This window comes from Nocardia jejuensis NBRC 103114, assembly GCF_001613145.1.
GTDB lineage: Bacteria > Actinomycetota > Actinomycetes > Mycobacteriales > Mycobacteriaceae > Nocardia > Nocardia jejuensis.
Genome location: NZ_BDBU01000008.1, coordinates 1 through 55,915, shown reverse-complemented (window position 1 = coordinate 55,915; position 55,915 = coordinate 1). Strand labels below are relative to the sequence as shown.

The window sequence follows — 55,915 nt, the reverse complement described above, 5'->3', positions numbered from 1 at the left end:
GAGGCTGGGATCGACGTCTTCCTTTCCGCCTACCGACTCCCGGCATCGACGAGCGCATGAGCATCAGGGCTCGAGCACGTAGCGACCACGCGACCAACCCTGGGCAAATCCGACCGGCCTAGACCTCCATTCTGGCCCCCCGACGGTGTGAAAGCTGACTGCCGGGGGCAGTTGAGGGAGGTTCAGGCCGGTTGCCCTCCGATCTGCGAGCACGCACATCGGCATGATGGTGCGTTCAGCCGACCAGAGTCGGCACGACGTGGCGACCCTCCGGTCGCACTGCGGTGTCTTGGTGGCCAACGATTTCCGAGAGTGCGGCGGGGGGGCTAACAAGCGCTGTTGCTGTGGCGCCTGGGGCACCACAAGGCGTCGAATAGGGTGGGCGGGGAGAGTTTTCAGGATCGCAGGGGGATGTACGTGAATCAATCGAGTCAGTGGGTGCCGCAGCAGGGCGATCTACCGGGGTCGGTCGTGTTCCCCGTCGATGTCGGCGTCACCGCTGGGCCCGATACCGCGCTGCGGTTGAGCCGGGCGTTGGCGTTGGCGCGCTGGCGGTCGCCGGCTGGGTTGGGGTTTATCGCGACGGTGCCGCTCATTCTCATGGCCCGCAATATCTGGAATCTGATCACTGGCACTGCACCATCGAACAATCCGGTTTTCGACCTGGTCAAGGTCTATGTGGGTCTCTTGGTTGTGTCTGTGGTGATCGGCCTGCTCGTCACCGGCGTGCAGTTGCTTCGACGAAATCCGTACATCACAACCTATGCCTATCCAGGCGCCCAGATGTCCGCCCGTTTGTGGCCGGACGCACTCGAGCTGTCGCTGGCGAGTGGCACGAGAAGGATTGCGTTCCACGAGATCCGCGAGGTGCGCCCGTTGGCGGGCGCGATCTTCCTGCGTAGCAACGGCGCACCCGTACTCGTGCTGCCGCACGAGCTGATTCCGCCGGCGGCACTGGAACTGATGGGTCGATCGCCGGATTCCTCGGCCGGATCGAAGAGTTCCTTCACGTTCGCGGGTCGGCCGCTGCCGCTCGCCGGTCTCGCCGTGGTGGTGTCGTTGGCTATCGTCGTCGCGCTCGCGCTGATCTTCCGACCGCACCGGTCAACCAGCCCCGCCACCACACAGGCTACGACGACCCAGGAATCGGCCGGCCGATCCACCACAGCCGCGCCTGCGGTGGCATTACCGGATCCGTGCGCACTGACCGTGGAGCAGCAACAGGGGTTCGGCTTCATCGAGGACTGGAAGAGCACGGACTGGCCGAACCACCATGCCTGCCAATGGAAAATGCAGGACGGCGGGCAGCAGCGGCCCTACACCTGGGCTCGCGTGACGGTATCGGTCAGCCCGTTTACCAAGGACGACCAGACCAAGTACGAGACGACGCCGTACGCGGTCAAGCCCGCCGGGAATATCGTTCCCGCGGAAGGATATTTTCAGCGTCCCAAGGGAAGCGGCTACGACTACATCGGTACGTGCATCATTGTCTGGCCGACGTCCTACGGAACCGCCCATCTCGTTCTCGGGATTCAGGACATCACTCGCACCGCGGATGTCGATGCACTGAAGCGAGCAACCGAACAGTTCACTGATGCCGTATTCGCGACGCTGCCACGTTGAGCGCGCGTTCGTCGTCGGCCAAGCGGGCGAACTCGGGCGGCGTGCTGGCCGGTTTCAGCGCTGAGTCCGGTGACGTAAAAGGCGCAAAGCAGTGGTGTCGCTCGATCTACCAACCGCCGGTACGCTGACAAGTCTTCGGCCGGTGATCAGCCGTATCAGGCTGACATCGCACTGAATTCGGCAGTAGCGTGCGTTCCACGGCCTCGAATCGCAACGGCCAGTTGATTTTCCGATGGCCCGCGCTGGCAGGGTTCCGTCAGCGCGGAACGCGGCATGACAGGACATCTGGTTCACGATCGTGACCGTAGGTCCAGGGGTGTTTGTTCAGTTGTACGAGTAGGCGTCTATTGGAAAGGCGTTTGTTCGCGGTGGGCGCTGCGCGTCGGGGTGGGGCGCAGCAGCGCTGCTTCGCCGTGTTGGTTGAAGTAGTAGCTGCGGGAGTTTGCGCGAGATGGATGCTGCTCGGTCGAGATCTTTTGAAGTACTGAATGATCGGTGAATGGAGTTCCAGCTAGTAGTGGCGGCCTCGCCCGACAGTCACCGATTCGCGATCGTGGTAGAGCCTGAAGCGAGACAGTACGACTTTCCCGACCGGGGCAGAGTCGTTCTGACTTTCCGCGGACCCGATGCGATGTTGGCCGAACTCTCTCACTATTACGACGCAGTGGTCATCTGGCGGCCGGCGGATACCGAGGTCTGGGCGACGACATCCGATGGACTCTGCGAATTGATCGCAGGCGCGAGCGACAATCCGGCTCCCGGCCTCGATACTGCGGGGAGGCCGCTGGATCTGCGCGCGAGGCAGGCACTCGACGTGAGTGTTTACAACCACGGCGGTCCGGCCGAGCCCTCTTCTGGGCTAGATCGATCCCACGATGGCACCGAGCGGTCCCCCTTACGCTCCCGAGACTGAAATGGGTTCGGACCGATGATCTTCCAGCGTCCCCTGAGCAGACACGTGACGCTCAGCAGGACAGACGCTGAATCACTCGGACTTGTACTGCGTTCGGCGACTGGTCCGCGTACTGCCTCATGCCACTGCGAGCCCGTCCTCCAAATAGACAGTCCTGCCTGCGATGCGTGCCCGCACCGCTGCGGCCACTCGTCGAGCCATCACATCCGGCAGCCGCTGGGCAGCCCCGGTCTCATCGCACCACGCCCAACTCCGAAGCTCTTCGGCCTGAAGGACGATCGCCGACGTCTGGACGCGATCCAGTTCACCACCGTCGAAGACCAGCATCAGGATAGAGACCCGGCGGGACCCAATCGACCACCAACAGCTGCCCGAGAGGCACGTCGAGACCCAGCTCCTCCCGGACCTCCCTGACAGCGGCGGCGCCAGGCGACTCGCCACCCTCCACGACACCACCCGGCAATTCCCAATGGTCTTTGTACGTCGGTTCGACCAGCAACACACGGCCCAGCTCGTCGACGAACAACAGCCCGGCCCCCATCCGTTAACGAGGCAGCGTGGCGACGTAGTCAGAACTCTCGGACTTCATGGGACACAACACTATCCACCTGCGCACGATTCAGCGGGCTCGTGCTGGCCGCCTCGGTCAGCACCGTATGCGACGTAGTGCGTAACCGTCGAGAAAACAAAAACATGTCACACCACGAACAGCTGTGAAGCCGATGAAAATGCCCGGGCGTGCCGCGAACTGTCGTAGGTATTCACGCTTGGCAATGACGTTCGGATCTATCGACCTCAACTCGATCTCGCGTACTCGCCGGACGAGCCAGAGGGTTTCTCACTGTTCAGTTCTCGATGGTTCGCGGTAAGTCTGGCTGTACATACAGGACCGACGATGACATGACCTACCGTGGCCCAGTGCCCGCCGCTACGAACCGCACGGCCTCAGAGCGTTCGATACAGCTCTCACCGGACTTCTACCGTCTTTGGCGCGCAATAGCTGTCAGTCAACTCGGCAGCGCTGTTGGGGCCGGGGCATTGCCGTTGATCGCGATTCTGCTCGTGCACGCCTCGGCGCTGCAGGTCACGATGATGGCAGCGATCTCGGGTGTCGTGGCCGCGGTCCTGGCGTTGCCGTTGGGGCCGTGGGTGGAGTTCCGGCGTAAACGCCCGGTCATGATCGCAGCCAATCTGGCGTCCTTCACCGCCCTTGTTTCGGTCCCGGCCGTAGCCTGGATGGGGACGTTGACCTATCCGCAGCTGTGCGTGGTGGCCACGCTGAGCGCGGTGAGCGCGATCGTATTCAACGCCGCCAACGGGGCCTATGTGAAATCCCTTGTACCCGAACCGATCCGCGTGCGCGCGAACAGCCGACTGGAAACCTTGTTTTGGACGGTGTCCACGATCGGCGCACCGTTGGGCGGTGCGCTCATCTCTCTGAGCGGTGCAACGATCACCGTGCTCATCGACGCCCTCAGCTATTTGGCTGCCGCACTAGGTCTACGGCGGATCACCACGTTCGAACCTGAACCCGAACACCATCGGCGAGAACATGAATGGATATCGGAGGTTCGCGGTGGCTGGTCCTGTCTCTTGGCTGACCGCGTACTGAGGCGGCTGTTCTGCAACGCCATGGTCTTCGGTGGCGCACTGACCGCCGCCGGGCCGCTGATGGCGCTGCTCATGCTGCGGGACCTGCAGTTCACAGCATGGCAGTATGGGCTGGCCCTGGGGCTGCCTACTCTCGGCGGACTGTTCGGCTCTGTCTGCGCGCCGCGGTTGGTGACTCACATCGGGCCTCGCGCAGTCCTGCTCGGCGCCGGCACCGCGCGCACTTTCTGGCTGGCCCTGATGCTGTTCGCGCAGCCCGGCACCGCAGGGCTGATCGTCATCGTCACCGCTGACACCGCGCTGTTGTTCTGCGCAGGAATGTTCAACCCGGTGTTCACCACCTACCGAATGAACGCCACCACCGACCGCTCCATGGCCCGTGTCGGCACAGCGTGGTCGATCAGCGCGAGAACCTTCCAACCCGCTTTCATCGCGGCCGGAGGTTTCCTGGCCGCCATGACCAGCACCCGCACCGCCATCGCCGCTGCCGCGATCATCCTGCTCGCGAGCTCACTACTGCTCCCGTGGAAGCGAATACGCACACCGCACGCGTGACAGTTGCGCGACGCGACACGTCGCCTGACCCAGACCGACACCGCCACTTGTTCTTCCGCGCCCGGCGCTGGCCGGTTCGGTCAGCGCGATCAGCGGCCGTAGCGGATGTCCATCGGACACAGAATCTCCCCAAGACCACCGCAGAGCCCCCACGATCGGTGACTACAGTCCGAGACCGTGATCAAAAAGTGGTCTGTGCCATCCGCAATGATCTATATCGTTGGCTCGATCGTGATCGGACCGGCAATCGCGGTAGGCGGATACATGATCACCCAGGCCAACGGCGACTTCTGCGACCTGGGCCCGCATGGCAGCTCTGGACAGCGTGACCGCGATTACGCTCTCGTCGAGGGCATTCAGACCGTGGGTTCGATAGTCATGCTCGCGGTCGGCTTGTTCCTGCTGATCGCCCTGTGGGCGAACTATTCGAGCACGCGCAGATCCACATTGGGGCTGACCACCATCGGAATTCTGTTCATGATGGCCGGGTATCTCCTCGTTCTCATCATAGGAACGGCGGCAGACCAAAGCTGCTGACGCCGGACACCAACGCCAAGTGGTTGACCGACAGGATCATCCGGGCTTCGCTCATCGGAATGTCAGTGCGTTGGGAAACTGCTGTCGGGCAACCGGTTTGGTCGGCCCCCAACGCGCGGGTCGCGGCATGAGCGGACATCCTCGTTCGGACCGATGATTTTCGGCCGCAGCGGTCGTCTGAACCCTCATGCAACGAACAGGGGTGGTGACCGGAATGGACCTGTACAGCGTCATGTGCGTTAGCGACCGGGACCGGGCATTGCGCTGGTATGCGACCTTCTTCGGGCGTGCTGCGGATGAAGTCATCGGCGAAGAACTTCTGTGGCAGACCGGTGAGAACGCGTGGATCGTTGTCGACGATCGCGATGTTCGGGCCGACAGGGTGGGCGGGGCGATGATCACACTGGGCATCACTGACCTCGACGTCTTCCTGGCCCGTCTTTCTGAGCACGGCATCGCTTACGGATCGGTCGAGACCTACAGCAACGGCGTGCGACACGTCGAAGTGCTCGATCCAGACGGGAACAGTCTGTCGCTCGCCCAATCACCACCCGCGCAGTAGTCGGCAGTTGCGGACATTCTGCACCGCACCAGGTTCCGGCCGCCGGTGCCTCGCGTCGGCCGGTTCGGTCAGCGCGGTATGCGGCAATGTGTGCATTCGGTGGCGGTGCCCGTTCGAATCCCGATCCGGCCTAGACCTCCATTCTGGCCACCCGACAGTGTGAAAACTGACTGCCGGGGGCAGTTGACGGAGGTTCAGGCCGGTTGCCCTCCGATCTGCGAGCACGCCCATCGGCATGATGGTGCGTTCGGGCGGCAAATGCATTGCCGGTCCGAACAGCCTGGCAAGCGCCAAAGAGCGGATGTTGGTTGTGACGTGCGCGGCGCTATGGTGCGGAGGTGGTGTGGAAGAGGCCGACGTATCGGGTTGCAGCTGGGGAACGGATCGACGGAGCGTGGTCGCATGTCTGGGTTCAGGGGCACTCCGGTTATTACGTCGAGGATCTTTTCGTGTTCGCCGACGGTGTGATCCGGTGCGGGGAGTCGTTCGATCTACCCGGCCTCCAGCGGCGCCTCCACAGTGGAAAGGTCGCCCTGAGCGACCCCGGGCGTCCGTTGCCGGAGCAGCCCGAGCAGACGCCGCGATGGTCTGCGCGATACCCGGAACCGTTGACGCACAACGGGTTTCTCGGCGAGATCCGTGACGAGATCTCGATGCTGAACGGCCGACCGACAACATCGGACCTGTGCCGAGAGGCGATCGGGCGCTACCGGGGCGCGCCAACCGAAGCCAACAGGCTGCTGGTCAAGGACGCCTATCTCACGATCCCGGCGCACCTGCGGGTCTTCGTCCTCGGCGACATGGACAGGCAGGACATCCCGCTGCGGCAGCTCGTCACCGAACTCGGGAAGCCTGTCGGCGGGGACGGTCCGATCGCCACCGTCGAGATGCACCGGCTGGTGCTCGAATATTTCGAGGCGAGCCACCGGGGAATTCAGCACAGCGGTGATCGGCTCGCCCGGCTGCACGCCGATGATCCGGCGACGCCCAGGACGGCGACGATCACCCTGCATGAGCGGGGCGGTCCTCCGGTAGAGCCGCCCGCAACGCTCGACCTGTTCGTTCTGCGCAATGAGTTTCCCGCACCGCTGTCGTACGCGGGCGAGACCTATCCGACAGTCCTGCACGGGTATTGGGCGCTGGCGGCGCACGACCGCGACGACCATGATCGGGTCCGGGACGCCCCGACCGTCTACGCGGCGCACGAGATCGGCGGCAGTTGCGTTCTGCGATCGGACTGGTCGCTGGCGCGCACTGCCGTCATGGCCGGGTTGCTGCGTGCCAAGTTCACCCAGCACCTGGAACTGGCCGAAATACTGCGGTCCACCGCCGACGCACCGATCAGCTACACCGGCTACTCCGAGTCCCCGTTCTGGACCGATCAAGGCCGCGACGAAGGTCGCAATTGGGTCGGCCGCCTTCTCGAACTGGTCCGATCCGAGTTGTCCGCCACGACGATTCACCACTTGCCCGCGGATCGGTCGTGATAGCCGACTCGGTCAGCGCGCCACGCGGCAAGGGAGTGGATTGCCGATTCTGTGAGCATTCGGCCACTCTTGCGGTGGTCAGCATCGTTCTGGGGTAATCGAGAATTCCGACCCGCGAGCCTGTTTGCCGGACGGCGTCGTACTCAGCCCTCGACCGCTTCCGGTTGCGCGGCGGGGAGGGCATTGTCGATGAGCAAAGCGGCGATGGCGGCGGCGGTCGGGAGGGTCTCGATGCCGAGTACTCGGGTGCGGGCCGAGGCGCCGTCGAGGAGTAGCGCCAATTGTTCGCCGAGTTGTTCGGGGTCGGTGGCGCCGGCCTGGCGGGCGGTTTCGGCGAAGCGGACGGCGACGGACTTCTTGTAGTCGTGTGCGCGGCGGCGTGCGGCGTGGTGGGGGTCGGTGATCTCGACGGCGGCCGCGATGAACGGGCACAGCGGGGTCACCTCCTGCGGGGGTACCTGCCGTGGCTTGTCGAAAGCGGCGAGCAGACGTTCGCGGGGGGTGAGATCGGGGCGGTCGAACACGTCGGGCATGGTGTCGGGATCGTGCCGGCGCAGGTACTCGATGACGAGCTCGTCCTTGCTGGTGAAGTGCTGGTACGCAGTGCGTTTCGACACGTGGGCGGCCATGCAGAGCTGGTCCATACCGGTGTTGTTGATGCCTTGTTCGCGAAACAGCCGCAGTGACGCGTCGAGGATCCGTTCGCGCGCGCCCCTGCCGCGACGTTGGCCGCGAGGGCCCTTCTCCAACTCGGTCACCACTCGATACTACCGCGCGGGTACCGGTCGGTGTACTTAGCTTGCGGGTCGGCGGACAAGCCGCTACTTTAAGTAAACCAAGCCGTATACATAGCTTGGTTTATGCAGGTGGAAGCGATGCTTCTGGCCGATGCGCGATAAGGGAGTGATCATGGGCAAGCTCGATGGCAAGGTCGCGGTAATCACGGGCGGATCCAGCGGTATGGCGTTGGCGAGCGCCGAACGGTTCGTCGAGGAGGGCGCGTACGTCTACCTCACCGGCCGGCGACAGCAAGCAGTGGACGAGGCCGTGAAGCTGATCGGGCGCAATGTGACCGGCGTGCAGGGTGATGCTTCCGACTTGGCCGACTTGGACCGCCTGTTCGAGACGGTCGAACGGGAGCACGGCGGCATCGACGTGCTGTTCGCCAGTGCCGGAACGGCAGAGGCGGCCAAGCTCGGCGAGATCACCGAAGCGCATTTCGACAGCACTTTCGGGCTGAACACGCGCGGTACCTTGTTCACCGTGCAGAAGGCGTTGCCGCTGTTCAACGACGGCGGATCGATCTTCATGACCGGGTCGATCGCCTCGGTCAAGGGCTGGCCGGACTACAGCGTGTACGCGGCGAGCAAGGCCGCGCTGCACGCGCTGGCCCGCGTGTGGTTGTACGAGTTGAAGGACAGGCGAATCCGGGTCAATGTGCTGAGTCCGGGCCAGATCGCCACGCCGATCCAGGAACAGTTGTTCGACGCGGAGACCAAGGCCCAGTTCGAAGCTTTGATTCCGAGGGGGACGATGGGCCGGCCCGAGGAGATCGCCTCGGTCGCACTGTTCCTCGCCTCGGACGACTCGTCATTTGTGAACGGCCTGGAGCTGGCCGTCGACGGCGGCACCTCCGCGATCTGAACTCGCCTCTCGCCCGGGTCGAACCTATGCGGGCATTTCCACCATCGCGGGGGTCTTGTCGGTGCGCAGGCCTTTCCAGCTCGGCATGCGTAGACGCTCGCCGGCGAATTCGCGATATTCGACGTCGCCGACGAGGATCGGGGCGACCCAGCGCCAACCGGCGGGGGCGGATTCGGGCGGGATCGGATCGAAAGGGCTTGCGGGGGTTTCGATCTCGTCGAGGGTGGCGCGGATGATTCGGCGCGCGGCCTGGGTGAATCCGGTGCCCGCCAGGCCGATGAAGACCAGGCGGCCCGATTCGTCGTGCGCACCCAGGATCAGCGAGCCGAAGGTGGGTCCGAAGGCGCCCGCGCCGGGCGTCCAGCCCGCTACGACCACTTCGGTATTGCGGCGAAGTGGAGTCTTGATCCAGGCCGGGGAACGGCGGCCGGGGAGATAGACCGAGTCGATGCGCTTGGACACGATGCCTTCGAGGCGGTGTTCGCGCGCGACGTTCAGCAGTTGCGCGGCGTCCGTGCCGATCCAGTGCGGCGGCGCGGAGAGCGGGTCCGCGAAATCCAGGTCCGCGAGTCGCCTGCGGCGTTCGAGGTACGGCTCACCGGTCAGGGCGGTGTCTCCGACTGCCAGCAGGTCGAAGGCGAACAATCGGACCGGGACCTCGGCCATCAATTGCTCTCCCGGCCGGGTCACGTGCATGCGCCGCTGCAACCGCCCGAACGACGGCGCTCCGTCGGGGTCCTGCGCCACGATCTCCCCGTCGAGCATCAGAAAGTCGGTGCCCGACAATCGCTTCAGCGCGGTGACCAATTCCGGGTAGGAACGACCGACGGAATTTCCGTTCCGCGTGTAGAGCGCGCAGTCCCCCGCGTCACACACCGCGATGATCCGAATTCCGTCCCATTTCATCTCGACCGCCCATTCGGGCCCATCCGGAGGCGGTCCCCCGGTCGCCAGCATGGGCTCGGGTGCGGGACGTGCGGACGCGGTCACGGCGGGCCGCTATCCGAGTCGGCAATTCGGCAACGGGGGCATGCCCAGAGTTTGCCGCTTTATTCACCGAGCCGAATCAGCGACCCGCCGCGTACGCCGAAGTTGCACCGTGTGCCAGATCGGGATCAGCGGCAGACCGAGTCGACGATCGACTGCGCGACCGGCGCGAGCGGGCTGTCCTTGCCGCCCGTCGCCTCGATCAGGAAGACCAGCGGGTAGGTGACGAGCGAGCACACCGGGGAGGGCGGCGGCGGAGTCGCGGCCGCGGTTCCGGCTCCGGCCACCAGGGCTCCGGTGGTCACGGTGCCGGCGATGGCCAGGGTGGCGAAGACTTTGCGCATGTCGAATCCTCTGCTCTCGGTTGCGGGTGCCGGGCGTTCGTCGGTTCACGACGAATTCTGCTGCCCGGACGAACGCTTATGGATAGCTATCCAGTTGCCGTTACCTCGCGAATTCCTATGTCAGGCATATGTGACCACGCTCATAACGGCCTTCTGGCATATGCATAAAACGGCTCGGACAATTTCGTTGATTTGCCATGCGTTGGACAGGGTGTCTGTTTTTTCACGGTGCGCACACGTGCATTCTCGGATGCCGCACGGTTATCGTTTTCTCGTGGTCATGGAAATGGCAACTCCCCGGTTCATGGTCGAGGACCTGAACAGTGATGTCGCGCGTCTGCTGAGTGAGAACCGTTCGCCACATCACCCGGTCACCAGCGTCGAGTTGTTCGATGCGGCCGATCCGGAATTGCCTCCGGGCGCGATGGTGCTGGCCGTCGGAGTCTCCGGTGAGGAGCAGGTGCGTGCGCTGCTGAGCATCGCCGAGCGAGATTCCGCGGCGGCCGTCGTGATCAAGGGCTCGGCCGCGAAGATCGCCGCCGATATCGCCCGCGAGGTCGCGGTGGTCTGGCTGCGCGAGGACATGTCGTGGATGGAGCTGGCGGTGAGCCTGCGTCGCCGCCTCATCGGCAAGGTCAGCGCGGATCGCTCGTCCGACGGTTCCGCGGCCAACGAGCTTTTCGCACTGGCCGATTCGATCAGCGCGGTGGTAGGCGGACCTGTCACCATCGAATCCGACTCCGCCGAGGTGCTCGCCTGGTCCACCGGTCAGGAGGGAGCCGATCCGCTGCGCGTGGAATCGATTCTGGCCCGCACGGTGCGCCCCGGCTGGGTGCATCTGCTGGCCGAGGAAGGCGTGCTGAGCGAGATCGGCCGATCGCGGGATCCGGTGTTCGTGCCCGCGCATTCGGTCGACGGTCAGCCGATGCCCCGGGTGGCGATCGCGGTACGCGGGGGCGCTGCCGTCCTGGGTTATATCTGGATCGTGGTGCGCGAGCCGCTCTCGCCGGAAACGGCCGCCCGCCTGCGGGACATCGCGCGGGTGGTCGCACCGCAACTGGCGCAGCTGAATCTCGATCCGCCCTCGGCGGCCCGTAAACGGCAGCGTCAGCTCGCGGATGCGGTGTTCGCCGGTGGTCCGGCGGCGACGGTGGCCGCCGGACAGCTGGGCCTGGTGCCCGGGCCGCTCGTCCTGATCGCGATCGGGGCCGATTCCCCAGCGCACCAGGATGGGTCGGATATCACCGCGCAGCGTCGCCTGGACAGTCTCATGGAGCACTATCTCAGCGCCGTGCACCCGTCCAGTGTGGTGGCGCGCAACGCGGGGGTGCTGCACGCGCTGCTGGCGTGGCCGGGGCTCACGGAGCAGGCCGCGATGGCCGGAACTCGTTCGCTGGCAGAGGATTTCGCGGGACGCTCGCTGGACCGGACCGTCTATCGACTTGCTGTGAGCCCGGCCGTTGCGTCGGTCACCTATTTGTCCGTGGCCAGAGTGCAGGCCAATGCGATCCTGGCGACGATGCTGCGGGACGGGGTTTCCGGCACCGGTCAGGTCAGCGCGGAGCTGGCGGATGTCGCGCTGCCGATGCTGCTGGGACGCTTGGCCGACTACGCCGATTCCCTGGAGCTTCCGGACTTCGTCGGGCCGTTGCGGGCGCTTGCGGACGATGAGGGCACGAATCGGCAACTGCTCGAATCACTCTCGGCATACTTCCAGGCCGGTGCGGTGCTGGACGATGCGGCCGCGAGCCTGCACGTTCACGTCAATACCCTGCGCTACCGGATGAAGAAGGTGCAGGAGCTCAGCGGACTGGATCTGCGCGACGCCGACGCGATGTTGCTGTCGCAGTTGGAACTTCGACGGTGGCAGCTGCGGCGCGGCACACGAACACCCGCCGCCCCGCAGCCCTGAGACACACCGCGGCGTTCACAGGTCGATCACTGCACGATGTTCGGGACGGCGCTCGGGTTGGTCGCGCCGACCGCGGCGCCGATCCCCGCGCCGACACCGGTACCGATCGCGGCGCCCACGCCCGCGCCGACGGCGACCGGAACAGCCTCGCCGACCGCGAAACCGAGTGCGCCACCGGCCAATGCGCCGGTGATCGCACCGCCCGGGAGGGTGACCGTCTCGAGCGGAACCGCCGGCAGACCGATGGCGCCGCCGATGGCCGCGCCCGTCGCCGCACCGATCGGCACGCCGACCGCCGCACCGGCGATACCCAGCGGCAACCCCGCGACGCCGCCGACGATGCCACCACCGACCGCGCCGACACCCGCGCCGATGCCCGCACCCACCGCGGCACCGCTGGCGATCGGGTTCGAGACCTGCTGCACCGCGACCGGAGCCGGGTCGGACACCGTCGCGGCACTCGCGGTTCCGGCGCCCATGGCCAGCACGAGGGCGGGAACGGCGGCGGTGATGATCGCCGCGCCTGCGACGGTGGTGAAATTCTTCTTCATCGGAACTCGATCCTTTGCACTGGGGAAAGTGGATACCTTTCGATATTCCGTCCCGAGAGTGCGTGTTTTCTTGTCGAGCTCTTCAAGACCTCCGAGTGCCGTTTGTCGCTGCCGACACAGGCTCTACCAGGCAGTTCACCGGCAGGCCAGCATTTCCGGGTGGCTACCGGCCGATCTTTGGTCAATTCCGCGGCGTTGTCCCGCACCGGTCCGCGGGCAAGCGCCGAGATGTGGTGCGTCACACAACACGGCCCGGAGTCGGGTAACCGATTCCGGGCCGTCGTCATGCACGCTGTCGCACGTCGTGCACGCTGTCGCGGATCTATTTGGCCGCGATGCCGCTCTGACGAATGACATCCAGGGTCTCGCCGTAGGTCAGGCTGGAGTCCACCGTGATGCTCTCGGCGGAGTTGTCGACATTCACCGCGCTCACCGTGTCCAGACCGCGCAGCGTGCGCTCGGCGACGTCGGCATCGCTGGAGAAGTTGGGAAGCTGGAAGGTATAGACGCCCATGGCGCTGTCCTCTCGAATCGGGAATGCTGCCTGCCTTTTCGGCATAGCCGCCCTCGAGCTCCTCAAACCCCGCCGTCGCCTAGTGCGCGTGGAAGGCCTCCGCCAAGCGCTGGGCGGCCGTGCGCAAACGCTCCGGGGAGTTGTTGCTGAAGCCGAGCCGCAGGTTCTGAGTGTGGTGCACCGCGCCGTCGGGATCGAAGTACCGGCCGAGGGAGAAGTCGGTGCCCAGGGCGCGAGCGCGCGCCTGCACCGCGCTCAGATCCAGTTCCGGATCGGACGCCGTGGCCCACAGGAAGATTCCGCCCTCTGGATCGGAGAATTCCAGCACGTCACCGACGGATGCGCGCAGTTCGGTGGTGAGCGCGCGGGACCGTTCCCGGTAGATCTCGTGCGCGGCGGTGAGAATTCCGTCGAATTCGCCCGGGGTGGTGAGCAATCGGGCGATGGCGGTCTGGGTGAGCAGCGAGGAGTGCTGATCGTTGTTGCCCCGCAGCCGGGTCAGCGCGGGGATCAGCCGGCGTGGTCCGGCCAGCCAGCCCAGCCGCAGACCGGGGCCCAGGGTCTTGGAGAAGGTGTTGACCCGCACGACCACCTCGCTCTCCAGGCTGGCATCGGCCACGCCCTCCCCGGCGAATCGCAGGTCGCGGTAGGGGTTGTCGGACACCACCAGAAAGCCGTACTGCTCGGCGAGCGCCACGACACGGGCACGGTCGGCGGCCGGCAGGGTCGAGCCGGTCGGGTTCTGGAAGTCGGGGATGAGGTAGAACAGCTTGGGCCGCAGACCCGCCCGCAGCCGATCCTCCAGGGCGTCCAGGTCCAACCCTTGTTCGGTGACCGACACCGAAACGACTTGTGCGCCATAGTGTCCGAGCAGACGCAGGGCGAGCGGGAAGGTGGGGCTCTCCACCAGCACGGTGTCGCCCGGGTCCAGGATCGCGCTGAACAACAGGCTCAGTCCGTGCAGCGCGCCGTTGGTGACCAGGACGCGGTCGGGGTCGGTGCCCTCGTGTCCGGCGATCCAGGAGCGCAGCGGCTCGATACCGGGTGCCGACGAGTACTGCAGTGCGGCAACCGATATCGCCGGATCGCTCAGGGTCGCGTCGTAGGCCGCTCGCAGCTGCCTCGTCGGCAGCGCCTCGTCGGCGGGCACACCGCCCAGCAGCCGGATGGCGTCCGCAGCGACCCCGCTGGGCGGGGGACCGAATCCGCCGAGCGGGGATTCGTGCGCGCCGAGGCGGGACAGCAGGGTGGCGCTGTCGAAACCGGTTGTCAGAGTGTCGGTCATCGTGATTCTCCTCGAGAGGGTTCGATGGACTTGCCCGGCACCGCGGCCAGCAGGGCTCGGGTGTAGGGGTGTTCGGGTGCGGTGTAAAGCTGTTCGGTGGGACCCGATTCCACGATGCGTCCGTGCTGCAGCACCACGACCTCGTCGCACAGGAACCGCACCACCGCGAGATCGTGCGAGATGAGCAGCAGGGTCAGCCCCCGCTCGCGGCGCAGTCGCTCGAGCAGACGCAGAATCCGCGCCTGCACCGACAGATCCAGTGCCGAGACCGGTTCGTCGGCGACGATCAGCGTGGGGTCGTTGGCCAATGCCCGGGCGATCACCACCCGCTGCAACTGCCCGCCGGACAGCTCCCGAGGCAGCCGGTGCGCGTGCGCGGCGGTCAGTTCGACCTCCTCGAGCAGCTGAGCCACCCGCTCCCGGATCGAAATGCCGTGCAGTTGCACACCATTGAGTTCGAGCGGTTCGGCGATGGACTGCGCGACGGTCAGGCGCGGATCGAGCGCACCGTAGGGATCCTGGAAGATGTACTGGACCGAGCGCCGCCAGCTGCGCGCCGCCGCCCGATCCAGATCGTGCAGCGCGACGCCGTCGTATTCGATCACCCCCTGCTCGGGCCGATCCAATCCGACGATCTGACGCGCCAGAGTCGTCTTGCCCGAACCGGATTCACCGACGATGCCGACCGCCGCCCCCGCGCTGACATCCAGCGACACCCCGTCCAGCGCGATGTGCCGAGTCCTGCGCAGCTTCCCCGGCGCGGTGACCGCGAAACTGCGCCGCGCCTCACGAACGCGCAGCAACGGCGGCGACGCCGCGGATTCCCGCCGATTCTGGTGTGCGGTCTCCGGCGGGTTCGCCGAAGGCGAGGATCCGGCCGCATGGCCGGTCACGTTCACCGCACTCGACGACTGCCCGTCCCCGGGCTCTCGCACCGGTGCGCCCGCGGGTTCGGCGTTCTCCCGCCGAAGCAGCGCCGGGGTGGCCGCCAGCAGTTGCCGCGTGTAGTCGTGCTGCGGAGTCCGCAGCACCGTCGCGGTAAGACCGGATTCGACGATCCGCCCCTCCGACATGACGTGGACCCGATCCGTCCGATCGCCGATCACGCCGATGTCGTGGCTGACCAGCAGCACGCCCAGGCCCAGTTCGGCCTTGAGCCGGTCGATCAGATCCAGCACCTGCGCCTGGACGCTGACATCCAGGGCGGTGGTGGGTTCGTCGGCGACGAGCAGCGCCGGTTCCCGGGCCAGCGCGAGCGCGATCACGACGCGCTGGTTGAGGCCGCCGGACAGTTCGTGCGGGAACGCGCCGAATGTCTTGCCCACCTCGGTGATTCCGACTCGCTCGAGCAATTCCGCTGCGCGCGTGCGCCGTTCGTGGCGGGTCCGCAGGGTGCGCGGCAGCGCCTCGAGCAGCTGGGTGGCGATGGTCAATCGTGGATTGAGAGAGGCGGTGGGGTTCTGGAAGACGACCCCCACCCGATCGGCCAGCACCCGCGCCCGCCGCCGCGCCGGGACCTGCGACGGGTCCAGCCCCGACAACAGGACCCGGCCCCCGGCCACCTGTGCCGCGCGCGGCAGCAATCCGGCGATGCCCAGTGCCGTCATCGTTTTCCCGGAGCCGGATTCCCCGACCAGCCCGACCGTTTCACCGGGCCGGATGTTCAGGGACACCTCGTGCACCACCGTGGTCGGCGGCCCGTCGCGGCCGACGGTGATGCGCAGGTTCTCGACCACCGCGACCGGTTCGGCGATCGGTTCGGCCGTCGCCTCGGTGACCGTGAGCAGACTGGTGGTCATGCGGGGATCTCCTGTCCGGCGGGCGCGGTCGCCGGGCGACGCCACGCGGTGAGCAATCGGCGAGCGCCGCGACGCGGTCCGAGCTGGAATCGCTCGGCCAGCGCGTCACCGGTCAGCTGGAATCCGACGATCGCGAGAATCAGTGCGGCGCCGGGGAACAGCGCCACCCAGGCGGCGTTGTCGAGCCGGGCCTGTCCCCCGGCGACCATCGAACCCCAGTCGGGGGTGGGCGGCTGCACGCCCAATCCCAGGAACCCCAGACTCGATTCGAGCAGCAGGATGGCCGAGGCGTTGAGCGTGAACGCGACCGTGAACAGCGGCAGCACCCCGGGCAGCAGATGCCGCACCGCGATATCGCCTCGCCCCGCCCCCGAGAGCCGAGCCGCCTCGATGAACGGCCGCTGCACGATCGATTGCGCGTGCCCCCGGATCACCCGGAAGGTCAGCACCCACGACCCGGACACCAGCACCCCGACCAGCGGCACCAGCGAATTGCCGACGAAGGACAGGATCACCAGGGCCAGCACGATGGTCGGAATGGCCAGCTGCACATCGGCCAGCCGTCCCGCGACGGTGTCCACCCAGCCGCCGAACAGCGCGCCGAGCAGCCCCAGCACCAAGCCGATCACGGCCGCGATGACCGCCGCGATCGCGGTGACGGACAACCCGATTCGCCCGCCGTACAGCACCCGGGTGTAGACATCGCGCCCGAGTTCGTCGGTGCCGAACCAGTGATCGGCGCCGGGCGGGCGCAGTACCGCGTTCAAGTCCTGATCCAGCGGCCCGTGCGAGGTCAGCAGCGGCGCCGCCAGCGACAGCAGCACCAGGATCCCCAGCAGTGCCGCGCCGATCAGCCCCGCGACCGGACGCCGCGTGCCCGCGCTCATCGCGCGATCCTCGGATCGAACAGTGCGGCAAGCACATCCACGATCAGATTGATCAGCACGAATCCCACCGCGATCACCAGCACGCAGGCGATCACCAGTGGATAGTCGCGGTTCTGCACCGCGTTCACCGACAGCTGCCCGATACCGGGCCAGGAGAAGATGGATTCGGTGACCACCGCCCCGCCCAGCAGCACGCCGGCCTGAATGCCGAGCACGTTCAGTGTCGAGCCGAGCGAATTGCCGACGACGTGGCGCAGCGTGAGCCGGATCGGGTGCAGTCCCTTGGCGCGGGCCGTGCGCACGTGATCGGAGTCCAGCACCTCCACCAGCGCGGTCCGGAAGACCCGGGAGATGCTGGGCACGAAGAAGATTCCGAGCGTGATCGACGGCAGCACCAGATGCGCGAGCGAACCCGAGCCCCGCGAGGGCAGCACGTGCAGTGTCACCGAGAACACCAGCACCAGCAGCACCGCCAGGAAGAATCCGGGGATGGCGTCCAGGATCGTCGCCACCGAGACCGGGAGCCGCCGCAGCAGCGGTCGCTCGCTGGTGGCCGCGACGTACCCGATAGCGCCGCCCGCGACCACACCGAACAGCAGGGCCGCGGCCCCGAGGGTGGCGCTGGGGGCCAGCCTGCTCAGGGCCAGCACCAGTGGATCGCTGTTGTAGCGCAGCGAATCGGGGAACTCACCGGTGAGCACCGCGCCCACGAAACGGAAGTACTGCTCGTACAGCGGACGGTCGAAACCGTAGAGCCTGCTCACCCTTTCCAGCTCCCCGGCCGGTGCGTCGGGAGCGATGAGCATGACGGCCGGATTGCCGCTGGAGTAGAGCGCGAAGAACACCAGGGTGATCGCTCCCCAGACGGCGATCAGCCCGGTGAGCACGCGCCCGCCCACGTAGCGCGGATTCAACGGCAGGCGCAGCACCCGCCCCGGGGTCGCGGTGACCATTACGAGGCCCCGTGCGTGTACCGGTGGCCGAGCAGGTTGCCGCGCAGCGTGGTGTCCGCGTACTCCCTGCGGAAGATGCCGCGCCGCTGCAACTCCGGCACCACCGCTCGGGCGACGTCGTCGAACGCACCCGGAAAGTGCGTGGGCGACAACACGTATCCGTCGACCGCCTCGGCCTCGAACAGATGGGCCAGCTGATCGGCGACCTCGGCCCCGGTGCCGACGATCTGCGGGGTGAACTCGCTCGCGCCGAAATGCTTGGCGATCTGGCCCAGAGTCAGCTCGGTGCCCAGGGATTCGCCGTTGCTCGCCGCGAGCGCGGTGAGGTTGTCCAGCAGTCGCACCCCGGCCGCCTCGTCGGTGGATCGCCGGGCGACGGCCTCGGTGAACAGCAGATCCGGGTCGAGCCCGTTGAGGTCGGTGCGCACGAACTGGCTCAGGAACGCCACCGCCGCGTCGGTATCGACCAGGGTGTTCAGGAATTGCTGTCGCGCGCGGGCGATGTCGGTGGTCTCCCCGACGATCGGCTGCACGGCGGCGATGAGCTTGATGCTGTCGGGATCGCGACCGGCCTCGGCCGCGAGCCTGCGCAGATCCTCGCGTTTGGCGCGCAGATCCGCCTCGTTGTTCTCGATGGCGAACACCAGCTCGGCCCATTTGGCGCCGAATCGCCTGCCGCGCGGGGAATCTCCGGCCTGGATCAGCACCGGCTTGCCCTGCGGAGAGGGCGGCAGCGTCAGCGGTCCGCGCACCCGCACGTACTTGCCCTGATAGTCGGGGGTGGCGACCTTGGTGGTGTCGACGAACACCCCCGATTCCTTGTCCGCCACCAGCGCGTCGTGTGCCCACGAATCCCACAGCGCCACGGTGGATTCCACGACCTCGTCACCACGGTCGTAGAGTTCGGTGCGCTCGAGTTCCTCGACGAAGGGGAAGTTGGCCTGGGTCGCCTCGCCCTTGCTCATGATGATGTTCCAGGCGACGCGCCCGCCGCTGAACTGATCGAGGCTGCCGAGGGTGCGGGCCAGGTGGTACGGCGCGTTGTAACTGGCCGAAAGGGTGACCCCGATACCGAGGTGCCGGGTCACCCCCGCGATGACCGAGGCCAGCTGGGTGGGTTCGTGCTTGAGGCCGTTGCTCAGCCCGTAGCGCGCGAAATTCGGGTTGTAGGCCAGGGTTTCGGGGATGAAGGCCATATCGAACTTGGCCCGCTCCAGGGTGCGCCCGACATCCTCGAAGAGGGTCCGGTCGTTGAAGTCGCGCTCGGAGTAGGGATGCCGCCAGGCACCGACGTAGTGATTGCTCGGGAACAGCACGTATCCCGCGAGGAACAGCTGTCGTTCGCTCATGCCCGGTCGACTTCCTGTGCGTAGAGGTAGCGGGTGGTGCGCGGCGACCAGTTCAGGCCGTCGCGGACGAGGGAGGAGAAGGTGCCCGGCCACAGGAACACCGTGTGCGCCTGGTCGTGGTAGCGCTGGGTGGCCTGATCGGCCAGGGCGCGCGCGGACGCCGGATCGGTGGCCGCCTGCAGTCGGTTCACCAGATCGTCGAATTCCGGGTCGGTGATATTGCTCTGCTTGTAGCGGGACTTGCTGGTGAACGGATCGAACACGGTCCAGGCGTCGCGGTACTGCCCGCCCCAGCCGATGTAGACCAGATCCGCGGCCTGATCGCTGGGCTGGTTCTGGCGCGAGAGCCAGGCCGGGAACGGCGTCTCGGTGATGTTGACCTTGATACCCACCGCGGCCGCCTGCTGCGCGAACGCCTGGCCGATGGCGGTACCCGCGGCGTAGGTGCCGGCCGGGATATCCAGTTGCAGCACGACATCGTTCGAGTGCCCGGCCTCGGCCAGCAGCTGCCGGGCCTTGTCCGGGTTGTAGTCGTAGGCGGTGACGGCCGGGTTGGTGTCGAAGAACGGGGGCGCGATGACCTGCCCCTGCGAGGGCTGTACCGCGCCTTTCAGCAGACCCGAGATGATCGACTTCTTGTCCACCGCGTAGTTCAGCGCCTGCCGCACCCGCGGATCCGCGAGCGGGCCGCCCTTGTTCTCGTTGATCGAGATCACCTGCACCCAGGAGCTGTCCGAGAGCGTCGAGCGGTAGTCCTTGTTGCTCTTGAACTGATCCAGGCTCAGCGGATCCAGGTTCAGCGCGATGTCGACCTCGCCGGCCTGTACCGCCGACACCCGCGCGGCCTCGGACGGCAGCACCTTGTACTCGATGTTCGAGAAGGCGGGCTTGGTGCCCCAGTAGCCCGGGTTTCCGGTCAGCTTCGCGCCGTTCTCGAGGTCGATGGACTCGAGCAGGTACGGCCCGGTGCCGATGGCCTCGGTATTGAGATTGCCGCTCCCCCAGAACTTCTGGGTGGTGATGTAGATGTTCCAGAGCCGTGACGGCAGATCGATCGCCGGCTGCTTCAGATGGAACACCACGGTGTTCGCGCCCTCGGCGGTCACCGAATCGGTGTAGATCTTGAACTGCGCGCCCAGCTGGCTCTTGGTCGCGGGATCGAGCAGCTCACCGAAGTTCCAGGCCACATCCTGCGCCGTGAGCGGGGTCCCGTCGGAGAACTTCACCCCTTCACGCAGCGTGAAGCGCCACTCGAGCAGGCTGGGGTTGGTCCACGCGCTGGCCAGCCGGGGCTGCACCTGCCCCTTGGGATCCAGGTAGGTCAGCGCCTCGTACACGGTGCCCTTCACCGAACCGTCGCTGTCGGGAGACCCACCGTTGTGTGGGTTGAGTCCGGTGAACTGGCGCGAAAGCGCAAGGCGCAGAGTGTGATCCGCGCCGAGTCCGCCGCCGGAACCGGAATCGCCGCCGAGGGCGGAACTGCACGCTCCCGTGAACACCGTCGTGCCGATCGCCAGCAGGGCGATCAGCCGGCGACCACCGGAAAAGGAAAAGCTCATGAATGGGTACTCCGATATTCTTCTCGACAGCGACTGCGCCGTCGCGGGGTATGGGGTGTCGCGGGTATGGGTGTCGCGGGCCGTATTCGATACGGCGGATGACCGAATTCCGCACGCGCCCGGAATCACGGTGCGGCGCGATTCAGGGTGCGGAAAGGTCCGCCGCGGTGGCGGTCGGGGTGAAACGGGTCAGCGACAACAACCGGTGACGGTCAGCGGGACCGCGCGCCGATGCGCGGAGCGGCCGCACAGGCGATGATCTCGCACCAACCGCTCCTTTCTCCGCGTTGCGCCCGGATCGCATCCCGCGATCCATCGCAAGTGTGCACATCGGCCCGAACCGGAACAACAAAGCTGCGCTTCGTGATTCGTTCAGTTTTTGTGCACGATCGGCGCGGGCTTCCACAGCGGCTACACAGAATCGCCCTGATCGTAAGGATTTTCTTCACACGCCGGTGCGCGAAGTATCGACGCCGGGGCGAAAGTGAGGCAGACGTGTACGACATCCGACGTCTCATCCTGTTGCGAGACCTGGCCGAGCACATCACGATGACCGCCGTCTCGGAGCTGCACGGCATCACCACCTCGGCGGTGTCGCAGCAGTTGCGCATCCTCGAGGAGGAGGTGGGCACGGTACTGACCCGCAAGGAGGGCCGGGTACTGCGGCTGACCTCGGCCGGGCGCGTGCTGGTGGATCACACCTCCCGCATCATCGCGGCTCTCGAGGAAGCCGAGAGCGCGGTGGCGGCCACGGCCGAGCAGATCACCGGGGTGCTGACGCTGGCGACCTTCCGTACCGCGCAAACCCGGCTGGCGCTGCCGGTGGCCGCCCAGCTGCGCGAACAATATCCGCGGCTGCGGGTGCGCGTGGTCGATCTGATGCCGGTCGATTCGGTGCCCGCGGTGCGTCAGCAGGAGGTGGACCTGGCCATTTCCTATGCCTATTCCTTCCGCGCCCGCGATCTGCCGCTCGGGCTGGAGTCGGAGTATCTGTTCAGCGATCCGCTGGTGCTGCTGGCTCCGGACGCGCTGCGTGAGCGGGTACGCCAGCACGGATTGGTCGCGGTGCGCGATGCGGACTGGATCACCGCGCGCGACGGTGCGCCCTCGATCGCCTCGGTGCTGTACGCCTGCCGTGAATCGGGTTTCGCGCCACGCATCGAACATCGCAGCGCCAGCTTCGCGGCCATGGCCGAGATGGTGGAGTACGGGCTGGGCGTGACAATCGTGCCGCAGATGTCGGTCTCGCCCGAGCATCACCGGCTCATCGCCTGCCCGGTGGCCGGGGGCAATCGCCAGGTCGGGGTCACCTATCGGCGGGCCTCGCTGGAGCGCCCGGCGGTGGCCGCGGCCATCCACGCGCTGCGCACGGTGGCCCAGCCGCTGCGCCTGGCCTCGTGAGCGGCGATCGTCGAGAAAAACTAAACGATGCTCGTAGATCGGCTGTGTTGTTCGCCCGATGCCCGCTTCGGATACTGAATTCGCGAGGGGTGCGAAAACCGACCGCGCCCAGTCGATTCCATGATTCACGACCGCGTGCGGAACGGACGTGTTCCGGGCGGAGTACCGCCACACCACGCTGCGCGGTCACCTCGGCATCCCCGAACCGGCGAACCAGTTCGCCGCGCGGCGTGACTCGCGTCGTGCGGCGACCACCGCGTAGCGCCGCGCCCGAGGCACACCGACCGTACTCATCGTTCCAGGAGTTACCTTGACCAGAGCCGACACCACCTCCATCCAGTACAACGGCGAATCTCTCTCCAGCGCACTCTCATTCGACTCGCCGGACGCCACCGGACCGCACACCGCGGACGTACGCGATCTCGACCACCACTCGCCCGTCGACGAAACGACAACGTCCGGCCGCGACAACGAGCCCGAGACTCGCACGTCGCCCGACCGCTCGCCCGCACGGCCCGATCACGAGGCCGGCCTCGTGCCCGTGCCGCGTCCTGGTTCGCCGGAGCTGCTCGCCTTCGTCGCGGAGGTGGCGGCCGATGCCGCGCGGCGGCGGGACGCCGGTGGCGCGGAGCCGCCGTTCGCGGCCGTCGCGGAGCCGCCGTTCGCGGCCGTCGCGGAGCCGCCGTTCGCGGCCGTCGCGGCGGCGAAACGGTTGCGGCTCGGGGCTGTTCGGGTGCCGGCGGATCTCGGCGGTGGGGGTTGGACTGCCTCGGAGCTCTTCGAATTGCTCATCGATCTGGGCGAGGCGGACCCGGATGTGCCGCATATTCTGCGCATCCATTTCGGGTTCGTGGAGGAGTTGTTCCGGCTGCCGCGCACGGAGGCCAAATCGGCGTGGATCCCGCATGTGCTGGCGGGCAAGCTGTTCGGTGGGGCGCTCACCGAACTCGGTGACCGCGCCGCCGGATCGTGGCAGTACGACAGCACGCTCGTCCCGCGTCCCGAGGGCGGGTACACCCTCAACGGGCGCAAGTTCTACAGCACGGGCACGCTCTACTGCGATTACGTCCGGGTCAGTGCCGAGGTGCCGGAGCGGGGGCTGCTCACCGCGGTGGTGCCCACCGATCGTGCGGGCATCGAGCATCTCGATGATTGGGACGGAATCGGGCAGCGACACACCGGAAGCGGCACCACCGTCCTGACCGATGTGCTGGTGGGCGAACACGAAACGCTGCCGTGGCGCGGCGCGGACTCGAAAGTGCCGCCGCGCCAGTCATTCCCGCAGCTCTACCTGCACGCCATCGCGGCGGGCATCCTGCGCGCGGCGGCGGCCGACGCGGCGGCACTGGTGCGCGGTCGCCGCCGCACGTTCGTCTTCGCCACGGCCGAGCAGCCGCGCGAGGATCCGCAACTGCTCGAGGTCATCGGCACCATCTCGGCCACCGCCTTCGCCGCCGAGGCAACCGTGCGCATCGCCGCGCAGGCCCAGGATCGCGCCTTCGACGCCGCCCGCGCCACCGGAATCGACGCCGCCCTCGAACATCACGCCTCGGTCCTGGCGGCCCAGGTGAAGGTGGCCCTCGAGGAACCGGCGCTGCGGGCGGCCGCACGCATCTTCGAGGTCGGCGGCGCGTCGGCCACCCGCGCCTCGGCGCACCACGACCGGCACTGGCGCAATCTGCGAACCCTGTTCTCGCACAACCCGACCGTCTACAAGGCGCGGGCCCTCGGCGACCTTCTCGTCAATGACACACAGCTTCCCGAGGCCGGGCATTTCTGACCCGTCATTCCCGCCGTCCACCGCACAGGAAGAACATATGAGTTCCGAATACCTCTGGTACATCCCGAATCAGGTCGGTGCGGGACACCGTGGCGACGTCGTCTCCGACGATCACAACAGTCTCGACACCCTGACCACTCAGGCCACGGCACTCGAGAAACACGGCTGGAAGGGTGCGCTGCTGGGTGCGGGCTGGGGCCGTCCGGACACCTTCACGGTCGCCACCGCACTCGCGGCCCGCACGACCACTTTCGAACCGCTGGTGGCGATCCGGCCGGGGTACTGGCGTCCCGCGAATTTCGCGACCGCCGCGGCGACGCTCGATCATCTGTCCGGCGGCAGGCTGCGCGTCAATATCGTGTCCGGGAAGGACGATCTGGCCGCCTACGGGGCCGAGGTGGAGGATCAGGCCCAGCGCTACGGGCGCACAAGGGAATTCATGCAGCTGGTGCGCCAACTATGGACGCGGGAGAACGTCACCTATCGCGGGGAGCACTATCGGGTCACCGATTCCACCGCGGTCCCCCGGATCACGCCGCGCGGTGACCGCTCGCATCCGACACTCTACTTCGGTGGCGCGTCCGAGGCCGCGGAGCGAGTGGCCGCGGCCGAGGCCGATGTCCAACTGTTCTGGGGTGAACCGCTCGACGGCGTCCGCGCCCGCATCGAACGCCTCCGCGCGCTGAGCGAGGAGATCGGCCGCGAGCACGCGCCACTCGAATTCGGTTTGCGGGTGACCACTTTCGTGCGTGACACCACCGAACAGGCATGGTCCGAGGCCGAGGCGAAGGTGGCGCGGATGGCCGAGGGCCGGACCCCTCCACAGCAGCACGCCGATCACTGGACCGCCGTCGGACAGAAGCGACTGCTGGACCTGGCCGCGCGGGGCGACGTGCTGGACGAGAACCTCTACACCGCGCCCGGCCGGTTCGGCGGTGGCGGCGCCGGGACCACCTGGCTGGTCGGCTCCCCCGAGGATGTCGCCGCATCGCTACGCAAGTACCGCGACCTGGGCATCACCCATTTCGTGCTGTCGGATACCCCGTACCTGCCGGAGATCGAACGCCAGGGCAACCAGCTGTTACCACTGCTGGACAGCGAATAGCGCACGGCGGCAACGCATTCGAGGAGGCCCGGCCGGTGGATCCCACCGACCGGGCCTCGACTTCTCGGCGCCGGGCGACTCACCGCCGCCTGCGGTTCAGAGCCCCAGACCGGTCCCGTGCACGCCGTGCTCCTCGATCAGCGCCAGCTCCTCCTCGGTGAGCGCAGGGAAGCTCAGAGCGGCGATATTGTGGTCGAGCTGCGCGGTGGAACTCGCGCCGATCAGCGCCGAGGTCACCTCGGGCCGTCGCAGCACCCACTGCAGTGCCAGCTGTGCCAAGGACTGCCCACGCGCCGCGGCGATCTTGTCGAGCGCGGCGGTGCGCTGCCGGTACGTCTCGTCGATCACGTCCGGGGACAGGAACGTGCTGTTGCGGGCACGCGCACCCTCCGGAATCGCCTCGAGGTACTTGTCGGTCAGCAGGCCCTGCGCCAGCGGCGAGTAGACGATCACACCGAAGCCGTCCTCGACCGCGGTGTCCAGCAGTCCGTTCCGCTCCGGCCGGCGATCGTAGATCGAGTACCGGGCCTGATGGAGCAGCAGCGGCACACCGGCGGCGCGCAGCAGTTCGGCGGCCTCGTGGGTGCGATCGGGCTGGTAGTTGGAGATGCCGATGTACAGCGCCTTGCCCTGCTCCACCGCGCTCACCAGCGCGCCGACCGACTCCTCGAGGGGCGTGTCCAGGTCCGGGCTGTGGTGATAGAAGATGTCGACGTAATCGGTGCCGAGGTCGCGCAGACTGTGTTCCAGCGAGGTGAGCAGCGACTTGCGCGATCCCCCACGCAGATACGGGCTCGGCCCGATCGCGTTGCCCGCCTTGGTCGAGAGGATCAGCTCATCGCGGTAGGGCGCGAGATCCTTGCTCAGCACCCGGCCGAAGTTCTGCTGCGCGGCCCGATGCGGCGGACCGTAGCGATCGGCATTGTCGAAGTGGGTGATGCCCAGATCGAAGGCGTGCAGGATGATGTCGCGCTGCGTCGCGAACGCGTAGTCGGTGCCGAACTTCTGCCAGAGCCCGAAGGAGAACGCGGGCAGGTCCAGACCCGAACGCCCGGTGCGCCGATAGGGCACTCGCTCGTAGCGATCCTCCGCGGCGGCATAGGTCTGTTCGAAGGGGCCGTAGCTCATGGGTGATGTCTCTTCCGTACGCGCCGATGGTCTGTGCCCGGACGTTATCGAGACATCTCATCACCCGACATCGGTTGTGCTCATGACGATTCCGATTATGAGTTGCGCCGCATTCGCTCTCCGGCCGGAGAGAACTCTTTGACACTTGTCAAGCATTATCTTGACGAGTGCCCAGGGAATGGGTAGCGTGGGCGCCGCACAGACGCGGGCCGCTACTCGGAGCGGCTCGGGAGCGTCGAGTCCGCCTGCAACGGACCCAATGACGGCGCTGTATGGTCGGGGCCCCACCGCCGCCCGCACGAGGCCCCGACCACTCTCCCGGGCGTGGACGATCCGCCGTCAGAGCGTCTGCACGAGTCCACCGTCGATCACGAAGTCCGCGCCGGTGACATTCGCGGTCCGTTCGCTGGCCAGCAGCAGCACCAGATCCGCGACCTCCTGAGGATGAGTGAAACGTCCCGTGGCGCTCTGCGCCGCGGTCTGCCGGACCACCTCGTCGGGATCCGCGGCCGCCGCCGCACCGACCACGGCCGCGACGCCCTGATCCCCCAGCCACAGCGCCGTGGTGACCGGCCCCGGCGAGATGGTGTTCGCCCGAACCCCTTGGGGCCCGAACTCTTTCGAGAGCGACTTGCTGAAGTTGGACAGCGCCGCCTTCGCCGCGGAGTAGTCGATGACGCCGGGATCGGGAAGGAAGGCGTTGACGGAGCTGACGGTCACGATGACCGACGTATCGCGCCGGATCAGGTGCGGCAGCGCCGCCCGCGCCGTGCGCACCGCGACCATCAGGTTCGTCGTGAGCGCCCACTGCCAGTCCTCGTCGGTGACCGCGAGGAACCCCTGCACGCGGGGAACGACCGCGCCGACATTGTTGACGACGATATCGATTCCACCGAACGCGGACACGGCCTCGTCGATCAACCGTTGCGGCCCGTCGGGGGCGGTCAGATCGACCGACACGCTCCGCACCTCGTCGCGGGCGGCCAGCTCGGTCAGATCCTTGCTCCCGGTGCGGGATCCGGCGACCACCGAGACGCCTTCGGCGGCAAGCGCTTTGACCACACTCAGCCCGATGCCCCGGCCCGCGCCGGTCACCACGGCGACCTTGCCCGCGAGGTTGAGGTCCAGCATCGCGGTGCTCAGAGCTCCTGGTTCTGCAACCAGGACACGCAGGCGTCGGCGACCTCGCGCCAGCCGTGATCGACCACCAGCGAATGCCCTCGATCCGGGAATTCGAGCAGATCGGTGACCGCCTCGGAATGCCGGTACTGCTTCAGGGTCGCGCGGGTGACGGCCTCGGGAACGGTGTGGTCCTTGCCGCCGGTGATCAGCAGGAGCGGGCCGCGCGAGGCATTGGCGGTGTCGACCTTCGCCGCGGAGTGCGGGTTGAAGTTGGCCGCCGCCGCTTCGAACAGCGGCTTGCCCGGCGCGGGCACCGTCCAGCGTTCGAACAGTTCGTCGGACTCCTGCTCCGGGATCGCGTTGCCGAACGCGTACCGGAATTCCGACTCGGTCAGCGAGACGGCCTTGTTCCGGTTGGCCGGGTTCTTGAATACCGGCGTGGTCGAGCGCAGCGCCGAGAGCGGCAGCGGCAGTACGCCTTTGATCTGCGCGGCGTCGATGGCGATCGCGGCGCGCGCACGGTCCTGTCCGAGCAGCTTCTGCGCGACCATACCGCCGAAGGAATGCCCGATCAGGATCGGCGGGGCGGGCAGATCGGCGATGATCGCGGCGTAGTGCTCGACCACGTCGTCGATCCCGTGGCCCGCCACGTCGTCGGGCGTGGCCCGGGCCGCCTCGACGGTGTCGGCCTCACCGGGCCAGCCGGGTGCGGAGACCTGGTAGCCGAGGTCCTGGAACAGCGTGAGCCACGGCTGCCAGGACGCCGAGTGCAGCCAGAGTCCGTGGATGAAAACGACCGGAGTCTCGGTCACGATGTCTCCCTGGGATTTCGGTGGAGTGGACCCGTTCATCAGACCTGGGGCAGACCGATCGGCGAATCAGAGGAAACCCCCAGCGGTTCACCCCGGTCCCCGGCCCCGAGTCTCGAACGGAGCTGTCTGCGGGAGGTCACCGCGAGCTTCCTGAAGATCTTCGTGAGGTGGTACTCGACGGTGGAGGTGCTGATGTAGAGGCGAGCCGCGATCTCGGTGTTGGTCAGGCCGTCGGCCGCCAGTGCCGCGATCTGCGATTCCTGGGGTGTGAGCTGGGGAGCGACAGTCAGGGTCGCGCGCGGCACCCGCTGACCCGTGGCGGCCAGTTCGGCCCGAGCCCGCTCGGCGAAGAGCGGGGCTCGGGCGGCGGAGAACATCTCGAAGGCCAGCCGCAGGTGTTCGCGGGCACGCGTTCGCAGCTTTCGCCGACGCAGCCACTCTCCGTACAGCAGGTGGGCTCTGGCGAGATCGACGACGATCGCGCTGCGCCCGAGCTGCTCGATCGATTCCCGGTAGAGGCCGTCGGCCGCGTCGTCCTGCGCCAGCAGCGCCCGCGCACGAGCCAACGATCCCAGTGCCCAGGGTGTTGCGCTGGCGCGCGCCTGGGCGTCCAGCCTGGCGCAGGCCAGCAGCGCCGCCGCCGGGTCCTGCGCCCGGACCCCGGCTTCGACCATGTCGGCGAGCGCCAGATTGCTGTGTCCCGGAACGTCTTCGGCGTAGAGGAACCGCGCCCGGTCCAGTGCGGCGGCGTAATTGCCCAGGCTCAGTTCCAGCACGGTCATGTAGCGGGCGACCGCGACCGCCTGCATGGCCCGCGCCGGGAAGTCCGCCCCGTCGACGGTCGACGCGAGAGCACGTGCCTCGGCCTCCGCGCCGCTCCAGACCAGCAGTTCCAGTCGTTGCACGCTGTGTTCGTCCCGCAGCCCGATCACGGTCAGCAGTTCGCGGACCTCCGCCAGATGGGCGGCGCCCACCTCGCGCCGGCCTGCCCGCAACGCGTCGGCCGCCTGGCATTCCAGCACGACCCGCAATCCGACCAGGGCGCCGTTCTCCCTGTCGAAGGCATGCAGCCGCGCGAACACGACGTGCCGGGTCTGCTCGTCCCACAGTTCGTCGCACGCGAAATGGGCGAACACCGCCAGGGGCATGCCCATCTCGGCGAGCTCGTCTTCACGCAGGGCATGTAATGCCTTGCGCCACAGCGGTACCGCCGCCGCATGCCCGGCACTGATCCGTGTCGCGAGGGCGACGATGAACAGGTCGTACACCGACATCTCCGACGAGCGCCCGCCGATCGCGCGCAGCGCGGCACGGGCCACCTCGACCGGCGTGGTGCCGACCGTGTCCTCGCGCGACAGCATCGCCGAACTCAGCGCCTGCGCGAGCAGGAGCCAGGCCAGATCGCCGTCCACACCCTCCAATTCGGCTGCGGCGGACAGCAATACGGCGGGCTGGTCCTCGAACCGGCAGAAATACGTCTCGATGGCCGCGTTCAGCCAGCAGATCCTGGCCCGGAGCGCGGGGAGGGTGCGCACCGGCTGGATCATGGCGAGCAAGCGCTGCGCGGAGTGCGGATCACCGCACATCAGATGGGCCTGCGCCGCGACCAGCCGTCTCTCGTCACGACGCGACGCCACCGGCGTCAACTCGGCCGCGCGTGCCAGGAACAGCGCCTCGGCCGCGTATCCGCCGCGCACCCGGGCACGCTCCGCGGACATCTCCAGATCGCGCGCGACCGCCTCGTCGGCGCCCGCGGTGGCCGCGGCCAGATGCCAGGCCCGGGTGTCGGGGTCGTGGTCCGGATCGCAGGCCGCGGAGATCGCCTGATGGGCCCGGCGCAGCCCGCCCGGATGCGCCGAACCGTGCACGGCGGAACGGATCAGCGGATGGGAGAACCCGAAACCGCTGCCGCGCACCAGAACACCGGCCTCGACCGCACCGTCGGCGTCGGCCTCGGACAGACCGAGCAGCGCCGCCGCCCGCCACAGCAAGGCTTCGTCCCGAATGGGACTGACCGATGCGAGCAGGAGCAGATCCTGGGTGGGCTTGGCCAGCAACCGGATTCGCTCGAGGAAACAGGTCACCAGCCGTGCGCCGATCGGCAGCGGATCGGGCAGCGACGCGGCTCCGCTCAGCTGCGTGGTCGTCAGCGACGACGCCAGGGTCGTCAACGCGAGCGGGTTGCCGCCGGTCTGCTCGGCCAGGTCCCGGGCGACCGCGTCGTCGAGCGAGCCCTCGACGGCGCGGGTGAGCAGTTGCCTGGCCGCGGCCTCGGGCAGTCCCGTCACCGGCCGTACCGATAGCCCATCGAAAACCGCTGTGTCACTGGGCAGCTCGCGCACCGCGAAAAGCAGCCCGACGCCCTCGGCGTGCAGTCGCCGGGCGACGAAGGTCAATACCTCGCGTGATTCGCGATCGAGCCACTGCGCGTCGTCGATCAGGCACACCACGGGGCATTCGGTGGCCAGGTCCGCGAACAGGCTCAGGGTGGCCAGCCCGACCAGGAAGCGGTCCGGCGCCGGACCGGTGACCAGACCGAACGCCGCACCCAGCGCGACCCGCTGCGGTTCGGGGATTCGGTCACGACGATCCAGGAACGGCCTGAGCAGTCGATGCAGTGCGGCGAACCCCAGCGGCAACTCGGACTCGATCCCCGAGGTTCGCAGCACCCGAAGACCCTCGGCCGACGCGGCGGCATATTCGAGCAACCGGGTCTTGCCTATCCCCGGCGCCCCCGCCAGCACCAGGCCGTCACTCAAACCGCTCCGCACCTTGTCGATGAACCCGTGCAGCACAAGGCATTCCGTCTCCCGCCCCACCAGATCCGCCCCGCGCGCGGTCAGCGGGTCACGAATGTCGGTCATCGACCCCACCTCGCGGCCCGAGGTGAGAGCGCGATAACGCGGCGGAGCCCGGTGGTGGCGAGACGCACGCCGTGAACGCGACGATTCCACCTGGTTGCCCACCAGTAGCCTCACCCGGCCGGCTGTCGATCATCGCGCTCCTACTTTGCTGACTGCGACTGTCATATCAGCAATGGCGGCATCGTGCGGGGCGAAGGCTTCAGCGCGGCGGGAAGCCTGTGGCGCGGCTCACCACGGGATGAGGACAGGCGGCCGCCACGATTCGGACGTGACCCCGGCGCGGTACTGGGCGGAGTGCGCCGGTGATGACGATCACCGGCGCGTCCCCTCACAGGTTTCGGTCGAAAAGGGCGAGCAGTTCCTGCCAGTGCCGGGCGTCGCCCTCGGGGTGATAGCGGCTGGTGTCGGCCTGGGTGTAGCCGTGGCCCGCACCCGGGTAGACGTCGGCGCGGAAGGTGACCCCGGCCTCGGTGAGCGCGGTGTTCAAGCGCTCGATCTGCTCCGGAGGCAGCGACGGGTCCTCGTCCGCGTGGCCGAAATACAGTTCGGCGGTGATTTTGCCGGCGAGCAGGTGCGGACTGTCGGGAGCGTCGGGGGCGAGCTGACCGCTGTGGAAGCCCGCGGCCGCCGCTATCCGATCCGGATAGTGCGCCGCGATCAGCAGCGCGTTCCGCCCGCCCATGCAGTACCCGGTCACACCGACCCGGTCACCGATGGTCAGCGGCGACGCCGCCAGCCAATCCAGGTAGTACCCCGCGTCCCGCACGGCCTGCTCAGCGGTGAACGACCGGATCAGCTGGCCGATTTCCGAGAAGATCGTCGTGGTGCTCATATCGATGAACTCGGGCAGCGGCACCAGCGGTGCGCGCCCGCTCCGATAGAACAGGTTGGGGAGCAGCACGGTGTACCCGTGCGAGGCGATCCGCCGCGCCATGCTCTCGAGCTGCGGGCGAAGCCCGATGCCGTCCATCAGCATCAGGACACCCGGATACCCGAGCCCGTCGTCCGGACTCGCCAGATAGGCGTCGGCGACGCCATCCGCGGTGGGCACCTCCACCGCCACACCATTCACCGAACTCACACCAGTACCTCCTCGTAGACGTTCCCGAAGTGCTGCTCACCGCGCCACGAACAGTGCCGCGACCGCGCGCGGGAACACGCGGTCGCTGAGCACAACTCATACCCGGCCGGGCTTCTTCCGCATTTTCAGACCCTATCGACGTCGGCACTGACACCGACGCCGACCGTACCGCCGATGAATGCCTCGCCCAGCGCGAAGCCCTGAGCCGCACGCCACGGCGAGGTCTCGATATCGAGGGCCAGGGTGCCGCCGCTCCACAGCCGACCGGCGGTGGCGAGCACGCTCCACGGGGCGGGCAGAATCCGCGGATCGAGCGCTCCGTGATCTGTCTGCCGCCTCCGTGGTGAGACCCCGACGCCGGTGCCCACAGGATGTCGAGTCGATCGATGACGTCCGTCTGGGCGGTCCCACTGGAGCTGCAGGCGACCGGTACCGCCGATAGTGCGGTGCCCGCGAAAGTGGCGAGCGCCCGGCGCCGAGCGAATGTCCTCCACGATGCACGCACCGCTCCTGCTGAACGGCGATGTGATCGGGCCGATTCTAACGGTATCGCCGGATTCCCTTGGGCTCGGATACTTCGGCATGGACACGACGGCGGTCGGCGCGCGGGCCACGCCCTGCCTCGGAGTACGAGCGGACCCGACCCAGGGAGAGCACCGATGACCAGTACCGCACAACCCGTCACCGGATACGACACCGTGATAGCCAGCACCACCTCACCGCGCTCGGCGTCGAGTGCTCCCAGCGCGTATTTCACCGACGAGGATTACCGGCGATTCCACGCCCGTGCCGCCGGATACGACGCCGAGAATGCCTTCTTCATCGAGGATTTCGAGGAACTGCGCGCCGTCGGATACCTACGGGCCGCCGTCCCTGCCGAATTCGGTGGTCGCGGTCTGACGCTGTCCGAACTTGCCAGGGAACAGCGGCAACTCGCCTATTGGGCGCCCGCGACCGCACTCGCGGTGAACATGCACCTGTACTGGACCGGGCCTGCCGCTGCGCTGACCGCCTCGGGCGCACAGGATCTGACCTGGCTGCTGTCCTCGATCCGCGACGGCCAGGTGTTCGCAGCCGGTCACGGCGAGCGCGGAAATGATGTGGGACTTGATGATTCGGTGGTACAGGCCGTACCGCAGCCCGACGGCTCGTACCTGGTGAACGGCCGTAAGACCTTCACCTCGCTGTCCCCGGTGTGGGACACCCTCGGCATCCACGCCCGGGACGACTCAGACCCGGCGAATCCCGCGATCGTGCACCTGTTCGTCGCCCGCGACCAGCCGGGCATACGCACCGAGGACACCTGGGACACCCTCGGGGTGCGTGCGACTCGCAGCGACGACACGATCCTGGAGAACGTGCGAGCCGAGGCCGCCACGGTCGTCGGACGCCACGCGCCGGGCGCGCCCTATCCCTCGTACATCAACGGGATTCTCGGCTGGTACCTGCCGCTGGTGTCCAACGTCTACTTCGGGATCGCCCGCCGCGCACTGGATCTCGCGATCGAGAGCGCTCAGACGCGCGCCTCGCTGATACCGGGCGTCGCCGGCCATGCCGCGAAACCAGCGATCCAGCGGCAGATCGCCGAAGCCGAAATCCAGCTCGACGCGGCTTTCGCCCTGCTCGAAACCGCGACCCGCGACGCGGACGCCGGAATCGACCACGGCGCGTGGGCGGTCCCGCGCCTGTTCGCCGCGAAGGAGTTCACCACCCGCACCGCCAAACAGGTCGTCGATATCGCCGTGCAGGTGGTGGGAGCGTCCTCGGTGAGTCGCCGCAACAAACTCGAACGCCTGTACCGCGACGTGCGCACCGGCCAACTCCACCCGCCGAACACCGATGCGATTCTCGACGTCATCGGTCGCACCGCGCTGGGTCTATTGCCGTGACCGACGCGGGCTCGGCCGCACGGACTCGGCCCTTGAACGAGCAGGTCGCCCTCGTGACGGGAAGCTCACGCGGGATCGGGCGGGCGATAGCCGAGCGGCTCGCCACGCAGGTCGCGGCGGTGGTCGTGAACTATCACTCGAACGCCGACGACGCGGCGCAGGTCGTGAAGACGATCCAGGCCGCAGGCGCGGACGCGGTGGCCGTGCGGGCCGATATCGGGGACGTCGCGCAGGTGCGCGGGTTGTTCGATTCGGCCCATGAGCATTTCGGTGGTCTCGACATCATCGTGCACAATGCCGCGACGGCCTCCTTCGGACCTCTCGCCGAGGCCACCGACGACGACTTCGACCTGATCTTCACAGCCAATGCGCGAGCCACCTTCCTGGTACTGCGCGAAGCGGCCACCAGAGTCCGCGAGGCGGGCCGCATCGTCTTCGTCTCCTCGGGAGTCACCGCGACCCACCGCCCCGGCACCGGCCTCTACGCCGCCGGAAAGGCGGCGGGCGAACAGCTCGTTCGGGTGCTGGCCCGCGAACTCGGCTCCCGAGCGATCACCGTCAACAGCGTCCTGCCGGGCGCGACCCGAACCGAGGCACTGGCAACCTCCGGCGATCCCACGATGATCGAGCAGGTCGCGGCACTGACTCCTCTCGGCCGCATCGGCGAGCCCGCCGATCTCGCCGATATAGTCGGATTCCTGGTCTCGCACGATGCCCGCTGGGTCACCGGCCAGTCGCTGCACGCGGGCGGAGGGTTGTTCTGAGGAGTTGGTCTCGGGCCGACCGTGCGTCTGAAAGGTCTCACTTGGAGCGCAGTGCACGCTTGGCCGACTGTGCCCGCCGCAGCCCGCCGGGAGCTACCGTCAGCGCCGCGAAGACGATCGCGGGCTTGAGCGCGAATCGCTGGCGCAGCGCGAGGCGGACCTGCTCACGCGCGGACACCGCATCGGAGCCGGACAGCGCTTCCCGCGCCTTGCCCATGGCCTGGTGAAAGCGGATATCGCGCAGCTTCTCCCGCACCGCGGCGCGGACCGCCGGATCGTCGGTCAGCTCTTCGATCCGGGTGAACGCCGACTGGAAACTGTCCTGATAGACGCGGTGCACCGCCGGATCCTCGGGCACGGGGTAGCCCGCCAGGGTCTCCGGAAGCACCCGAATGTCCTTACCCTGCGCGAGCATTCGCGCGAACAGCATGAGACCTTCGACGGTCGGCAGATCGACGGGGTACCCGCCGTCGGCATGCCAGGTGGCCGCGCGCACCGCGGCCGAGTAATAGAGCACCGAGCCCGAGACGAACTCCGCGAGCGTCACCGGATGATCGAATCCCGGCTCGGCGGTGACTCCGCCCTCGCTCCGGAATGTTCGCAGGCTCGTACCACCGTCCTCGGTGAATCCGACGGCATCGACCGTGACGACGTCCACCTCGGGGTGTTCCCGCAGCAGCGCGACCGTCCGCTCGCAGAACTCCGGCATCAGTCGGTGATGAGCCCGCACCACCGTGTAGATCTCACCCCTGGCCGAGGCCGCCGCATGATTCACCCCCGCCCCGAAGCCCCGGCTCTCCCACCGCGACACCCGAATTCGCGCATCCCCGTACCCCTCGACCACCGCCTGCGCCCCACCGATCTCGTCGATGACGATCAACTCCCACTCCTGGAACGTCTGCGCCCGAACCGAGTCGATCAACTCCCCCAGTCGCGCCCCGGCCCCCTCGACCACGGTCAGAATGCTGAACACCGGCTGAGCCATCGCGTGAACCTCGTATCCGTCTACGGCCGACATCGCAGTGGGTGGCGCGCGCACCGCCCCGAACCCCTGCCGAATCCTAACCGCACCACGCTGCGCGGACGCCTCGAATGCTTCCCCGAGCCGGTTCCGCCTCCGGCCACGAATCGACTTGCGTTACTGCGGATTACACAGTCGACGCTCGCTGCGGCGAGTCTCAGCCTCCGAGCGCGGTGACTCGCGCCGCGAGCGTTGCCGGACTCACCGCGATTCCCTGCACACCGTGTTTCGTCCGCACAGCGGACAGTTGCCGTCGGGGATTGCTCTCCTGTCACCGCAGGGTGTTCGCACGGCTCTCGACCGTCCCCACTCGTGCTCTCACTCCATGCCCCGCGTTCTCGCAGGGATTGTCGTCGGCACCGCATTCGCCCCGGGAAACGGTTCGATTGCCACTGCCGGGTTTAGTGGGCGACGGATCGGCAACCCGAAGTTCATGATCGGAAACCTTCGTTCGGTGGTGCTCGACTGCAAACATCCGGCAGAGCTGGCGCGCTTCTACCGGAAACTCCTCGGAGGCACGGTCGAGGACGAGGACGCGGGATGGTCGGTACTGACCGATCCGCAGGGGCTACGGTTGGCGTTCCAGCTCGCACCCGACCACGAGCCACCGAAGTTTCCGGATACCCGAGGATCCCAGCAGATCCATCTCGATATCACGGTCGGCGATATCGAGCTCGCGGAGCCAGATGTGCTGCGACTCGGCGCCACTCGTGTGAAAGAAGCCGTCGGCGAGGACCGATTCAGGGTCTACCGCGATCCCGCGGGGCACACGTTCTGCCTGGTGTGGGGTACCGAGGCCAACACTCGCGGCATCGTTCCGGACGGGCCCTCCGCGCAGTCGCTGTAGAGCGCGGTTTCGGCATCACAGTCGAGCGGAGCGCGCAGTCGTAATGCAGGTTCGCGCCCACCCCGATTCATTCTGAAAATGATGTCGGTCACTTGGGATACGCTGCGCCAGTCCCCTTGACACACGGGGATTTTCGACAAGAGAAGGAAGTATCACCATGTCGGTCTTCGCTCGTTCGACAGTCGGTATCGCCGCGGTTGCGGCGATGGGGGTGGCCACCATCGTCTCGGCTTCGACCGCATCAGCAGATATATCCGTTGCCACATCGTCGGCCTACTGCGTCGGGACGGCGTACACGGTCACGCTGCCCGCCGCCGACGCTGCCGTGTTGCAGGCGCAGGCCCCGGGCTTCTTTCAGTTCTCGTTCTACGACTATTCGTATGTGACGCAGCTGAATACGCACATCACCGACGTCAAAACCTATGTGGCAGGCAAGGATGTCACGCTGCAGTGGACGCCGACCGGCACCGGACAGCACCAGATCACCGCCGTCGCATCCTTCGACCCGTACAGCTACGCGCCGAAGATCTTCGGGTCGGCGATGATCGATGTCGTCCAGACCGCTCCTTCCGGAGCGAGTTGCGCACCGCCCCCCACGCCCTCCGGCGGAACGGGTAGCGCGAGCTCGATTCCGGTGATCGGTGGTCTCCTGAGCAGTCTGTCGGCACAGAAGTAGCACGGCGACGCACCACAGCCCTCGGCACTTCAGGTAGCCGAGGGCCGTGGTGCCGGTCAGAAGAGGGTGTCGGAGGAAGAGTCGGGGTTCGGGCGCAGCCGGTCACCGGTCTCGGCCTCTACCTCGACGGCGTCCAGGATCGTGTCGATCCGATCCTCCAGTGTCCCGGCGCGGGCCACCAGTTCGACGCTGTCAGGGTGAGTGAGGGTCTCGGCCTCGAGTTTCCGGTAGACGCAGGACAGCGCGGATCGCAAGTCCTCGAGCTCGTTCCCTGATTCCACGAGAGGTCACCCTACCGAGGAGATGTGGCCTGGCGATGACACCCACACGTCGGCCGAGATCGACGGGCAGTCAGTCCCGCCCAGTATTCGAACACCCTCTGATCGCCTCGGCGTCACGCCGTCATCCCTCAGGGCTGAATACCTCTACCGAGCGGTCGATGTATAAAGCTCGTGCCGCCAGGGCATCTCTGGCCAGTGGCCCGAGCACTGCGAGCCACTCCTCCCGAGTTCTCACCCCGGGATCGTCGTTCTGCCAGTCGATAAGCTTCATCGAGTACTTCATCACCGCGGCTTGCAGATCACGCGTGATGCCCGTCAACACAGCCGGACCAGCCAATTGGACCGATGCTGTTGTCTCGTAGTAGTCCGTCCAGGCCCGCATGTGGTCGGCAAAAGCGTTGTTCCTACGGTCAAGCGAAGCAGATGGTGCGGACAACGCCTCACCGAGCTCTCGTGCACAGTCGACGAAACGATTCACCTTCGTCAAGAACGCCACATGCGCGTCGTACTGCCGATCCCGCAGCGCACTCCTGCGTTTGTTCGTGGCATCAGCCCGCTGACCACGCAGATTCAGCCAGTTCACCGCGAACGTGGCAGCTCCGCCGACCAATGCGCCGAGTAGCCCGAAGACACCTGCCGTGATGCCGGAACCCATACCCCGCACATTAGCCTGTGCCCCAACACCTTCCAGCCGATTCCGACCGCAAACCACAGCACCTGACTCATCGGCTTGTTTTGCTCGAATGCATAGAACCCGTGCACGGACTGCGCTTCCAATCCGCTTTCGAGTCTGTCGAGTCGGATCCGTTGCCGACTCCTGCGGTGCGATCGGTGAAGAATGCCAGTGGGTCAGCTGGGCACACCCAGCCGCCACACATCGCCCCCTCAGGCCGTACTCCCTGGGTCCACCTGTACGACATCGCGGTGTCGTGCATCGGCGAGGCAATCATCGTGTCGTTTCGATGGCGACCCGACGACACCGTGAGCGCACGGCGATATCTGTTGCCGCTCACCACGACCCAGACCGACACCTTGACCGGAGCCGATGAACTCATCACCCGGCTCGATCTGTTTCTAGACTCTGGGACCTGGCAAGCACAGCACACATACCCCATCGGGAACCACACCATCGCGATTGTGATCCCCGAGCGAAGAACACCGGCAACGCACCAGCGCTGAAGATCGGTACACCGGCAACTGGGCCGGTCCGAGGCCAGGGCGGATCCCATCAGCACGTTCGCCGGTCGCGCTACCAACATGAATATCTACTGCGCGCGAATCAGCGGATTAATGAGTGAGCTGCCACACGAGGTTGCCTCGCAGGCGCCCGTTCTGAGTTCTGGCGCATTCGATCGGCCGGCCTTCGTTGTCGATCCACTTTTCGCCTTCGCCGAGGCAGGCGTTGCCGGGCTTGACCGGAATATGGGGGTCGACGGGGAGTTTCTCGTTCGCCGGCCACCACACATACGCGTCGGTGCGTTTCATCTGGACGCAGTAGACCGTCTGTCCATCCGCCGTCTCCGCGACGGTCTGGGTTGGCGCATAGGTCGAGGCGCAGTAGTCGCCGATAGTGACGGAGGGCTGCCGGGTGGGTGCCGGGGCATGGTCGCCGCTGCTCCTGGTGGGAAGTGCCGCGGCGATTGGGCTGCCGAAAAGTAGCGCAAGCGCTGCGATGCCGGCAATGTTGACTTTCCTGTTCATAGCAGGTCCCGTTCGTGAGCTGATGTTCCTGGTCTGACGACCATGCAATCGCCGCAACGAGAAGGGTGTTAGCTGCTTGCTCGCGGGAGGCACAGAATGTCAGCTGATTGGCGAAGGACAGTCGTGGGCTATCGCAGGCGAGGGAGCACGCGCGGGTCGCCATCAGCGTTGTCTGGTGGGCGTTACGGGACGCGGCTTCGAGTTTGGAGCTGGCAGGTGCCGGGCTGTTCGGAAGAGGACCGTTGAGGCGAGGCCGAAGCCACCAAGTCGGAACCCCACCGGTCTGACCGAAACCACATCAGGAGAAGGCTCCTCCTCGAGGATCGTAGCGGTGGTGTTCGCACAGGTAGTTCCGACCACGTCGGTGCGTCATCGCGACAGTTCACCAGCGGCTAACCCGGACTCACCGACGCCTGACCGAGCATGCCGCGGTCGCGACCTGATCCTCGACGGTCAAGGATCCGAACGGCACACGTTCGTCCGACCGCAATGCAGGCTCCACGTCGCGAACCCGACCGCAGATTTGATGCGCGCGGTGCCGATGCAGCTGCCCCTGTTCGATGTGCTGGTGGCCTACGGGGCAGAGGCCGTCGGCCAGTCGAGGAGCGAAACGCCGCACGAACTCAAAAACACGCCGTGACCGGGAGGACATCCTGTCGTCCTGCCGGTTTGAGTGTCCAACCGGGGGGCATTGCCGGAACATGTTCATCATCATCGGGCTCATCGCCCTCCTCGGTGCGGTTGCCGTGGGGGTGGCCGGGATCCAGGCCAACAGCGGCGACAGCCATACGCTCACTGACGGATTCACGGTGTTCGACCACACCTACAGCGGGTCTTCGGGCACGCTGTTCGCCTACGGGATTCTGGTCGGCGCCATCGGCACCTGCGGGCTCATCATGCTGCTGGCAGGAACCTGGAGCAGCTCACGGCGCGGCATGGCCGCACGCCGCGAACTGCGGCAGTCGCGTCGCGAAATGGCCGCGGCGCGAAAGGAACTCGATACGACCACGGTGGCGGCTCGGCCTGTCGAGAAGCCCGTGGTGGCGCCCGCGCCGAAGCCTGTGAAGGCTCCGACGGCACCACCGGTCGCGGCGGCGACCGACTCCAAACCCACCTGGTCGTTCAACCGCTTCATGAACCGCCAGAGTCCGCCGAAGGCGCAAACCCTCTCCAAGTAAATCTCACGCTAGGAATGCATCATGGTTGTTCTCGGACTCGTTCTGCTCGTCATCGGCTGGTTGGTCGGCATCCCGATCCTGACCACCATCGGAATCATCGTTCTGATCGCAGGTCTGGTGCTGTGGGCACTGGGCTCGGCCGGGCGCCCCATCGGCGGCCGTCGACACTATTACTGATTGCTCTGCCCCATCGCGCGATCCGGACACCCGTGACCGCCGATAGGCCCGTCCGCTAGCGTCGCACCCATGACGGTGACAGTGCTGGTTCCGGATGACTACGGCCTATCGGCGGTCTCTCGGCTTCCGGGAGCGCGCGCGGTGCGTTTCACACCGGGAGACCCGCTCCCTGTCGGGGCCGACGAGGCCGAGATCCTGGTACCCGGATTCCTCGTCGGCCCCGACGCGGTGCGGATGGTCTCGGCGCTCCCGAAGCTGCGTTTCGTCCAACTGCTCACCGCCGGGGCCGAGTCCTGGGTGGGGAAACTGCCCGAGGGCGTGGCGCTGTCCATCGCGCGCGGCGCGCACGGGGCCAGTACCGCCGAATGGGCGCTGACCGGATTGCTCACGGTCTACCGGGAGTTCACCGAATTCGCCACCGCCCAACGCGAGCACCGATGGATCCAGCATCAGACGGATTCCCTGCACGGCAAGCGGATTCTGATCGTCGGCGCGGGCAATCTCGCCGACGAAATGCGGCGCAAGCTCGAACCGTTCGACACCGAGGTGAGCGTGGTGGGCACCCATGCCCGCGAGGGCGTGCACGGTGTGGACGAACTCCCTTCTCTGCTGGGCGATTTCGATGTCGTCGTACTCGTCGTCCCGGTCACGAGCCAGACCACCGGCATGGTCGACGCCGCGTTCCTGTCCCGCATGTCCGACGGCGCGATCCTGGTGAACGCGGCCCGCGGTCCGGTCGTTCGCACCGAGGACCTGCTGACCGAACTCCAAAGCCGCCGTCTGCGTGCGATTCTCGACGTCACGGACCCCGAACCCCTGCCGCCGAGCCACCCCCTCTGGGACGCCCCCGGACTGCTGTTGACCCCACACGTCGGCGGCAGCAGCCGAGGCAGTCGACAGCGCGGGTGGGCGATCGCGACCGAAGAGATCGGGCGGTATCTCGCGGGTGAGCCACTGCAGAATCTCGTACGCGGCGAGTACTGAGCCCTACGCGAGGCCATCCGAGAATTGAACGCCCACGACCGCTACTGACCGGAAGGCGTCGTGCTGGTGCGTTTGGGGCGGTAACGCAAGACCACCACGTCATCCAAAGGGGTGCAATCGACCAACTCGAGCCGCCGGCGCGATCCACCGGGGAATGCGCCGGGGTTTACGAATCGAGGTGCATCGATCTGACCGATCAGAAGGGGTGCGATCGCATAGCGCAGCTCATCAGCGAGCCCTGCTTCGAGAAACGCGGTGTGGATATGGGTTCCGCCCTCGACGATGAGCTGCTCGATTCCACGTCGGCCCAGATCCTCCAGGAGCGTTCCCCAGAAGTCGAGATCGGCGATCGCGACAACGTCTGCCACGCTATCGAGCGTGTCGCCGATCGACTCGGCACCATCGACAGTTGTGTAGACAATCGGCCGACCCGCTTCGACGTGGTGATGGAACATCCGAGCATCCGGTGAGAGATTCCCAGTGCGAGTCACGGTGACCTTCAACAGATTCGCCGGTTTCCCTGCGGCCACCCGTGCATCTCGCCGTTCTTGGCTCCTGAGCCACAGTCTGGGGTCGTCTCGCCGAACCGTTTCAGCACCGATCAGGATTGCATCGGACTCCGCACGCAACTGGTCCACTCCGTCGAAGTCACTCTCGTTGGAGAGGTACAACCGTTCAGGAATGGTGTCGTCGATGTAGCCATCGAGGCTGACAGCGACGGAGAGCACTACGTTGGGTCGGACCACTCCTGCGCCTTCCAGGTCGCGAAGGCGTCCTGGAACTCCGCGACGCCCGGTTGGGTACTGGCAGCATCGATCATGCCTGACAAGTGCCGAACCTTGTGCAGGATGCGCGCCGACCCCGTTCCCACTCCGATCCGCAACGCCTCGAGCCCTGACGAAGTTGCGGGTTCGATCTCTCCAGCATTCATGTGGGCCACCGCGGCGCGAGCGAGATAGACCCCTTTGTCGCGCGGATAGCCCGGTTGCATGCGGGACATCGCGTCTGCGAACCGAGCTGTCGCACTGCCGAATTCACCGATCTCAGCGAACGTATGCGCCTGATGTACATCGATGTACGAGTCATCCAGGAACATCCCCCACTTCGGATCATTGTCGGCCCGTTCGACGATTGCACGGGCGTGATCGTAGGTGCGCGCGCTTGCGGCATGGTCGTGATCCAGCGCCAGCGCGTGAGCGCGAAACGTCGAGGACGCCGCAGCGAAGAGTGAATCATCCGGCGCAGTACGTTGTGCGGCGGCGGCCAATTCCTCGGCCTCTTCGCCGTCGCCCCGGTCACACGCCAACTGACTCATCCGCACCAGTGACAGGCCGATGCAATAGTCGTCCGCCAACTGATGTGACCACTGCAGCGCACGTGCGGCCCAGAACTGGGCGTTGACGAAATCTCGCTGATCCTGAAACTGCCACGCGGCAGTCTCGGCAAACATGGCACACATTCGCAGAATGCCCTCGGGGTCACCGACTTTGGACCGCTTGAGTTGAGCCAGCAGATCGAGAGCACTTATCACGTGTGGCAGGGTGTGCGCTGAACCGTAAATATTGTCGGACTCGATCAGCGACATCCTCAACGAGTCGAAATGCTTTACGTGGTCGATCTGAGCGTTCGCGAACATCCCCGCGAATGCCTTCTGGGCCAACGAGAGTCCCACCGATGCCTTGTTGCTCGATACGGCGGCCCACACAGTACCGACACCGATTCCGGTGACAAAGCTTCGTCGAGGTAGTGAAACGAGAACGACCTCCCCGGTCACGGTGCGAGCTGGGACTACGACACAATCATCAGCGTCCGCACCCAGGGGAACGGCGGGTTCGACAGCCTCGGTGTTCGACGTCGCCTCGGACTCGCGCAGCGCCTGAAAGCGCTGTAAGACAGCAGAATTCGCGGCCGCAAGCCTCATGTCCATGCGCGCGGCGTAGTCGCTGCTCAGCGTGATGGTAGCCCCACGACGCTCCCACTTCTTGACGCTGTCGATCGAGACGCCGACGAACTCCGCGAACGGTCCTTGCTTGAGCCGCAACGCCATTCGAAATGCCTTGGTTTCAACGCCTGTCCACCGAGCACAAGTAGCCATCGGCTTTCCCCTTACCGACTCCGTGGCGCGAGGGTACCCGCGCAGTACACCTCCGGTCACTTCTTTCTACGGCTGACGGCAACCACAGTGGTAAGTAGCACCCGGACACCGGACTAACCCGCCTTATCCCATCGCGGCGGGACCAACACTGGTGCCGGGTGCACTCCGTACCGCGCAAGGACCTGGAGGCACCCGACATGGAAATTATCCTCGCAATCGCTCCCCTCGCGCCAGCAGCAGCACTGGCCGGACTGGATATTCGTCGGCGCAACGTCGACATGCGTGCATCACGACTCACCGTCGCCGATGTCCGAGCCCGACTCGCGAGCGAAGCAACCGTCGCCAACACGCCGATTCACCGGGGCTGGTGAGGATGGCACTCACCGAACCAGAACTGAAAGTGCTCGCAACCCTCTCGATGCTGAACCCGAGCCAATCGCTCAGTGTGGAAGAGATTTGCGGCGCAGCCGGATTCGCGGAGCAAGCCGTCCGGCATGCGCTACTTCGCCTGTCCCGCAGCGGATTGATCATCAACTCGACAGTCAGCGCTTCTCGATGGAAACCGACAGACCGCGGCCGGCGCGTCACTCGACAACCCGTCTACCGCGACTACGCGAGCTGAGCCACTGATGACGGACGACCACCATCGGCACCGCCCATGGGAAGCCGAGGCTGAAGGTCGAGCAGAGCCCTGCAACACCTTCTCAGCAGCTTCGCAAACGGTCGAATGTGGGCACCGAGTATGGGCTCTCCTGAACGGCGGACTGGCAGTCGCCGCGGCGGCGGGTGCCACGGGTATCGAGCATCTGATCCTGCAACTCCTGCGGGATCCATCTGCGATCCCTGTTTCTCAGTTTCGGGCGATGGGACTGGATCCGAGCACGGTATTGACGAGGCTGGCAAGGCTGAGCGAGTCCGTCGGCAAGGACGACGACAACCGCGACAGCGTCAGCAATACCGGCGACTGACGCGACCACACAGAGCCTCTCCCCCTCACGAATCAACGCTGGTAACGCCGGGCCGGCCCGTCGTCCGGCGCAACCTGATGAAGGTGAACACGCCCTGCACGACGACCGCGATCGCCAGCGCCGACACCACTCCGGTGGAGACCGTTCCGGCGGCGAGCAGCACACCGCAGACGAGCAGGCCGAGCGTCAGGGGCAGCATCGAGGCGAGTGCCACCAGCAGGCGGGAACGGTTGTTCATGGGGCTCCTTCGTTGCGCGACAGATGATTTCGTTGGTTACGCGGAGCGGGCACGGTCGAGGTAGTCCGCGAGTGCACGCCATTCCTGGGTGGGCGCGGCGGGATCGCCGGACATCGCGGCGGGGTCCGCACGCCAGGCCGCGCGCACTCCCGCCGAGAGCCGGGGATCGCCGCCGCTGAACAGCGCGCTCAGCTCGTCCAGCCGGCGTACGAGTCGCCGAACTCGCTCGTCGGAGGGATCCACGCCCTCGGCTCGGAGCCGTTCGGCCCTGCGGTAGAGCTCCGGCCATTCGATCTCGAGCAGGTAGTGCCGCGCGGGCCCGAGTTCCTGTGCCGCTTGCCCCAGCCGCCCCTGCTGATCGACATCCAGATACCGGCTCAGCACCTGTTCGCTCGCCGGGCCCGCGCCACCGATAGCCCCTAGAGCGTGCAGCAGCGTCGCGGGTGTCGCGCCCTGATCGCTCGACAATTCGGCGCCGAGCAGCACCAGCTTCCGCCGCACCGACTCCAGCGCGGCGAGAGCCGCCTCGACACCGCGCAGGTGATCATCGACGACCCGATCCGGACCGACGCCCGCATCCAGGCACAGCACGATCGACTCCAGCGGCAACCCCAGACTCCGCAGCGCCAGCACCTGATACAGCCGCACGAGATCATCCCGGGTGTATTCCCGATACCCGCCCGACGTGCGCCGGGACGGACTCAGCACGCCGATCGCATCCCAATGATGCAGCGTCCGCACCGTGACTCCGCTCGCCTCGGCGAGCGGGCCGACCGTCCAGCCTCCAGAATCGTTCACCTGCCCACCATGCGCCCTCACGCCGCGTCAGGGTCAAGCAGCGGGTCGAATGCCGACCGAACCGGGCCGACTATTGCGAGTCTTTACCGATCGGGCGGTTGATCGACTTCCATTCGCGTTCCCAGTGGGCGTTGCGACGGGCGTCCAGGACCGAGGCAGTGATCCACACGGCAGCCGCTGCGGCACACCAGCATTCGATGAGGATCGCGATTCCGGTGCCGATACCTTCGGCGGCCGCGGAGCCGGGACGGGCGGGTTCGGCGGTCGGTCTGCCGTCCTTGCCGATCCAGAGGGGAACCGCGGCTCCCGGCACCTGCGGGCCGGTGACCTCGACCACCGCGGTCTCGGTGCGGCCGTCGACAACCCACTCCACGGGAGCCTGATACCGATCCGGTGGTACCCGCATCCGGTCCGACTCGAGCATGCGCTGCGCATCCGCTGTCACCGTCGCGGTGATGTGCGACTTCCCAGCATCCTGTGCCGTGATCCGATCCACGGCCCCGGTGTAACTCACCGTCCCGATCGCACCCGCCATCGGAATCGCGATGGCCGCCAACAGCACCGCGAGCGCCCGGACCACCACCTCGAACCGATCCGACACGCGCATCAGCGGACTGGTGTTCCACGGCCGCGCCTGCCACAGGCGCATCGGCAATGATGTACGCACCGACACCTGGACCGCCTCTCTCCACGGCGTCGCCCTACCGACTACATCGGTAACAGTACCCATTCTGATACGCCTGTAACCGGGTAAAAGTCAAGGTCGAGCGACCTTAACCCCGCACGCGGCCTTCGGGTTCCGGTTTGTCCAAATTTGCGTCGTACGCAGCGACCGACGCCCGCCGTCCGTCGAACAGCGCACGCCGGCACCCCGGTCAGTCAGCTCGCGCCGTGAAGCGGATGGGCAGTGTGGCCGGACCGTACATATGAAATGCCGTGACCGGCTGCCACGGCTCGGTGCCCGCAAGTTCGATATCACACGCTCTCTCGAAAAGCACTGTTAGCCCAATCTTCGCTTCCAATCGGGTGAGCGAGGCACCCAGGCAGAAATGATTGCTGTGACCGAAGGCGATATGCTGATTCGCCCTTCGCGTGATATCGAACCGTTCGGGCTCGTCGAATTGCTTCGGGTCACGGTTCGCCGAGCCGATCATCACGAGCACCGTCTTGCCGGCCGGAATCATCTGCCCGTGCACCTCGACGTCGCGTGCGGTCCATCGGAAGACGATCTGAGCCGGCGACCGATAACGTAATACCTCTTCGATCGCATTCGGCAACAGATTTGGTTTCGACTGCAGTAGTTCGAATTGATCCGGATTCTCCAACAGACAGAGAAGAGTATTCCCGATGAGGTTGGTGGTGGTCTCGCTCCCAGCCGCCAGAAGAAGGTGGAAGAAGTCGAAGATCTGCGCGTCCGTCAACCGCTCTCCCTCCACTTCGGCTTCCAGAAGCGAGCCGATGACGTCGTCTCGCCGCTCGGACTCAGCGCGGCGCGCGGCGAGCATGGCGTGGAAGTAGCGCCGCATCTCGTCCTTTACCCGCGTCAGTTCCCGCATCGCCCTGATGGCCGCGTCGCCGCCGGTCACGATGGCCGACATGTTGACTGTCACCTCGGTCCAGTCCTTGAACTGCGGGCGGTCCACCTCAGGAACGCCAAGCATCTCCGCGATGACCGTCATCGGGAGCGGCATCGCGAAGTCCTCGACAAGGTCCATCTCTCCACGAGTCGGCACCCGGTCCAAGAGATCGCGCGCCAATCTGTCGATGCGCGCGTGGAGAGAGGACACCAGCCTCGGCGTGAACGCCGGCGAGACCAGGGCACGCAACTTCGTGTGACGGGGTGGATTCTGGGAAATAAGCATCTCGTCGAAGGTTCCGCCCGACGGCTGCCCGGAGCTGAAGATCTCAGGGTGGGTGAGCACCATTTTCACGCCTTCGTAATCGAAGACACTGAACATATCGAGCTCCGGATCGTACAGAAGCGGGGAGCTGCTTCGAATTTGCTGATAGAGCGGATACGGGTTACGGCGCATTTCAGGGGAGAAAGCATTCGTCATGAGGTTGTGTTCTCCAGTCTTGCATTCGGCAAATATTCACAAAACACCAGCCGTGGCTCGCTTCTACAGGAAGCCCTACTCGGAGCAGCCTCCCGGGATGAATTTAACCCCTGATCCGAAATCAGGGGTTCCTTTTCACCTGCGATCCAATACTCTTCGGGAGTGCACTCAACACGCTGGACCGACTCCACCACCGAGTGGGACGACGACCCGCCACCAGAGCTACCGATCGTCAACCCGTACGCGGTCATCGCACTGGTCGCGGCGTTGCTACTGCTGTTCCCGATCGCCATCGTTTTCGCTCTCATTTCGTTCACCTACCCGCGCGGACGCGGAATGGCCGCCTGGGCACTCATCCTCGGATGCCTCCAGCTGGGTACCGTGGCGACGATCGTCCTGGTCGGCGGCAACGCGTTGAACGAGCTGTCCTCCACGTTCAGCGCGGCATCGAGCCAGTCGACCACTCACACCACGCAGTCTCCGACCGCCCTCGAAACAAGGCCCCCCGCAGTGCCTTTCAGCGCGGAAACAGCACCGGAAACCACCGCGCCATCCGCCACCACGACCGCACCCACCCGCCCGGCCAACCGCTCGCCCTGCAGTGAGCCGCTCGCGATCACCACCGGCGCCGACGGCAACGCGATGGTGTGCTCGGGTGGTGGCGGAGTTTCTCGACCCGTATGGCAGACCACCGGAACTCCGCTCCAGCCCGGCATTCACGACGAAGGCGACACCTGCAACCCCTCCACCACAACACAATTCGGCCAGAACAGCGCCGGCCACGTGGTCCAATGCCTGAATCCACAGGGCCAGCCCGGACTCGGCAGCAGCGGCACCTGGACCACCGACGTGAACGCCGGCTGACGCACCTGTGGTGATGAATGAGATTTCATTTGTAAAACCGTTGCCGGTCTGCGGGTATCGATAAGTTGTGCTCTCGAATCCGGTATGTCAAGATCGGTTCCGTCGACTCGGGGGGAAGTACGTCGGAGGAAGTCGGCGATCCGCATCAGCGCATCCACTCGCAGTCACTCATGTGTATCTGGAGGCTTACTTCCCATGTCCTGCCGCAGTTCGCTCGTCACCGTGCTGGTGATCACCACGACATTATCTGTGGCACACAGTAACTGACACTCGGGATATCGCACATACTGCGTCCCGGCATCGAGTTGTCGACCACTCGTACCGTTGTCGTACGGCGGTCGAATTCTTTACACACGCCCAGCGCATTCGACGCGATACACATCAAGCACGTCGGCCCTCGCACACCGGGGTCGATTCCGTCCTCCACCAACATATTTCAAGGAGCTGCCATGGGCGCGATACTGCTGAGCCGGGATGTCCCCGGAACACCGGATTCCCTGTTCGACACCATCATCTCCCCCTCGACCTGGGAACTCTGGTTCGGAATCCACCGCGACCTCATCGGTCAACCACCCGAGCGTTTGAGCGTCGGATCCACCGTCACTTCCGAGATTCTCATCAAAGGAATGACCGACGAAGTCGAGTGGACCGCCACACATCTGGACGAGCCCAACCGAATCGTGTTGCGCGGCAACGGTCGCACCGGCCTGCGATGCGATTTCACCTACTGGCTCCAACCCGCCGATGTCGGCACCACCCTCACGGCGGGCATCACCTTCGCGGGCCCGCTCATCACCGACCGGATCACCAAGATCCTCGAGGAACAAGGCTTCCTGGAACTGGACCGCACCCTGACCCAGCTCGCCGAAATCGCCTGCGCGATGCGTGAATACGACGCACCGCACTGACCTTCGCCCGCGCACTCGTACGACGTACCCGCCGACACGACCGGCGCATCCGGCCGGATGTGGGTGAAGGTGGCGCGCCGGCCGTCGGGGCCTCACGCACAGCACAGGTCATCCGCGACGTTCAGCAACGCCGCGGCGAGTCGACGTGCCTGCGGGCCGGTCAACTCGGTCACGGTGTCGTTCCACACGGTCAGGCCAACCGACACCTGACGGCGTCGGCGAATATCTTTGGCACACAAGCGAACCTGCACATCCGCGCCCGAGAGTTTCGGGCCCGCGACAGGCACCGCGCAGACGGGTCCGCCGTGCCATCGGTCAGCCGAGGGGTCGATGGCTTCGTCGTGCTGTTCGCACCATGACGGGCAGCATTGCGGCGGGCACGTCCGGACCGTGCACTTGTCCGCGTCCCAGGAATCCCCGCCCGCGATCAGCACGTCGGCGACCTGCCGAGCCTGGGCGAGGGTCAGCTCCGCGTGCTCACGACTCGGCATCACCAGATCGATCCAGCTGACCCGCACACCATGGCGGTCGTGGGCATTGGCCTGCACAAAAACGACGGGAATGGTTGATTGCGTGGGCATGTCGAGCAGCACCGGAAGCTCCTGGCCGCCGTGGCGACCACCGTCGCCGGGTTCGGTCGGGTCCGGACTCTCGTGCTCGACACACCAGCGCGGGCACGGCAAGACTGTGGTCACTTCACTCAACCCCTGTGCATATCCGTTCAGTGAGGGCTACGCCCCCTTCGCGCAACCCTCACGGCAGAACCCCGCCTGTCGGCAACCAGCATCCGACCGGCATACCCGCCGAAACCACCAGAGTCGCAACACAATACGCACTCAGCGCGGATCGCCCCGAATGGAGCGGTGCAATCAGACCACGTCAAGATCACAGCGGTAAAGACGTTCACGGCACGCTGAACAGAGGTACCTCTGCCCAGAGGTTGACCGAGATCGTGCGGGATCCGCACTGCTGCTTGCGCTTTGAGCGTGCGCAGACCCGCGACTACGCACGCCGTATCACCGTCCGGAGAGTAACGTGCAGCCCGTGAACGCCGGCTACACATCGGGGGGAGCCGCGGTCGGTCAACTGCTCGCCCCCAACCTCGCTGATTTCGTCCGTACGCACCGCACGATGCCGCGACATCCGACGCATCCCCGCGGTTTCAGCCGCCCCGCGCTGGCCGCACTCTGTGACGTCAGCGCCAGCTACATCGCCCAGATCGAGCAGCGGGAGAAGCTGTCCCCGAGCCCCGAGGTGGTGGACGCGATCGCGCGAGCCCTGCACCTGACACCCGCCGAGCACCAGCACATGCACAATCTCGCGGAGCCCAAGACCTCAGGTCCGCGCACCCATGCGCCCATGCCGGTCGCACAGATGCGTGAGCTGATCACCGAGGACCTCTACGCCACCGCTACCGATCTCGCACCGCATCTGTCCGGCTATGTCGATGAACGATGGAATGTGCTGTGGGCCAACGAGAGCTACAGCCGGGCGTATCCCCGACTGATGGAAGTGGTGAACATCCTGATCTGGTTCTTCCTGGTCCCGGAAGCACCGCGGGTGATGATGGAGTGGGAGGACGAGGCCCGGCTGACGGTCAACTGGTTCCGCTGGCACATGGGCAGATACCAGAACCCGCAATGGGCACTCGACCTGCTCGGACGGCTCAGCTCGTGCGAGCCGTTCCGAGCCATGTATCTGGCCGAGCGGGTCGATTTCGAGCGGCATCAGCCGCTGATGCACCTTCGCGACCCCGACACCCTCGAGCCGTACAGCGTGCGCGTTCAGATCACCGATATTCCCGGCGTCGACGCACCGTTCCAATGGTTCATCGGGATCCGATATCCCTTCAAGGGGCCACCGAGCTTGTTAGACGGGCCAGAAAGCCACCGATAGCGGCGTTCACGGGCTCCGGCGCGGTCCAGTTCGCCGCGTGACCCGCGCCCTCGATGGTGACCGCGGGGCCCGCACCCGGCAGGCCCTCGGCCAGGATCTCGGTCTTGTCCGCGGTGCTCGATTCGTCGAACTCACCGCGCACGACGAGTGCGGGACAGTCGATTTCCGCCAGTCGATCCAGCAGCGATTCCCGCTCGATCAGGCATTCGCCCGCCGAGCGAACGGCACCGCGGTCACCGGCTATCCACTTGGCGCGCCAGGGAGCCTGGTCCAGAGCCGTACCGCCGATCAACCCCGGCGCCAGCCCCTCGGCGAGCGTGGCGATCGGCACCTCCGGATTCGCCCAGGCGTCGAACAGCTGCCGGTACTCCCCGATCTGCTCGGGCGGTGACGAGCCCGCTTCGGTATCGAGCAGAATCAACGCTTCGACCCGCTCCGGCGCCAGCAATGCCGCGCGCAGGGCGGTGTAGCCACCCTGGGACATCCCCCCGACGATCGCGCGATCCACACCGGCCGCGTCCATGACCGCCAACAGGTCACGCGCGGAATCCCAGTAGGTGAACCGGCGATCCGGTTCGGCGACGGTGGCGCCGTGCCCGCGAGCGTCCCAGCACAGCACCCGGAAGCCCTGCGCCTCCAGGTATTCCACCTGCGGCGCGAACATCGACAGGTCCATGAAGAACCCGTGGGCCAGCACCACGGTGCGCTGGCCGCGCCCGCCGGAGTCGGTGTAGAAGACGCGGGCCTCATCGGTATTCACGTACGGCATTTCCGTAGCGTAGCGCCGGATTTGTACGGTTGTCGCGGCTCGATCACACTCTGTCCAGAGGTGGTTACGGGTCCGACAACCCTGCGAAAACGGCGGCGGCACAATCGGTTCAGAAGTACCAGGGGTAGGGCTTCCAATCCGGCTCACGCTTCTGCAGGAACGAATCACGCCCCTCGACCGCCTCATCGGTCATATACGCCAGACGCGTCGCCTCACCCGCGAACAACTGCTGACCGACCAGACCGTCGTCGGACAGATTGAACGCGTACTTCAGCATCCGGATCGCCTGCGGGGACTTGCCCAGAATCTCCCCGCTCCACTCCAACGCCACATTCTCGAGCTCGTCGTGATCGACGACCTCGTTCACCGCACCCATCAGCTTCATCTCCTCACCCGTATACGGGCGGCCCAGGAAGAAGATCTCCCGCGCACGTTTCTGACCCACCATCTTCGCCAGATACGCACTGCCGTACCCACCGTCGAAACTGCCCACGTCCGCATCGGTCTGCTTGAACCGCGCGTGCTCACGACTGGCCAGCGTCAGATCACACGTCACATGCAAACTGTGCCCGCCACCCGCGGCCCACCCGTTCACCAGCGCGATCACCACCTTCGGCATGAACCGGATCAGACGCTGCACCTCCAGAATGTGCAATCGCCCCGACCGCGCCGGATCCACCGTCTCGGCGGTCTCGCCCTCGGCGTACCGATACCCGCTACGACCTCGGATGCGCTGATCGCCACCCGAGCAGAACGCCCAGCCGCCGTCCTTGGCACTGGGCCCGTTCCCGGTCAGCAGGACCGCGCCGACATCCGAACTCATCCGGGCGTGATCGAGCGCACGGTACAACTCGTCGACCGTGTGCGGCCGGAACGCATTACGCACCTCGGGTCGATCGAAGGCGATCCGCACGGTGCCCTGATCGACATGGCGGTGATAGGTGATGTCGGTGAGGTTCTCGAACCCGGGTACGGGCTCCCACAGCTTCGCATTGAAGGTCACGGCACCCACCCTAGCCACAGCGGGAGAGAACGGAATAGAAACTCCCGCAGTGATATTCATCTTTGTCGCCTGTAAAGCATTGGTGTACACCATTGTTCAGAAAAGGCTCGTTGGACCGCTCGGACCGGCCATGCGTGACATCGCGAGAGGCTTTGTCCGGCAGGCAATGAGACAGCTATGCGGATGGATCCTCGAAATGGTCGGCGATCAGGTGCGCATCGATCGCCGACTCGACTCGTACTCGCCACCGTGGATTGTCCTGCGTCGTGTTCTCATCGTGGAACCACCCGCATCCACGGGCCGGGCAGTAGAACCGGAAGGTGCCGGCATTGTCTATCCGGCCTCCCGGGGTGATGTCTCTCCTGGCCAACCCGACGCCGCGGTGATCGTCGAGATCTGAAAAGTCTTCTCCCACGCCAACACTCGATCACAATCGGACATCAACCCGCCATTTGGAGACCGTGCGGTATTCAACATTGTGATTACGAACACGATCAAACCCACTGCCCCGGAGACGACACCCGACGATTTTCCGGACCGGAATTCGACGCTGATCTGCACTTGATCGGATGAGGACGATAGATAGGTCAATGGTTGTTTCGCTGTGTGCGCCAACAGCTCTCGCACATCGAGGGAACGGAGCACGTGCATCTCGCGACTGCGCGCCTTAGGCTTCGCCCCGGGTCGACTTGCCTACCCCTCCCGCAGCGTCGACCCACCGATCGGCGGACCGATCCGCCCCAGTGGGCGCTCGGCCTCCGAGAGGACGATGTCGCCGGGCTCCCCCCTTCGCCCGGCGGCATCACTCATCCTTCACGACCGTTCAGGGCACGATCACCGCACGGCCGCGCAGACTTCCCGCGGAAAGGCGGCGATAGGCTTCCGGAGCGTCATCGAGGCTGAATCGCTCGACCGCTATGTCCAGAACTCCCTCGTGCGCGAGGTCGATGAGTTCTATCAATTCGCTGCGCGATCCCCAGTACGGGGCGGCCACCGCGGCTTCGTAGGGACTGATGCCGAAAGCTACCCGCGCCGAGGACTTTCCGTCACCGAGGCCGACGATGGTGACATCGGAATCGATTCCGGCCACAGCCATCGCGGTGTCGATGGTCGGCTGGAATCCGACGAAATCCAGAACCACGCTCGCCCCCGCGGAACCGGTGATCTTGCGAACGTTCTTCGCCGCGTCCGCATCCGACAGCACAACTTCGTGAGCGCCCACCGATTTCGCGAATTCCAGCTTCTCGTCGCTGACGTCCAGGGCGATCACGCGGGCCGACGAGAGGTGCCGGAGCAACTGGATAGCGACATGGCCGAGCCCGCCGCTCCCGATCACCACGGCCCAGGAGCCGGGGCGAAGCTTGGCCGCAGAGCGTTTGATCGCGTGGTACGGAGTGAGGCCCGCGTCGGTGAGCGGGACGGTGGCGACGGGATCGAGGTCGCCGATCGGCACCAGATGGCGCGGAGAATCGACCACCAGATACTCGGCGATCGCACCGGGCGCACCGAGCCCCGGGGGAAAGATCCCCAATTGCGCGGCCCGCGAACAGTAGTTCTCGAGGCCCTGCGCGCAGAACCAGCACACCCCGCAGCCCCACGGTCCGTACACCACCACGTTGGTACCGATCTCGACTTCTCGCACGCCCGCACCGACCGCCGCGACCGTCCCGGCGCCCTCGTGCCCCAGCGTCAGCGGCAGTGGAAAACCGATCGCCTCGGCGGGCAGCGACATCACGAAATCGTCGGAGTGGCACACCCCCGCCGCGGTGACCCGCAGCAATACCTGGCCGGGACCGGGCTCGGGTGTGGGCACCTCACGCACCTGAGGCTCCGAACCCACGGACACATACTGCAATGCCTTCATCACGCTTTCTCCTTTCGGTCGAGCGACTCCGATCGCAGCCCCGGTGTGCCTTCGGGGCACACCGGGGCTGCGAGGGCGAGTCAGGCGTTGCGGAGAGGGAAGGAGCGGACGCGGATGCGTTCGCTGTCCAGTGCCACCAGCGCTCCGGATCCGAGGGCCGCGGCGATCACCGGGGTGCTGGCCGCGATCACCGAGGTTTGTTCGGCGATGTCCGCGCCCTCGCGGCGGAGCAGGAGAACGCTGGGGGCGGGAGAACCCGCCGCCAGCAGGTCGTCGAGGTAGCTGAGCTCGTTGGTGACCAGGACTCGGCCTTCGCGTTCAGCGAGGGTGAGGACCTGGGTGTTGTCACCGCCGAGAGCCCCCGCGTCGCGGACGTGGACCGCGTCGTAGCCCTCCGCACGGAGGTTGTCGGCCACTCGGGGGCTCAGGTTCTCGTCGATGAGGAAGCGGATTCCGATGGCCGCGGCCGGCGGCGTGCCGGTCAGGACGTCGGCGTAGGCGGCGTTCTGGGTGTCGGTGCCGCCCAGACGGTGAAATGCCTGCTCCAGCTGGGCGTCCGGGGCTCCGCCCTC

The 55,915-nt window shown here is 66.3% G+C and carries 60 protein-coding genes (1 of these 60 cut by a window edge); 26 read left to right on the top strand and 34 right to left on the bottom strand.

Features of this window, described 5'->3' with window-relative positions:
• Positions 1-60, top strand: partial view of a TetR/AcrR family transcriptional regulator gene (locus tag NJ1_RS06885; RefSeq protein ID WP_084477823.1) — the final stretch only. 606 nt of this gene lie to the left of the window's left edge; only the last 60 of its 666 coding nucleotides appear in the window; its start codon lies off the left edge, out of view; the stop codon is at positions 58-60.
• A gap of 351 nt (positions 61-411) precedes the next feature.
• Positions 412-1,623: a hypothetical protein gene (locus NJ1_RS06880; protein WP_067689026.1), complete on the top strand. Its 1,212-nt coding sequence runs from the start codon at positions 412-414 to the stop codon at positions 1,621-1,623.
• Positions 1,624-2,653: 1,030 nt separating this feature from the next.
• On the opposite strand, the gene NJ1_RS39685 is transcribed toward NJ1_RS06880, so the two are convergent.
• Together NJ1_RS39685 and NJ1_RS39680 are read right to left on the bottom strand one after the other, a co-directional pair.
• Positions 2,654-2,863 (bottom strand): NUDIX hydrolase, encoded by a 210-nt coding sequence (locus tag NJ1_RS39685; protein ID WP_169813100.1) that lies wholly within the window; start codon positions 2,861-2,863, stop codon positions 2,654-2,656.
• Positions 2,841-3,077: an NUDIX domain-containing protein gene (locus NJ1_RS39680; RefSeq protein WP_169813104.1), complete on the bottom strand. Its 237-nt coding sequence runs from the start codon at positions 3,075-3,077 to the stop codon at positions 2,841-2,843. The genes NJ1_RS39685 and NJ1_RS39680 overlap by 23 nt, the downstream gene beginning before the upstream one ends.
• Before the next feature lie 359 nt (positions 3,078-3,436).
• On the opposite strand from NJ1_RS39680, the gene NJ1_RS06865 reads away from it, so the two are divergent.
• The 4 genes from NJ1_RS06865 to NJ1_RS06850 all read left to right on the top strand — a co-directional run bounded on the left by NJ1_RS06865 (position 3,437) and on the right by NJ1_RS06850 (position 7,288).
• Complete coding sequence (locus NJ1_RS06865; RefSeq protein ID WP_067689022.1) at positions 3,437-4,702, top strand: MFS transporter; 1,266 nt, start codon at positions 3,437-3,439, stop codon at positions 4,700-4,702.
• A 177-nt stretch (positions 4,703-4,879) separates the two neighbouring features.
• On the top strand, positions 4,880-5,239 hold the full coding sequence (locus tag NJ1_RS06860) for a hypothetical protein (RefSeq protein ID WP_157573808.1): 360 nt from the start codon (positions 4,880-4,882) through the stop codon (positions 5,237-5,239).
• A gap of 214 nt (positions 5,240-5,453) precedes the next feature.
• Positions 5,454-5,801, top strand: a complete 348-nt coding sequence (locus NJ1_RS06855) for a VOC family protein (RefSeq protein WP_067689017.1) — start codon at positions 5,454-5,456, stop codon at positions 5,799-5,801.
• A gap of 338 nt (positions 5,802-6,139) precedes the next feature.
• Complete coding sequence (locus NJ1_RS06850; RefSeq protein ID WP_157573807.1) at positions 6,140-7,288, top strand: DUF7639 domain-containing protein; 1,149 nt, start codon at positions 6,140-6,142, stop codon at positions 7,286-7,288.
• 143 nt (positions 7,289-7,431) lie between these two features.
• Here NJ1_RS06850 and NJ1_RS06845 read toward each other — a convergent pair whose 3' ends face one another.
• Positions 7,432-8,046, bottom strand: coding sequence for a TetR/AcrR family transcriptional regulator (locus NJ1_RS06845; protein ID WP_067689014.1), 615 nt, complete (start codon positions 8,044-8,046; stop codon positions 7,432-7,434).
• Positions 8,047-8,197: 151 nt separating this feature from the next.
• On the opposite strand from NJ1_RS06845, the gene NJ1_RS06840 reads away from it, so the two are divergent.
• Positions 8,198-8,932: an SDR family NAD(P)-dependent oxidoreductase gene (locus tag NJ1_RS06840; protein WP_067689244.1), complete on the top strand. Its 735-nt coding sequence runs from the start codon at positions 8,198-8,200 to the stop codon at positions 8,930-8,932.
• A 24-nt stretch (positions 8,933-8,956) separates the two neighbouring features.
• Here the strand turns inward: NJ1_RS06840 and ligD are convergent, their stop codons facing one another.
• A complete protein-coding gene (ligD, locus tag NJ1_RS06835) occupies positions 8,957-9,889 on the bottom strand; it encodes a non-homologous end-joining DNA ligase (protein ID WP_067689009.1) in 933 nt (310 codons plus the stop codon).
• A gap of 158 nt (positions 9,890-10,047) precedes the next feature.
• Positions 10,048-10,263 (bottom strand): hypothetical protein, encoded by a 216-nt coding sequence (locus tag NJ1_RS06830; RefSeq protein ID WP_067689005.1) that lies wholly within the window; start codon positions 10,261-10,263, stop codon positions 10,048-10,050.
• Between the two features lie 280 nt (positions 10,264-10,543).
• Between NJ1_RS06830 and NJ1_RS06825 the strand changes: the two genes are divergently transcribed.
• Complete coding sequence (locus tag NJ1_RS06825; protein WP_067689002.1) at positions 10,544-12,175, top strand: PucR family transcriptional regulator; 1,632 nt, start codon at positions 10,544-10,546, stop codon at positions 12,173-12,175.
• 26 nt (positions 12,176-12,201) lie between these two features.
• Here the strand turns inward: NJ1_RS06825 and NJ1_RS06820 are convergent, their stop codons facing one another.
• The 8 genes from NJ1_RS06820 to NJ1_RS06785 all read right to left on the bottom strand — a co-directional run bounded on the left by NJ1_RS06820 (position 12,202) and on the right by NJ1_RS06785 (position 21,072).
• Complete coding sequence (locus NJ1_RS06820; protein ID WP_067689000.1) at positions 12,202-12,726, bottom strand: hypothetical protein; 525 nt, start codon at positions 12,724-12,726, stop codon at positions 12,202-12,204.
• A gap of 322 nt (positions 12,727-13,048) precedes the next feature.
• Positions 13,049-13,240 carry a hypothetical protein gene (locus NJ1_RS06815; RefSeq protein ID WP_067688997.1) on the bottom strand — a complete coding sequence of 64 codons (192 nt, stop codon included), beginning with the start codon at positions 13,238-13,240 and terminating at the stop codon, positions 13,049-13,051.
• A gap of 79 nt (positions 13,241-13,319) precedes the next feature.
• Complete coding sequence (locus NJ1_RS06810; protein WP_067688994.1) at positions 13,320-14,525, bottom strand: aminotransferase-like domain-containing protein; 1,206 nt, start codon at positions 14,523-14,525, stop codon at positions 13,320-13,322.
• Entirely contained in the window at positions 14,522-16,324 is a 1,803-nt protein-coding gene (locus NJ1_RS06805; RefSeq protein ID WP_067689241.1) for a dipeptide ABC transporter ATP-binding protein, read from the bottom strand. The genes NJ1_RS06810 and NJ1_RS06805 overlap by 4 nt, the downstream gene beginning before the upstream one ends.
• On the bottom strand, positions 16,321-17,211 hold the full coding sequence (locus NJ1_RS06800; RefSeq protein WP_067688991.1) for an ABC transporter permease: 891 nt from the start codon (positions 17,209-17,211) through the stop codon (positions 16,321-16,323). Before NJ1_RS06800 ends, NJ1_RS06805 begins: the two co-directional genes overlap by 4 nt.
• Positions 17,208-18,164: an ABC transporter permease gene (locus NJ1_RS06795; RefSeq protein ID WP_067688988.1), complete on the bottom strand. Its 957-nt coding sequence runs from the start codon at positions 18,162-18,164 to the stop codon at positions 17,208-17,210. The genes NJ1_RS06800 and NJ1_RS06795 overlap by 4 nt, the downstream gene beginning before the upstream one ends.
• Positions 18,164-19,513: an NtaA/DmoA family FMN-dependent monooxygenase gene (locus NJ1_RS06790; protein ID WP_067688986.1), complete on the bottom strand. Its 1,350-nt coding sequence runs from the start codon at positions 19,511-19,513 to the stop codon at positions 18,164-18,166. The genes NJ1_RS06795 and NJ1_RS06790 overlap by 1 nt, the downstream gene beginning before the upstream one ends.
• Positions 19,510-21,072: an ABC transporter substrate-binding protein gene (locus tag NJ1_RS06785; protein WP_067688982.1), complete on the bottom strand. Its 1,563-nt coding sequence runs from the start codon at positions 21,070-21,072 to the stop codon at positions 19,510-19,512. Before NJ1_RS06785 ends, NJ1_RS06790 begins: the two co-directional genes overlap by 4 nt.
• Before the next feature lie 495 nt (positions 21,073-21,567).
• On the opposite strand from NJ1_RS06785, the gene NJ1_RS06780 reads away from it, so the two are divergent.
• The 3 genes from NJ1_RS06780 to NJ1_RS06770 all read left to right on the top strand — a co-directional run bounded on the left by NJ1_RS06780 (position 21,568) and on the right by NJ1_RS06770 (position 25,358).
• A complete protein-coding gene (locus NJ1_RS06780; protein ID WP_067688979.1) occupies positions 21,568-22,473 on the top strand; it encodes a LysR substrate-binding domain-containing protein in 906 nt (301 codons plus the stop codon).
• A 535-nt stretch (positions 22,474-23,008) separates the two neighbouring features.
• Positions 23,009-24,253, top strand: a complete 1,245-nt coding sequence (locus NJ1_RS06775) for an acyl-CoA dehydrogenase family protein (RefSeq protein WP_067689238.1) — start codon at positions 23,009-23,011, stop codon at positions 24,251-24,253.
• Between the two features lie 37 nt (positions 24,254-24,290).
• A complete protein-coding gene (locus tag NJ1_RS06770) occupies positions 24,291-25,358 on the top strand; it encodes an LLM class flavin-dependent oxidoreductase (RefSeq protein WP_067688977.1) in 1,068 nt (355 codons plus the stop codon).
• Between the two features lie 96 nt (positions 25,359-25,454).
• On the opposite strand, the gene NJ1_RS06765 is transcribed toward NJ1_RS06770, so the two are convergent.
• From NJ1_RS06765 to NJ1_RS38810, 6 genes are all read right to left on the bottom strand, one after another.
• The gene (locus tag NJ1_RS06765) at positions 25,455-26,486 is read right to left on the bottom strand and encodes an aldo/keto reductase (RefSeq protein WP_067688975.1); all 1,032 of its coding nucleotides are present in this window, start codon (positions 26,484-26,486) and stop codon (positions 25,455-25,457) included.
• 339 nt (positions 26,487-26,825) lie between these two features.
• Complete coding sequence (locus tag NJ1_RS06760; protein WP_067689236.1) at positions 26,826-27,614, bottom strand: SDR family NAD(P)-dependent oxidoreductase; 789 nt, start codon at positions 27,612-27,614, stop codon at positions 26,826-26,828.
• A gap of 11 nt (positions 27,615-27,625) precedes the next feature.
• Positions 27,626-28,420 carry an alpha/beta hydrolase gene (locus tag NJ1_RS06755; protein ID WP_245717250.1) on the bottom strand — a complete coding sequence of 265 codons (795 nt, stop codon included), beginning with the start codon at positions 28,418-28,420 and terminating at the stop codon, positions 27,626-27,628.
• Positions 28,421-28,458: 38 nt separating this feature from the next.
• Positions 28,459-31,284 carry a helix-turn-helix transcriptional regulator gene (locus NJ1_RS06750; RefSeq protein ID WP_084477821.1) on the bottom strand — a complete coding sequence of 942 codons (2,826 nt, stop codon included), beginning with the start codon at positions 31,282-31,284 and terminating at the stop codon, positions 28,459-28,461.
• A 328-nt stretch (positions 31,285-31,612) separates the two neighbouring features.
• Positions 31,613-32,365, bottom strand: a complete 753-nt coding sequence (locus NJ1_RS06745) for a dienelactone hydrolase family protein (protein WP_067688969.1) — start codon at positions 32,363-32,365, stop codon at positions 31,613-31,615.
• Positions 32,366-32,490: 125 nt separating this feature from the next.
• Positions 32,491-32,646 carry a hypothetical protein gene (locus NJ1_RS38810; RefSeq protein WP_157573804.1) on the bottom strand — a complete coding sequence of 52 codons (156 nt, stop codon included), beginning with the start codon at positions 32,644-32,646 and terminating at the stop codon, positions 32,491-32,493.
• A 378-nt stretch (positions 32,647-33,024) separates the two neighbouring features.
• On the opposite strand from NJ1_RS38810, the gene NJ1_RS06735 reads away from it, so the two are divergent.
• A complete protein-coding gene (locus NJ1_RS06735; RefSeq protein WP_067688965.1) occupies positions 33,025-34,254 on the top strand; it encodes an acyl-CoA dehydrogenase family protein in 1,230 nt (409 codons plus the stop codon).
• A 32-nt stretch (positions 34,255-34,286) separates the two neighbouring features.
• Positions 34,287-35,018: an SDR family oxidoreductase gene (locus tag NJ1_RS06730; protein ID WP_067689229.1), complete on the top strand. Its 732-nt coding sequence runs from the start codon at positions 34,287-34,289 to the stop codon at positions 35,016-35,018.
• Between the two features lie 37 nt (positions 35,019-35,055).
• On the opposite strand, the gene NJ1_RS06725 is transcribed toward NJ1_RS06730, so the two are convergent.
• The gene (locus NJ1_RS06725; protein ID WP_169813102.1) at positions 35,056-36,003 is read right to left on the bottom strand and encodes a glycosyltransferase family 2 protein; all 948 of its coding nucleotides are present in this window, start codon (positions 36,001-36,003) and stop codon (positions 35,056-35,058) included.
• Positions 36,004-36,472: 469 nt separating this feature from the next.
• Here NJ1_RS06725 and NJ1_RS06720 point away from each other — a divergent pair, with 469 nt between their 5' ends.
• A complete protein-coding gene (locus NJ1_RS06720; protein ID WP_067688959.1) occupies positions 36,473-36,886 on the top strand; it encodes a VOC family protein in 414 nt (137 codons plus the stop codon).
• 205 nt (positions 36,887-37,091) lie between these two features.
• The gene (locus NJ1_RS06715; protein ID WP_218025138.1) at positions 37,092-37,562 is read left to right on the top strand and encodes a hypothetical protein; all 471 of its coding nucleotides are present in this window, start codon (positions 37,092-37,094) and stop codon (positions 37,560-37,562) included.
• A 56-nt stretch (positions 37,563-37,618) separates the two neighbouring features.
• Here NJ1_RS06715 and NJ1_RS06710 read toward each other — a convergent pair whose 3' ends face one another.
• The 3 genes from NJ1_RS06710 to NJ1_RS38800 all read right to left on the bottom strand — a co-directional run bounded on the left by NJ1_RS06710 (position 37,619) and on the right by NJ1_RS38800 (position 39,544).
• On the bottom strand, positions 37,619-37,843 hold the full coding sequence (locus NJ1_RS06710) for a hypothetical protein (RefSeq protein ID WP_067688953.1): 225 nt from the start codon (positions 37,841-37,843) through the stop codon (positions 37,619-37,621).
• 121 nt (positions 37,844-37,964) lie between these two features.
• Positions 37,965-38,498 carry a hypothetical protein gene (locus NJ1_RS38805; protein ID WP_157573802.1) on the bottom strand — a complete coding sequence of 178 codons (534 nt, stop codon included), beginning with the start codon at positions 38,496-38,498 and terminating at the stop codon, positions 37,965-37,967.
• 632 nt (positions 38,499-39,130) lie between these two features.
• Positions 39,131-39,544, bottom strand: a complete 414-nt coding sequence (locus tag NJ1_RS38800; RefSeq protein ID WP_157573801.1) for a hypothetical protein — start codon at positions 39,542-39,544, stop codon at positions 39,131-39,133.
• Positions 39,545-39,875: 331 nt separating this feature from the next.
• Between NJ1_RS38800 and NJ1_RS38795 the strand changes: the two genes are divergently transcribed.
• The 4 genes from NJ1_RS38795 to NJ1_RS06685 all read left to right on the top strand — a co-directional run bounded on the left by NJ1_RS38795 (position 39,876) and on the right by NJ1_RS06685 (position 41,883).
• A complete protein-coding gene (locus NJ1_RS38795) occupies positions 39,876-40,184 on the top strand; it encodes a hypothetical protein (RefSeq protein ID WP_157573800.1) in 309 nt (102 codons plus the stop codon).
• A 61-nt stretch (positions 40,185-40,245) separates the two neighbouring features.
• Positions 40,246-40,722 (top strand): LapA family protein, encoded by a 477-nt coding sequence (locus tag NJ1_RS06690; protein WP_067688940.1) that lies wholly within the window; start codon positions 40,246-40,248, stop codon positions 40,720-40,722.
• Positions 40,723-40,743: 21 nt separating this feature from the next.
• A complete protein-coding gene (locus NJ1_RS39675) occupies positions 40,744-40,899 on the top strand; it encodes a DUF6131 family protein (RefSeq protein ID WP_169813101.1) in 156 nt (51 codons plus the stop codon).
• A 69-nt stretch (positions 40,900-40,968) separates the two neighbouring features.
• Entirely contained in the window at positions 40,969-41,883 is a 915-nt protein-coding gene (locus tag NJ1_RS06685; RefSeq protein ID WP_067688937.1) for a 2-hydroxyacid dehydrogenase, read from the top strand.
• A 41-nt stretch (positions 41,884-41,924) separates the two neighbouring features.
• Here the strand turns inward: NJ1_RS06685 and NJ1_RS06680 are convergent, their stop codons facing one another.
• Positions 41,925-42,629 (bottom strand): RibD family protein, encoded by a 705-nt coding sequence (locus tag NJ1_RS06680; protein WP_067688933.1) that lies wholly within the window; start codon positions 42,627-42,629, stop codon positions 41,925-41,927.
• Positions 42,611-43,930 (bottom strand): NsdA family TPR-like regulatory protein, encoded by a 1,320-nt coding sequence (locus NJ1_RS06675; RefSeq protein WP_067688930.1) that lies wholly within the window; start codon positions 43,928-43,930, stop codon positions 42,611-42,613. The genes NJ1_RS06680 and NJ1_RS06675 overlap by 19 nt, the downstream gene beginning before the upstream one ends.
• Before the next feature lie 245 nt (positions 43,931-44,175).
• On the opposite strand from NJ1_RS06675, the gene NJ1_RS38790 reads away from it, so the two are divergent.
• The 3 genes from NJ1_RS38790 to NJ1_RS38780 are packed head-to-tail and all read left to right on the top strand — an operon-like array spanning position 44,176 to position 44,946.
• Positions 44,176-44,349, top strand: coding sequence for a hypothetical protein (locus NJ1_RS38790; RefSeq protein WP_157573799.1), 174 nt, complete (start codon positions 44,176-44,178; stop codon positions 44,347-44,349).
• Positions 44,350-44,351: 2 nt separating this feature from the next.
• A complete protein-coding gene (locus NJ1_RS38785) occupies positions 44,352-44,600 on the top strand; it encodes a hypothetical protein (protein WP_157573798.1) in 249 nt (82 codons plus the stop codon).
• Between the two features lie 7 nt (positions 44,601-44,607).
• Positions 44,608-44,946 (top strand): hypothetical protein, encoded by a 339-nt coding sequence (locus tag NJ1_RS38780; protein ID WP_157573797.1) that lies wholly within the window; start codon positions 44,608-44,610, stop codon positions 44,944-44,946.
• A gap of 25 nt (positions 44,947-44,971) precedes the next feature.
• On the opposite strand, the gene NJ1_RS06670 is transcribed toward NJ1_RS38780, so the two are convergent.
• The 4 genes from NJ1_RS06670 to NJ1_RS06655 form a co-directional block, all read right to left on the bottom strand.
• A complete protein-coding gene (locus NJ1_RS06670; RefSeq protein WP_067688927.1) occupies positions 44,972-45,184 on the bottom strand; it encodes a hypothetical protein in 213 nt (70 codons plus the stop codon).
• A 36-nt stretch (positions 45,185-45,220) separates the two neighbouring features.
• Positions 45,221-45,982, bottom strand: coding sequence for a MerR family transcriptional regulator (locus tag NJ1_RS06665; protein ID WP_218025137.1), 762 nt, complete (start codon positions 45,980-45,982; stop codon positions 45,221-45,223).
• Positions 45,983-46,052: 70 nt separating this feature from the next.
• Positions 46,053-46,649 (bottom strand): Rv1733c family protein, encoded by a 597-nt coding sequence (locus tag NJ1_RS06660; RefSeq protein ID WP_157573796.1) that lies wholly within the window; start codon positions 46,647-46,649, stop codon positions 46,053-46,055.
• Positions 46,650-46,857: 208 nt separating this feature from the next.
• On the bottom strand, positions 46,858-48,039 hold the full coding sequence (locus tag NJ1_RS06655; RefSeq protein ID WP_067688918.1) for a cytochrome P450: 1,182 nt from the start codon (positions 48,037-48,039) through the stop codon (positions 46,858-46,860).
• A 162-nt stretch (positions 48,040-48,201) separates the two neighbouring features.
• Between NJ1_RS06655 and NJ1_RS06650 the strand changes: the two genes are divergently transcribed.
• Together NJ1_RS06650 and NJ1_RS06645 are read left to right on the top strand one after the other, a co-directional pair.
• Positions 48,202-48,903, top strand: coding sequence for a hypothetical protein (locus tag NJ1_RS06650; protein ID WP_067688916.1), 702 nt, complete (start codon positions 48,202-48,204; stop codon positions 48,901-48,903).
• A gap of 449 nt (positions 48,904-49,352) precedes the next feature.
• Positions 49,353-49,811, top strand: a complete 459-nt coding sequence (locus tag NJ1_RS06645; protein ID WP_067688913.1) for an SRPBCC family protein — start codon at positions 49,353-49,355, stop codon at positions 49,809-49,811.
• Positions 49,812-49,903: 92 nt separating this feature from the next.
• Here the strand turns inward: NJ1_RS06645 and NJ1_RS06640 are convergent, their stop codons facing one another.
• The gene (locus NJ1_RS06640; protein ID WP_067688910.1) at positions 49,904-50,506 is read right to left on the bottom strand and encodes a DUF6907 domain-containing protein; all 603 of its coding nucleotides are present in this window, start codon (positions 50,504-50,506) and stop codon (positions 49,904-49,906) included.
• A gap of 436 nt (positions 50,507-50,942) precedes the next feature.
• On the opposite strand from NJ1_RS06640, the gene NJ1_RS06635 reads away from it, so the two are divergent.
• On the top strand, positions 50,943-51,707 hold the full coding sequence (locus NJ1_RS06635; RefSeq protein ID WP_067689226.1) for an MmyB family transcriptional regulator: 765 nt from the start codon (positions 50,943-50,945) through the stop codon (positions 51,705-51,707).
• On the opposite strand, the gene NJ1_RS06630 is transcribed toward NJ1_RS06635, so the two are convergent.
• Together NJ1_RS06630 and NJ1_RS06625 are read right to left on the bottom strand one after the other, a co-directional pair.
• Positions 51,661-52,476, bottom strand: coding sequence for an alpha/beta fold hydrolase (locus tag NJ1_RS06630; RefSeq protein WP_067688907.1), 816 nt, complete (start codon positions 52,474-52,476; stop codon positions 51,661-51,663). The genes NJ1_RS06635 and NJ1_RS06630 overlap by 47 nt on opposite strands.
• A 109-nt stretch (positions 52,477-52,585) precedes the next feature.
• Positions 52,586-53,479 (bottom strand): 1,4-dihydroxy-2-naphthoyl-CoA synthase, encoded by an 894-nt coding sequence (locus tag NJ1_RS06625; protein ID WP_067689223.1) that lies wholly within the window; start codon positions 53,477-53,479, stop codon positions 52,586-52,588.
• Positions 53,480-53,528: 49 nt separating this feature from the next.
• Between NJ1_RS06625 and NJ1_RS38775 the strand changes: the two genes are divergently transcribed.
• A complete protein-coding gene (locus NJ1_RS38775; RefSeq protein ID WP_157573794.1) occupies positions 53,529-53,879 on the top strand; it encodes a hypothetical protein in 351 nt (116 codons plus the stop codon).
• Positions 53,880-54,302: 423 nt separating this feature from the next.
• On the opposite strand, the gene NJ1_RS06615 is transcribed toward NJ1_RS38775, so the two are convergent.
• The gene (locus tag NJ1_RS06615) at positions 54,303-55,343 is read right to left on the bottom strand and encodes an NAD(P)-dependent alcohol dehydrogenase (RefSeq protein ID WP_067688901.1); all 1,041 of its coding nucleotides are present in this window, start codon (positions 55,341-55,343) and stop codon (positions 54,303-54,305) included.
• An 80-nt stretch (positions 55,344-55,423) separates the two neighbouring features.
• Positions 55,424-55,915: DUF5615 family PIN-like protein (locus NJ1_RS06610; protein ID WP_084477819.1), on the bottom strand; the 492-nt coding region annotated here is incomplete at its 5' end.

Coding starts and splice junctions, on each gene's coding strand:
- NJ1_RS06670 (WP_067688927.1), bottom strand. CDS start 45,184: ATGAACAACCGTTCCCGCCTGCTGGTGGCACTCGCCTCGATGCTGCCC.
- NJ1_RS06790 (WP_067688986.1), bottom strand. CDS start 19,513: ATGAGCGAACGACAGCTGTTCCTCGCGGGATACGTGCTGTTCCCGAGC.
- NJ1_RS06785 (WP_067688982.1), bottom strand. CDS start 21,072: ATGAGCTTTTCCTTTTCCGGTGGTCGCCGGCTGATCGCCCTGCTGGCG.
- NJ1_RS38800 (WP_157573801.1), bottom strand. CDS start 39,544: ATGAACAGGAAAGTCAACATTGCCGGCATCGCAGCGCTTGCGCTACTT.
- NJ1_RS06770 (WP_067688977.1), top strand. CDS start 24,291: ATGAGTTCCGAATACCTCTGGTACATCCCGAATCAGGTCGGTGCGGGA.
- NJ1_RS06735 (WP_067688965.1), top strand. CDS start 33,025: ATGACCAGTACCGCACAACCCGTCACCGGATACGACACCGTGATAGCC.
- NJ1_RS06675 (WP_067688930.1), bottom strand. CDS start 43,930: ATGGCGTTGCGGCTCAAGCAAGGACCGTTCGCGGAGTTCGTCGGCGTC.
- NJ1_RS06725 (WP_169813102.1), bottom strand. CDS start 36,003: ATGGCTCAGCCGGTGTTCAGCATTCTGACCGTGGTCGAGGGGGCCGGG.
- NJ1_RS06655 (WP_067688918.1), bottom strand. CDS start 48,039: ATGACGAATGCTTTCTCCCCTGAAATGCGCCGTAACCCGTATCCGCTC.
- NJ1_RS06800 (WP_067688991.1), bottom strand. CDS start 17,211: ATGAGCGCGGGCACGCGGCGTCCGGTCGCGGGGCTGATCGGCGCGGCA.
- NJ1_RS06795 (WP_067688988.1), bottom strand. CDS start 18,164: ATGGTCACCGCGACCCCGGGGCGGGTGCTGCGCCTGCCGTTGAATCCG.
- NJ1_RS06765 (WP_067688975.1), bottom strand. CDS start 26,486: ATGAGCTACGGCCCCTTCGAACAGACCTATGCCGCCGCGGAGGATCGC.
- NJ1_RS06805 (WP_067689241.1), bottom strand. CDS start 16,324: ATGACCACCAGTCTGCTCACGGTCACCGAGGCGACGGCCGAACCGATC.
- NJ1_RS39675 (WP_169813101.1), top strand. CDS start 40,744: ATGGTTGTTCTCGGACTCGTTCTGCTCGTCATCGGCTGGTTGGTCGGC.
- NJ1_RS06840 (WP_067689244.1), top strand. CDS start 8,198: ATGGGCAAGCTCGATGGCAAGGTCGCGGTAATCACGGGCGGATCCAGC.
- NJ1_RS06830 (WP_067689005.1), bottom strand. CDS start 10,263: ATGCGCAAAGTCTTCGCCACCCTGGCCATCGCCGGCACCGTGACCACC.
- NJ1_RS06615 (WP_067688901.1), bottom strand. CDS start 55,343: ATGAAGGCATTGCAGTATGTGTCCGTGGGTTCGGAGCCTCAGGTGCGT.
- NJ1_RS06690 (WP_067688940.1), top strand. CDS start 40,246: ATGTTCATCATCATCGGGCTCATCGCCCTCCTCGGTGCGGTTGCCGTG.
- NJ1_RS06865 (WP_067689022.1), top strand. CDS start 3,437: ATGACCTACCGTGGCCCAGTGCCCGCCGCTACGAACCGCACGGCCTCA.
- NJ1_RS39680 (WP_169813104.1), bottom strand. CDS start 3,077: ATGGGGGCCGGGCTGTTGTTCGTCGACGAGCTGGGCCGTGTGTTGCTG.
- NJ1_RS06630 (WP_067688907.1), bottom strand. CDS start 52,476: ATGCCGTACGTGAATACCGATGAGGCCCGCGTCTTCTACACCGACTCC.
- NJ1_RS06715 (WP_218025138.1), top strand. CDS start 37,092: ATGGGGGTGGCCACCATCGTCTCGGCTTCGACCGCATCAGCAGATATA.
- NJ1_RS06825 (WP_067689002.1), top strand. CDS start 10,544: ATGGAAATGGCAACTCCCCGGTTCATGGTCGAGGACCTGAACAGTGAT.
- NJ1_RS38780 (WP_157573797.1), top strand. CDS start 44,608: ATGACGGACGACCACCATCGGCACCGCCCATGGGAAGCCGAGGCTGAA.
- NJ1_RS06645 (WP_067688913.1), top strand. CDS start 49,353: ATGGGCGCGATACTGCTGAGCCGGGATGTCCCCGGAACACCGGATTCC.
- NJ1_RS06855 (WP_067689017.1), top strand. CDS start 5,454: ATGGACCTGTACAGCGTCATGTGCGTTAGCGACCGGGACCGGGCATTG.
- NJ1_RS06635 (WP_067689226.1), top strand. CDS start 50,943: ATGCCGCGACATCCGACGCATCCCCGCGGTTTCAGCCGCCCCGCGCTG.
- NJ1_RS06820 (WP_067689000.1), bottom strand. CDS start 12,726: ATGAAGAAGAATTTCACCACCGTCGCAGGCGCGGCGATCATCACCGCC.
- NJ1_RS38785 (WP_157573798.1), top strand. CDS start 44,352: ATGGCACTCACCGAACCAGAACTGAAAGTGCTCGCAACCCTCTCGATG.
- NJ1_RS06810 (WP_067688994.1), bottom strand. CDS start 14,525: ATGACCGACACTCTGACAACCGGTTTCGACAGCGCCACCCTGCTGTCC.
- NJ1_RS06815 (WP_067688997.1), bottom strand. CDS start 13,240: ATGGGCGTCTATACCTTCCAGCTTCCCAACTTCTCCAGCGATGCCGAC.
- ligD (WP_067689009.1), bottom strand. CDS start 9,889: ATGCTGGCGACCGGGGGACCGCCTCCGGATGGGCCCGAATGGGCGGTC.
- NJ1_RS38805 (WP_157573802.1), bottom strand. CDS start 38,498: ATGGGTTCCGGCATCACGGCAGGTGTCTTCGGGCTACTCGGCGCATTG.
- NJ1_RS06685 (WP_067688937.1), top strand. CDS start 40,969: ATGACGGTGACAGTGCTGGTTCCGGATGACTACGGCCTATCGGCGGTC.
- NJ1_RS38790 (WP_157573799.1), top strand. CDS start 44,176: ATGGAAATTATCCTCGCAATCGCTCCCCTCGCGCCAGCAGCAGCACTG.
- NJ1_RS06720 (WP_067688959.1), top strand. CDS start 36,473: ATGATCGGAAACCTTCGTTCGGTGGTGCTCGACTGCAAACATCCGGCA.
- NJ1_RS06750 (WP_084477821.1), bottom strand. CDS start 31,284: ATGACCGACATTCGTGACCCGCTGACCGCGCGCGGGGCGGATCTGGTG.
- NJ1_RS39685 (WP_169813100.1), bottom strand. CDS start 2,863: ATGCTGGTCTTCGACGGTGGTGAACTGGATCGCGTCCAGACGTCGGCG.
- NJ1_RS06880 (WP_067689026.1), top strand. CDS start 412: ATGTACGTGAATCAATCGAGTCAGTGGGTGCCGCAGCAGGGCGATCTA.